At 31.7% G+C, this 57,671-nt stretch carries 58 protein-coding genes and 1 tRNA gene (1 of these 59 running past the window's edge); 23 read left to right on the top strand and 36 right to left on the bottom strand.

What is annotated here, in order from left to right; translation table 11 throughout:
• Both C8N26_RS04135 and C8N26_RS04140 read right to left on the bottom strand, forming a co-directional pair.
• Positions 1–1,321, bottom strand: partial view of a BCCT family transporter gene (locus tag C8N26_RS04135; protein WP_120186191.1) — the 5' portion only. 296 nt of this gene lie to the left of the window's left edge; the window shows 1,321 of its 1,617 coding nt (coding positions 1–1,321); it begins with the start codon at positions 1,319–1,321; the stop codon falls past the left edge of the window.
• 28 nt (positions 1,322–1,349) lie between these two features.
• Positions 1,350–2,507 (bottom strand): hypothetical protein, encoded by a 1,158-nt coding sequence (locus tag C8N26_RS04140; RefSeq protein ID WP_120186192.1) that lies wholly within the window; start codon positions 2,505–2,507, stop codon positions 1,350–1,352.
• A 377-nt stretch (positions 2,508–2,884) separates the two neighbouring features.
• Between C8N26_RS04140 and C8N26_RS04145 the strand changes: the two genes are divergently transcribed.
• Complete coding sequence (locus C8N26_RS04145; protein ID WP_120186193.1) at positions 2,885–4,324, top strand: PAS domain-containing protein; 1,440 nt, start codon at positions 2,885–2,887, stop codon at positions 4,322–4,324.
• A 25-nt stretch (positions 4,325–4,349) separates the two neighbouring features.
• Here C8N26_RS04145 and C8N26_RS04150 read toward each other — a convergent pair whose 3' ends face one another.
• The 3 genes from C8N26_RS04150 to C8N26_RS04160 are packed head-to-tail and all read right to left on the bottom strand — an operon-like array spanning position 4,350 to position 6,870.
• A complete protein-coding gene (locus C8N26_RS04150; protein WP_120186194.1) occupies positions 4,350–5,336 on the bottom strand; it encodes an MlaD family protein in 987 nt (328 codons plus the stop codon).
• Between the two features lie 5 nt (positions 5,337–5,341).
• Complete coding sequence (locus C8N26_RS04155; RefSeq protein ID WP_120186195.1) at positions 5,342–6,091, bottom strand: ABC transporter ATP-binding protein; 750 nt, start codon at positions 6,089–6,091, stop codon at positions 5,342–5,344.
• Positions 6,088–6,870, bottom strand: coding sequence for an MlaE family ABC transporter permease (locus tag C8N26_RS04160; RefSeq protein WP_237270769.1), 783 nt, complete (start codon positions 6,868–6,870; stop codon positions 6,088–6,090). The genes C8N26_RS04155 and C8N26_RS04160 overlap by 4 nt, the downstream gene beginning before the upstream one ends.
• Positions 6,871–7,023: 153 nt before the next feature.
• On the opposite strand from C8N26_RS04160, the gene C8N26_RS04165 reads away from it, so the two are divergent.
• The gene (locus tag C8N26_RS04165; RefSeq protein ID WP_120186196.1) at positions 7,024–7,938 is read left to right on the top strand and encodes a L,D-transpeptidase; all 915 of its coding nucleotides are present in this window, start codon (positions 7,024–7,026) and stop codon (positions 7,936–7,938) included.
• A 9-nt stretch (positions 7,939–7,947) separates the two neighbouring features.
• Here C8N26_RS04165 and C8N26_RS04170 read toward each other — a convergent pair whose 3' ends face one another.
• From C8N26_RS04170 to C8N26_RS04190, 4 genes are all read right to left on the bottom strand, one after another.
• Positions 7,948–8,949, bottom strand: a complete 1,002-nt coding sequence (locus tag C8N26_RS04170; RefSeq protein ID WP_120186197.1) for a 2-hydroxyacid dehydrogenase — start codon at positions 8,947–8,949, stop codon at positions 7,948–7,950.
• A 146-nt stretch (positions 8,950–9,095) separates the two neighbouring features.
• The gene (locus C8N26_RS04175; protein WP_120186198.1) at positions 9,096–9,686 is read right to left on the bottom strand and encodes a hypothetical protein; all 591 of its coding nucleotides are present in this window, start codon (positions 9,684–9,686) and stop codon (positions 9,096–9,098) included.
• Positions 9,687–10,283: 597 nt separating this feature from the next.
• A tRNA-Ile gene (locus C8N26_RS04185) sits at positions 10,284–10,357 on the bottom strand.
• Between the two features lie 53 nt (positions 10,358–10,410).
• Positions 10,411–11,382 (bottom strand): polyprenyl synthetase family protein, encoded by a 972-nt coding sequence (locus C8N26_RS04190; RefSeq protein WP_120186535.1) that lies wholly within the window; start codon positions 11,380–11,382, stop codon positions 10,411–10,413.
• 126 nt (positions 11,383–11,508) lie between these two features.
• On the opposite strand from C8N26_RS04190, the gene C8N26_RS04195 reads away from it, so the two are divergent.
• The 5 genes from C8N26_RS04195 (at position 11,509) to C8N26_RS04215 (ending at position 18,683) form a co-directional block, all read left to right on the top strand.
• Complete coding sequence (locus C8N26_RS04195) at positions 11,509–12,117, top strand: TetR/AcrR family transcriptional regulator (RefSeq protein WP_120186200.1); 609 nt, start codon at positions 11,509–11,511, stop codon at positions 12,115–12,117.
• Between the two features lie 5 nt (positions 12,118–12,122).
• Positions 12,123–13,460 (top strand): TolC family protein, encoded by a 1,338-nt coding sequence (locus C8N26_RS04200; protein ID WP_028892259.1) that lies wholly within the window; start codon positions 12,123–12,125, stop codon positions 13,458–13,460.
• 11 nt (positions 13,461–13,471) lie between these two features.
• Positions 13,472–14,656, top strand: coding sequence for an efflux RND transporter periplasmic adaptor subunit (locus tag C8N26_RS04205; RefSeq protein WP_120186201.1), 1,185 nt, complete (start codon positions 13,472–13,474; stop codon positions 14,654–14,656).
• 21 nt (positions 14,657–14,677) lie between these two features.
• Entirely contained in the window at positions 14,678–18,142 is a 3,465-nt protein-coding gene (locus tag C8N26_RS04210) for an efflux RND transporter permease subunit (RefSeq protein ID WP_120186202.1), read from the top strand.
• Between the two features lie 70 nt (positions 18,143–18,212).
• A complete protein-coding gene (locus C8N26_RS04215) occupies positions 18,213–18,683 on the top strand; it encodes a regulatory protein RecX (protein WP_120186203.1) in 471 nt (156 codons plus the stop codon).
• Here the strand turns inward: C8N26_RS04215 and C8N26_RS04220 are convergent.
• A complete protein-coding gene (locus tag C8N26_RS04220; RefSeq protein ID WP_120186204.1) occupies positions 18,670–19,194 on the bottom strand; it encodes a hypothetical protein in 525 nt (174 codons plus the stop codon). The genes C8N26_RS04215 and C8N26_RS04220 overlap by 14 nt on opposite strands.
• A gap of 184 nt (positions 19,195–19,378) precedes the next feature.
• On the opposite strand from C8N26_RS04220, the gene C8N26_RS04225 reads away from it, so the two are divergent.
• The 3 genes from C8N26_RS04225 (at position 19,379) to C8N26_RS04235 (ending at position 21,616) form a co-directional block, all read left to right on the top strand.
• On the top strand, positions 19,379–20,344 hold the full coding sequence (locus tag C8N26_RS04225) for an NAD-dependent epimerase/dehydratase family protein (RefSeq protein WP_120186205.1): 966 nt from the start codon (positions 19,379–19,381) through the stop codon (positions 20,342–20,344).
• 111 nt (positions 20,345–20,455) lie between these two features.
• Complete coding sequence (locus C8N26_RS04230; protein ID WP_028892264.1) at positions 20,456–21,046, top strand: thioredoxin family protein; 591 nt, start codon at positions 20,456–20,458, stop codon at positions 21,044–21,046.
• 90 nt (positions 21,047–21,136) lie between these two features.
• The gene (locus C8N26_RS04235; RefSeq protein WP_120186206.1) at positions 21,137–21,616 is read left to right on the top strand and encodes an ABC transporter ATPase; all 480 of its coding nucleotides are present in this window, start codon (positions 21,137–21,139) and stop codon (positions 21,614–21,616) included.
• Here C8N26_RS04235 and truB read toward each other — a convergent pair.
• The 5 genes from truB to mce all read right to left on the bottom strand — a co-directional run bounded on the left by truB (position 21,611) and on the right by mce (position 24,725).
• Complete coding sequence (gene truB, locus C8N26_RS04240) at positions 21,611–22,294, bottom strand: tRNA pseudouridine(55) synthase TruB (protein WP_120186207.1); 684 nt, start codon at positions 22,292–22,294, stop codon at positions 21,611–21,613. The genes C8N26_RS04235 and truB overlap by 6 nt on opposite strands.
• Positions 22,295–23,089: an undecaprenyl-diphosphate phosphatase gene (locus tag C8N26_RS04245; protein WP_120186208.1), complete on the bottom strand. Its 795-nt coding sequence runs from the start codon at positions 23,087–23,089 to the stop codon at positions 22,295–22,297. It lies immediately after the preceding gene.
• Between the two features lie 2 nt (positions 23,090–23,091).
• Positions 23,092–23,334: a DUF3098 domain-containing protein gene (locus C8N26_RS04250; protein ID WP_028892269.1), complete on the bottom strand. Its 243-nt coding sequence runs from the start codon at positions 23,332–23,334 to the stop codon at positions 23,092–23,094.
• A gap of 10 nt (positions 23,335–23,344) precedes the next feature.
• Positions 23,345–24,223, bottom strand: coding sequence for a cell division protein FtsX (locus C8N26_RS04255; protein WP_120186209.1), 879 nt, complete (start codon positions 24,221–24,223; stop codon positions 23,345–23,347).
• 91 nt (positions 24,224–24,314) lie between these two features.
• Positions 24,315–24,725, bottom strand: coding sequence for a methylmalonyl-CoA epimerase (mce, locus tag C8N26_RS04260; protein WP_028892271.1), 411 nt, complete (start codon positions 24,723–24,725; stop codon positions 24,315–24,317).
• A gap of 233 nt (positions 24,726–24,958) precedes the next feature.
• On the opposite strand from mce, the gene C8N26_RS04265 reads away from it, so the two are divergent.
• From C8N26_RS04265 to C8N26_RS04290, 5 genes are all read left to right on the top strand, one after another.
• Positions 24,959–25,615 (top strand): hypothetical protein, encoded by a 657-nt coding sequence (locus C8N26_RS04265; protein WP_120186210.1) that lies wholly within the window; start codon positions 24,959–24,961, stop codon positions 25,613–25,615.
• A gap of 624 nt (positions 25,616–26,239) precedes the next feature.
• Positions 26,240–26,995, top strand: coding sequence for a sensor histidine kinase (locus C8N26_RS04275; RefSeq protein WP_120186212.1), 756 nt, complete (start codon positions 26,240–26,242; stop codon positions 26,993–26,995).
• Positions 26,996–27,045: 50 nt separating this feature from the next.
• Positions 27,046–27,693: a response regulator transcription factor gene (locus C8N26_RS04280; RefSeq protein ID WP_120186213.1), complete on the top strand. Its 648-nt coding sequence runs from the start codon at positions 27,046–27,048 to the stop codon at positions 27,691–27,693.
• 21 nt (positions 27,694–27,714) lie between these two features.
• Complete coding sequence (rbfA, locus tag C8N26_RS04285) at positions 27,715–28,110, top strand: 30S ribosome-binding factor RbfA (RefSeq protein ID WP_120186214.1); 396 nt, start codon at positions 27,715–27,717, stop codon at positions 28,108–28,110.
• 39 nt (positions 28,111–28,149) lie between these two features.
• On the top strand, positions 28,150–29,352 hold the full coding sequence (locus C8N26_RS04290; protein WP_120186215.1) for an ABC transporter permease: 1,203 nt from the start codon (positions 28,150–28,152) through the stop codon (positions 29,350–29,352).
• A 57-nt stretch (positions 29,353–29,409) separates the two neighbouring features.
• On the opposite strand, the gene C8N26_RS04295 is transcribed toward C8N26_RS04290, so the two are convergent.
• The 3 genes from C8N26_RS04295 to dusB all read right to left on the bottom strand — a co-directional run bounded on the left by C8N26_RS04295 (position 29,410) and on the right by dusB (position 32,967).
• On the bottom strand, positions 29,410–29,925 hold the full coding sequence (locus tag C8N26_RS04295; RefSeq protein ID WP_120186216.1) for a hypothetical protein: 516 nt from the start codon (positions 29,923–29,925) through the stop codon (positions 29,410–29,412).
• 174 nt (positions 29,926–30,099) lie between these two features.
• Complete coding sequence (locus C8N26_RS04300) at positions 30,100–31,860, bottom strand: transcriptional regulator (RefSeq protein ID WP_120186217.1); 1,761 nt, start codon at positions 31,858–31,860, stop codon at positions 30,100–30,102.
• A gap of 108 nt (positions 31,861–31,968) precedes the next feature.
• Positions 31,969–32,967 carry a tRNA dihydrouridine synthase DusB gene (gene dusB / locus C8N26_RS04305; RefSeq protein WP_120186218.1) on the bottom strand — a complete coding sequence of 333 codons (999 nt, stop codon included), beginning with the start codon at positions 32,965–32,967 and terminating at the stop codon, positions 31,969–31,971.
• Between the two features lie 193 nt (positions 32,968–33,160).
• Between dusB and lepA the strand changes: the two genes are divergently transcribed.
• Positions 33,161–34,957, top strand: a complete 1,797-nt coding sequence (gene lepA, locus C8N26_RS04310; RefSeq protein ID WP_120186219.1) for a translation elongation factor 4 — start codon at positions 33,161–33,163, stop codon at positions 34,955–34,957.
• 80 nt (positions 34,958–35,037) lie between these two features.
• Here the strand turns inward: lepA and C8N26_RS04315 are convergent, their stop codons facing one another.
• Positions 35,038–35,736 (bottom strand): zinc metallopeptidase, encoded by a 699-nt coding sequence (locus C8N26_RS04315; protein WP_028892283.1) that lies wholly within the window; start codon positions 35,734–35,736, stop codon positions 35,038–35,040.
• Between the two features lie 94 nt (positions 35,737–35,830).
• Here C8N26_RS04315 and C8N26_RS04320 point away from each other — a divergent pair, with 94 nt between their 5' ends.
• The 6 genes from C8N26_RS04320 to C8N26_RS04345 all read left to right on the top strand — a co-directional run bounded on the left by C8N26_RS04320 (position 35,831) and on the right by C8N26_RS04345 (position 40,176).
• A complete protein-coding gene (locus tag C8N26_RS04320; RefSeq protein WP_120186220.1) occupies positions 35,831–36,862 on the top strand; it encodes an asparaginase in 1,032 nt (343 codons plus the stop codon).
• 253 nt (positions 36,863–37,115) lie between these two features.
• Positions 37,116–37,844 carry a MotA/TolQ/ExbB proton channel family protein gene (locus C8N26_RS04325; protein ID WP_120186221.1) on the top strand — a complete coding sequence of 243 codons (729 nt, stop codon included), beginning with the start codon at positions 37,116–37,118 and terminating at the stop codon, positions 37,842–37,844.
• Positions 37,845–37,852: 8 nt separating this feature from the next.
• On the top strand, positions 37,853–38,296 hold the full coding sequence (locus C8N26_RS04330; protein WP_120186222.1) for a hypothetical protein: 444 nt from the start codon (positions 37,853–37,855) through the stop codon (positions 38,294–38,296).
• A 6-nt stretch (positions 38,297–38,302) separates the two neighbouring features.
• Positions 38,303–38,929 (top strand): ExbD/TolR family protein, encoded by a 627-nt coding sequence (locus tag C8N26_RS04335; protein ID WP_120186223.1) that lies wholly within the window; start codon positions 38,303–38,305, stop codon positions 38,927–38,929.
• Between the two features lie 18 nt (positions 38,930–38,947).
• Positions 38,948–39,418, top strand: coding sequence for an ExbD/TolR family protein (locus C8N26_RS04340; RefSeq protein WP_120186224.1), 471 nt, complete (start codon positions 38,948–38,950; stop codon positions 39,416–39,418).
• An 89-nt stretch (positions 39,419–39,507) separates the two neighbouring features.
• Positions 39,508–40,176, top strand: coding sequence for a porin family protein (locus C8N26_RS04345; RefSeq protein WP_120186225.1), 669 nt, complete (start codon positions 39,508–39,510; stop codon positions 40,174–40,176).
• Here the strand turns inward: C8N26_RS04345 and C8N26_RS04350 are convergent.
• The 12 genes from C8N26_RS04350 to C8N26_RS04405 all read right to left on the bottom strand — a co-directional run bounded on the left by C8N26_RS04350 (position 40,171) and on the right by C8N26_RS04405 (position 52,331).
• Entirely contained in the window at positions 40,171–40,770 is a 600-nt protein-coding gene (locus tag C8N26_RS04350; RefSeq protein WP_120186226.1) for a hypothetical protein, read from the bottom strand. The two genes, C8N26_RS04345 and C8N26_RS04350, sit on opposite strands and share 6 nt — an antisense overlap.
• Positions 40,770–42,233, bottom strand: a complete 1,464-nt coding sequence (gene rpoN / locus C8N26_RS04355; RefSeq protein WP_120186227.1) for an RNA polymerase factor sigma-54 — start codon at positions 42,231–42,233, stop codon at positions 40,770–40,772. Before rpoN ends, C8N26_RS04350 begins: the two co-directional genes overlap by 1 nt.
• An 83-nt stretch (positions 42,234–42,316) precedes the next feature.
• Positions 42,317–43,750, bottom strand: a complete 1,434-nt coding sequence (gene asnS, locus C8N26_RS04360) for an asparagine--tRNA ligase (protein WP_120186228.1) — start codon at positions 43,748–43,750, stop codon at positions 42,317–42,319.
• A 171-nt stretch (positions 43,751–43,921) separates the two neighbouring features.
• A complete protein-coding gene (locus tag C8N26_RS04365; protein WP_120186229.1) occupies positions 43,922–46,288 on the bottom strand; it encodes an efflux RND transporter permease subunit in 2,367 nt (788 codons plus the stop codon).
• Between the two features lie 96 nt (positions 46,289–46,384).
• Positions 46,385–46,939: a ribosome recycling factor gene (gene frr / locus C8N26_RS04370; protein WP_028892294.1), complete on the bottom strand. Its 555-nt coding sequence runs from the start codon at positions 46,937–46,939 to the stop codon at positions 46,385–46,387.
• 47 nt (positions 46,940–46,986) lie between these two features.
• Positions 46,987–47,697 (bottom strand): UMP kinase, encoded by a 711-nt coding sequence (gene pyrH, locus C8N26_RS04375; RefSeq protein WP_120186230.1) that lies wholly within the window; start codon positions 47,695–47,697, stop codon positions 46,987–46,989.
• Between the two features lie 88 nt (positions 47,698–47,785).
• Positions 47,786–48,385 (bottom strand): RDD family protein, encoded by a 600-nt coding sequence (locus C8N26_RS04380; RefSeq protein WP_120186231.1) that lies wholly within the window; start codon positions 48,383–48,385, stop codon positions 47,786–47,788.
• Positions 48,386–48,506: 121 nt separating this feature from the next.
• Entirely contained in the window at positions 48,507–49,475 is a 969-nt protein-coding gene (gene tsf / locus C8N26_RS04385) for a translation elongation factor Ts (RefSeq protein WP_038005889.1), read from the bottom strand.
• 85 nt (positions 49,476–49,560) lie between these two features.
• Complete coding sequence (gene rpsB, locus C8N26_RS04390) at positions 49,561–50,307, bottom strand: 30S ribosomal protein S2 (protein ID WP_028892297.1); 747 nt, start codon at positions 50,305–50,307, stop codon at positions 49,561–49,563.
• Between the two features lie 142 nt (positions 50,308–50,449).
• A complete protein-coding gene (gene rpsI / locus C8N26_RS04395; RefSeq protein ID WP_028892298.1) occupies positions 50,450–50,836 on the bottom strand; it encodes a 30S ribosomal protein S9 in 387 nt (128 codons plus the stop codon).
• 2 nt (positions 50,837–50,838) lie between these two features.
• Positions 50,839–51,294: a 50S ribosomal protein L13 gene (gene rplM, locus C8N26_RS04400; RefSeq protein ID WP_028892299.1), complete on the bottom strand. Its 456-nt coding sequence runs from the start codon at positions 51,292–51,294 to the stop codon at positions 50,839–50,841.
• A 188-nt stretch (positions 51,295–51,482) separates the two neighbouring features.
• Positions 51,483–52,331, bottom strand: coding sequence for an OmpA/MotB family protein (locus C8N26_RS04405; protein ID WP_028892300.1), 849 nt, complete (start codon positions 52,329–52,331; stop codon positions 51,483–51,485).
• 133 nt (positions 52,332–52,464) lie between these two features.
• On the opposite strand from C8N26_RS04405, the gene C8N26_RS04410 reads away from it, so the two are divergent.
• Complete coding sequence (locus C8N26_RS04410; RefSeq protein ID WP_120186232.1) at positions 52,465–53,436, top strand: FAD:protein FMN transferase; 972 nt, start codon at positions 52,465–52,467, stop codon at positions 53,434–53,436.
• On the opposite strand, the gene C8N26_RS04415 is transcribed toward C8N26_RS04410, so the two are convergent.
• The 5 genes from C8N26_RS04415 to C8N26_RS04435 all read right to left on the bottom strand — a co-directional run bounded on the left by C8N26_RS04415 (position 53,433) and on the right by C8N26_RS04435 (position 57,634).
• The gene (locus C8N26_RS04415) at positions 53,433–54,203 is read right to left on the bottom strand and encodes a class I SAM-dependent methyltransferase (RefSeq protein ID WP_028892302.1); all 771 of its coding nucleotides are present in this window, start codon (positions 54,201–54,203) and stop codon (positions 53,433–53,435) included. The two genes, C8N26_RS04410 and C8N26_RS04415, sit on opposite strands and share 4 nt — an antisense overlap.
• A gap of 205 nt (positions 54,204–54,408) precedes the next feature.
• A complete protein-coding gene (gene map / locus C8N26_RS04420) occupies positions 54,409–55,227 on the bottom strand; it encodes a type I methionyl aminopeptidase (RefSeq protein ID WP_028892303.1) in 819 nt (272 codons plus the stop codon).
• Between the two features lie 29 nt (positions 55,228–55,256).
• Positions 55,257–55,787 (bottom strand): thioredoxin family protein, encoded by a 531-nt coding sequence (locus tag C8N26_RS04425; RefSeq protein ID WP_120186233.1) that lies wholly within the window; start codon positions 55,785–55,787, stop codon positions 55,257–55,259.
• 11 nt (positions 55,788–55,798) lie between these two features.
• A complete protein-coding gene (gpmI, locus tag C8N26_RS04430; protein ID WP_120186234.1) occupies positions 55,799–57,316 on the bottom strand; it encodes a 2,3-bisphosphoglycerate-independent phosphoglycerate mutase in 1,518 nt (505 codons plus the stop codon).
• A 48-nt stretch (positions 57,317–57,364) separates the two neighbouring features.
• The gene (locus C8N26_RS04435) at positions 57,365–57,634 is read right to left on the bottom strand and encodes a hypothetical protein (protein WP_028892306.1); all 270 of its coding nucleotides are present in this window, start codon (positions 57,632–57,634) and stop codon (positions 57,365–57,367) included.
• Between the last annotated feature and the right edge of the window lie 37 nt (positions 57,635–57,671).

Here is a 57,671-nt window from a genome sequence, read left to right on the forward strand (position 1 = left end):
TATCAACCACTAAAGAACCAGAATCTGATGAGGTAACAAAGAAACTAGCAATAAGTATAATAGCAACAATATTTAAAGCCATTGAAAAAGGGAAGTCTTCTAAGAAAACAAAAAGAGCGGTAGCAACATTATCATTTACACCATCGGCAATTGTAGTATCTCCACCTAAAATTTCGTGTAACGAGGTTGCTCCAAAAGCAGTAATCCAAAACAGCGTAATTAATGTAGGAACAATTAATACTCCTAAAATAAATTCTCTAATAGTTCTTCCTTTTGAAACACGTGCGATGAACATACCTACAAAAGGAGACCAAGCAATCCACCATCCCCAATAGAAAATAGTCCATGAGTTTTGCCATTCCGTTCCAGTATAGGCTTCAGCCCAAGTAGAAAGATTAATTAAATCGTTAACATAGCTACCTGTGTTTTGTACAAATGATTTTAAGATAAAAATAGTAGGTCCTAAAATTACTACAGCGAGTAATAAAAGTACAGCAATACGCATGTTCATTTCACTTAAAAATTTTACTCCCTTATCAACTCCTGAAACTACGGAAATAGTGGCAATTAATGTAATTCCGACAATTAGCCATATTTGTAATGAAATACCTGAATCTAAACCAAAAACATGTTCTAAACCAGCAGCAACTTGCTTAACACCAAGCCCAAGAGAGGTTGCTAACCCAAAAACAGTAGCTAAAACAGCAAAAATGTCTATAATATCACCAATTCTACCATGAATTCTATCTCCTAAGAAAGGATAGAATACAGAACGAATTGTTAATGGAAGCCCTCTGGAGTATGTAAAATAAGCTAAAGATAAACCAACCAAAGCATAAATTCCCCAAGCATGCAATCCCCAGTGTAAAAAAGTAACATTCATGGCTTCTTTGGCGGCGGCTGCAGTATTAGGATCGGCTAATGGGGGAGAAGAAAAATGATAAACAGGTTCAGCAATACTCCAAAAAAGTAGTCCAATACCCATACCAGCACTAAAGAGCATTGAAAACCAAGAAGTCGTTGAAAATTCAGGTTTTGCTTTTGCTCCACCTATACGTAAACTTCCGTATTTACTAAAAGCTAAATAAAGCATAAATGTAACAAAAATGTTTACGGATATAATGAATAACCAACCAGTTTTGTTAGCTATAAAATTTTGAGCTGTATCAAAATATGATTGGGCTCTTTCTTTAAAAAGTAAAGTTAAAGCTACACTTAGTATTATTACTATTGAAGATGTGAAGAATACAGGTCCGTTAACTTCAAGTCCAAAGATTGATTTCCGTTCGTCACTTCTAATTATTTTTTTTGCTTTTTTCATGTGTTAATGTTTTGCGCTATTTATTCTATTAAAAATAGTATCCGATATTTATGTTAAATCTCATGTCCCAATCAGCATTAGGTGTTCCGCTAGCTAAAGCATTTGTCCATACTGGGCCTAACCAAGGATGATCTTTTCCTGCTGCAAAATCTACATAAGTATAAACATTGCCGGCAGTTACTAAGAAGCCAAATACATTCATTAAGCTGTCTTCAAAATTTATAGCTGCTTTATCCATATAGCCAAAGTCATTATAAACTTGTATGCTAGAAATAGGTTTCCATTTCACAGGAAAAGTGTAAGCAGCACCTAAGGTATATGTTGTTGCTTCTGAAGCAGTAAGGTAAGGAGCTCCGTAAGCAGTTAAAGCAATAAGATTGCTATAGGTAGTGTTGTTAGTGTTGTATTTATAAGTAGAAACTTGAGCTTTAGCATCAAAGTTTTTAGCATTTAGTTGATAGTGTAAGGCAAAAGCATGATGGCTAGATGTATCTTCAGTATCTAAATTATAAAGGCCTCCATATTGTGCAGAAAACCCTATTTGGTGTTGAATGTTTTTATTACCGAAGTGATAATTTACTTTACCATTTAATTGATTTGTTTCCTTGTATCTTAAATCTAGATTACCATCTCCATCAATGTCTATAGAGGCAACATCGTACGAATATCGGCTATCAGAAACATCGGAGTTGCTTCCAAAAGTAAGTTCTTCAGCATTTTTAAAAAAAGCTAAGGCGTATTCCCATTTTTTTCCTTTATGAGTAAACTTTACCCCCATATCATGATCGTCTTCTAGTCCTAAGTAGTAGTTAATACCAAAAAACCAACTATGAGAATTGTATTGAGTAATACCAAAAGGCACTTGCGTTAGCCCTAATTGGATATTGTCTCTTTCGTTAAAGTCATACCCTAACCAACCTTGTTTAAGCATACCGCCTCCAAAACTTTGTGAGTAAAAGCGGTATTCAGCATTTAGTTTTATTCCTTTATATTTTGCTTTAGCGTTAATTCTGAAGACGTCGAAACCGAAATCGCCTCCGCGCTTTTTTTGACCATCTTTCCATGAAGATAGGTTGTAGTTAAATCGTAATGCTCCGCCAATTTTAACCTCAGGTTTTTCTTGTGAAAACATAACTGTAACAAAAGAAAAAGCAACTAAGACTAGGCTTTTTTTTGAGAAATTCATTGTTGTAATAATAAATGTGAAGAAAGCATACTCTTAAAAGTACATTTTCAGTTTAAGAGCTAAGGAAAACTCTTTTTAGCTTGATAAAAAAAGGAGATTTATTTTGAAGGAGGAATGAATTTATCTGATTGATTTCTGAAAACCAAAAAGTTAAAGTTGAAAATTCTTTTGTTCTTTTTGTCTTTAAGTTTTTTTATCATAAGGCTACAAAGGTACTGATTAAAAAGGGGTTTTCAAAAAGAGGTTTTTTGAGTGATTTGAAAAATCTATAAGTGTTTTTTGATGCTTAAAAATATTGGTAGAGGTGTTTTAAAAGGTGATTATCAATTTTATGTTTTTAAATTTCAGTATATTAGTGTATTAAACATCATGTGTAAATGAGAACTTCAATGGGAAGAAAAAACTTGTATGGCTATATCATAAACAGTATTATGGTTATAGTACTTGGTATTATTTATTGGAAACAAATGGATTATACTACTAATAGATTCTTGAATTGGGTTTCATTGGTGTTAATAGTTCTCATTTTAGGAATGTTAACAATTGTTTTTTTGGTTTTAAAAACACAGATTAAAGCAAAAGAGAAATCGCAAGAAGAGCTTTTAAGGAATCAAAGATTATTACAATCAATAATAAACAACACAACCAATGTCATTTCTGTAAAAAAAATAAATGGTGAGTATATACTAGTAAATGAGAAGTACCAATTAATTTTTGGTAAATCAGAGGAAAGTTTAATAGGAAAAACGAACCATGATATTTTGCCAAAAGAAATTGCAGATAGATATCTTGAAGCCGATTTAGAGGCAATAAAAGCTGGAAAAGAAATTCAAATAGAAGAAGTAGTAGAACAGCCTGATGGACCACATATATATTTGTCTGTAAAATTTCCCTTATTTGATACTTCTAACAGGGTATATGCTATTGGAAGTATATCTACAGATATTACAGAAAGAAAGGCAATTATGGAGTCGCAAAAAGAAGCGGATACCTTTTTTAATATCTCTACAGATAGTCTGGTTATAGCATCTAATGAGAAGTTTTTAAAAGTTAATACTTCGTTAAGTAATCTTCTAGGATATACAAAAGAAGAGCTTTTAAGTGAGTCGTTTGCTACTTATATTTTTCCTGAAGATCTTGAAAAGACAAATGAGGCTATTAAAAAGCTAGAAATGGGGGCGAACTTAGTAAGTTTTAATAATAGATGGATTTGTAAGGATAAAAGTATTAAGTGGTTGTCTTGGAACGCTACTTCAGATAAGAATACAGGAACATTGTATGCTGTGGCTAGAGATATTACTAAAGACTTGTTGCTTCAAGAGGAGAATGAAAAAAGAATGAATGAGTTGTATGAGAATCAGCAAAAATTGAATATGATTATAGAAAATATTAGTGATGGTGTGTTAGTTGCCAATACTGATAAGCAGGTTATATTGGCTAACGAGGTTGCTAATGAGCTTTTTGGTATAGAAGATGATTCAAAAATATCTGTTGACTTTTCTGATCATTTTAAAGTGATAAACTCATATGATGGGAAAATTTTTCCTATTCAAAACCTACCAGCTGAACTAGCTTTAGAAGGTAAAATTACCAACGATATTGATGTGTTGCTGATGAATAAAGAGACGAATGAAATAAGGAGAGTATTGTTGAGTGGAAGACCTATAATTGATAATGAAAATTATATCGCTGCTGTAGTTGTAACTATTAAAGATATAAGTAGGTATAAGAGGTTAGAAGCAGAATTAAAAAGAAAAGACCAAGAATCAAGAAGAAGAATTGGTTTCAAAAAAGATGATTCAAAAAAGAAAGAATAAAATTGTTAGAAGAGTTAAGAGAAAGTTATTTATTCTTTTCAGCTTTTTTCTTTTCTTTTTCTAATTTTCTAAAATACCCTCGAGTTAAAAAATTGTGTTTAAAAGCTTCCATGTTTTCATTAAACTTTTCTGTTCCTTCGTTTATATTTTTAAGTGTAGATTTTAGACTATTAACCAAAGAGGTATCTTTTGTAATATAGTTAAGAGCTCCTTCACTAGAGTTAAAATCATCAACTAGAACATTAATATTTCCTATAAGGCTATCAATTTTCACACTTGAAGCATCGATGTTATGTACAATAGATTTTAATTTTTTACCTGAAATAGAATCATTAATTAACATGCCTAAAACAGTGTTGTTATCTGTTTTTAATGAAGTTATTATATGGTTTAATTCGTTAATAGTGTTTGATGCTTGGTAACTTATTCTTTTTAGGTTTTTAACAGACTGTTTCATGTCTTTTGCCATAATTGTGTCGTTTAGTAAAACACCTAAAGTTCCTTTACCCTCTAATAGTTTGTCGGTTATTTTTAAAAGATCAGCTGTAAGTATTGCTGCATTTTCATTAGTAACACTTAATGTGTTTAAAATATCATCTGTTCCAATTTTACTATAAGAGCTAATAACATCTCCATTTTTAATTAATGCTTCTGTTTTTTTTCCTGGAACTATATTTACAATCATATTTCCTACTAACCCGTCAGAACCTATAGTAGCAACAGCATTCTTCTTTATATGAATGGCTATTTTTTTGTCAATAACCATGTTTACTTTTATAGTGGAATCATTAATCATAGTTATATTTTTTACAGTTCCTATGTTTATTCCTGAATAACGAACATTATTTCCGTTTTGCAATCCGTTAACATTTTGAAAATAAGCGCTGATGGTAAAGTTTTCTTGAAACATGCTTTGGCGTTGCCCGATGAGGTAAATAGCAAAAACAAAAATAATTGTACCTATAGATACAAATAGTCCCAATCTAAATTTTTGTGAGTTTGTTGTTTTCATAATACCTATTTAAAAAAAGCTTTAATCTTTGGGTCTTCAGAGTTAGATAATTCTTTAAATGTTCCTGTAGCATAGTCGATGCCATCAATAAGTAATATCATTCTATCTGAAATAACTCGAGCACAATCAACATCGTGAGTAATAATAAGTGACGAGGTATTGTATTTTTTTTGAATATTTTGCATTAAGATAATAATTTCTTTCGCAGTAATAGGATCCAGTCCACTTGTAGGTTCGTCATATAAAATAATTTTTGGCTGTAAAATAAGGGTTCGTGCTAAAGCAATTCGTCGTTTCATACCTCCAGACAATTCAGAAGGCATCATGCCTATTGTGTGTGTCAATCCAACATTGTCTAAAGCTTCAATAACCAGTTTTTCAGTATCAATTAATTTTTTATTTTTTCTTGTACGGCCTCGCAATGGAAATTCTAAATTTTCACGGACAGTCATAGAGTCATATAGCGCACTACCTTGAAATAGAAAACCTATGTCGGTGCGTAAAATATCTAATGCCTCTTGGTCTAGTTTAGTTATATCATGATGCATCACTGAAATAATACCTTTATCAGCTTCCATTAATCCTACTAAACATTTAATCATAACCGATTTTCCAGACCCTGATTTTCCCATGACTACTAAATTTTCGCCTTCATAAAGCTGCATATTAAACCCATTAAGCACATGGTTATCTCCAAAGGCTTTGTATAAGTCTTTAATTTCTAGAACTACTTTTTTGTTAAGGGTATTTGTCATAATTCAAAAAAGATATCAGTTACAAAAACAGCTATAAAATCAATAATAAAAAGTAATAAAGAAGCAGTTACTACAGCTGTGTTTGTCGCTTTACCAACACCAGCGGTTCCTTTTTTACAGTTATACCCCTTAAAACAACCAATAATTCCTATTGCAGCTCCAAAGAAAAACGACTTTATTGTAGCTGGAACTACGTCTCCAAACTTTATAGCGTCAAATACTTGATTAAAATACAAAATAAAAGAGACATCTCCTTTTGTGCTTTCAACTAAAAAAGACCCAAACAAAGCAACAGTGTCAGCTATAATTACTAGTAAAGGGAGCATGAGAGTAACGGCTAAAACTCGAGTAACTACTAAGTATTTAAAAGGATTTATGCCAGAAACTTCCATAGCATCTATTTGTTCGGTAACACGCATAGAACCTAATTCGGCGCTAATACCAGAACCTATTTTTCCTGCACATACTAAAGCAGTGATGATAGGGCCTATTTCTCTTATAATTGAAATACCAACCATAGAAGGCATCCAAGATACAGCACCAAATTCCATTAAAGTTGGGCGAGTTTGCAAAGTAAGAACCAAACCTATTATAAAACCAGTAATACTAACTAATAGTAACGAACGATAACCTATTTGATAGCATTGCAACATTAACTCCTTAAACTCAAAAGGTCGTTTAAAAGCCTCTCTAAAGAAACGAGCGGTAAAAAAAGCTAACTCACCAGTTTCTATAAAAAAAGATTTCAACTGCTTAACCATTAAATTAAAACGTAGCATAAATTGAGTTTAATGTTGTAATTAAATGTATATCAATTAATTATTATTAAAAATAATGAAAATTATACTATAAAAATGATAATTATCATCTAAAATCTCTAACTATAAACATATCTTTATTACAAAATACGTAAACACAAACAAAACTCGAAAATGCTTAAGATTATTAAATTGGCTTTAGTTCTTATCTTTTTGATTGTTTTAAAAGAATACTACCCCGAAAAAAAAAGAGAGGAAGAAAGGATGAGTACTAAAGTTTTGGTTCAATCTATTTTACCTATTAAGGTAAAAATTGATCGTAATATTATTGTAGAAAACTACTTTGAGTACTTAGACTCCATTGTTGAAAGGTATGATTCTTTAGTATCATATAAATTGACTGAACATCTTTTAGTTCGAACTAATTCTTGGATAATAGATACACTTCAAAATACCGATTATTATCGAAAGAAAGCTTTAGACTCTTTTGTTTTTAGTCAAAAAAAAATGATTGTATTGCCAAAAGGAGCATCGATAATTATTCCTGATTCTATAACCGCAAAAGAGATGCTTGATTCTTTTCAGAAAACTAGAATAGATATTAATATTCCTGAATTTAAACTTAGAATATATGAAGATTCTTTAAAATTGTATGATTTTCCTGTAAGAGTAGGGAGAAATGAAAAAAAGTACTTAAAAATGTCTGATAGGGTTGAGGATTTAAAAACCAAAATTGGGAAAGGTTTTATCATAAATTATGAACGTAAGCCGCGATATGTAAATCCAGTAAATAATCTTGAATATTTAACAACTAGAAGAGATGATAATAAAATAACTAAGTTACCTCAAATTCCTTTTATTGAAACCGAGATAAATGGTTTGCGTAATGGTCAAATGATACATCCAACAACTAATCCCATAACTTTAGGAAAGGCATATTCTAATGGTTGTATAGGAACAAAAGAGGCTGATGCTTGGGTTATTTATTACCATGCGCCAATTGGCACCAAAATAAAGATAAGATACGATTTAGAAATTTTAGATAAAAAAGGAGGTAAAAAGTATTTAAAGAACATTTATAAGAAATAAGCCTTTTATTTAAAAAGTATTATAACTGAGTTCATTTTCTGTTGTTCTTCCGTTGTTCCAACAGCTTAGATTATAAATGGTGGTATTAGCAATGTTGGTTATAGCTTCATAGGTTAAAAAGGCATGATGACCTGTAATAAGTACGTTTGGAATTGCTATTAATTTTACTAAAAGATTATCCTTTTGTGCTTTTTTAGAGTTATTATTAAAAAAAATACCTTTTTCTTTTTCGTATACATCAATACCTAAAGCACCAATCTTTCCGTTTTCTAATCCTGCTATTATGTGCTCTGTATTTATAATGGCACCTCTAGCTGTATTGATAATTATGACGCCTTCTTTCATTTTAGAGATTAAATCATTGTTAATTAAGTGATAAGTTTCGGTGGTTAAAGGAGTGTGCAAAGAAATAATATCTGCTTTTTTACATAAAGTATTTAAAGTTACATATTGTAGCTGATAAGAATCCGCTAACTCTTTATTTTCTTTAATATCATATCCCAATAATTTGCATCCAAACCCATGCATAATTTTACACATAACAGAGCCTATTTTTCCTGTTCCAATAATGCCTATTGTTTTATTGTTTAAGTCAAAGCCAATAAGGTTTTCTTGAGCAAAATTAAAATTACTAATACGTTTGTTAGATTCAATCAACTTTCTATCTAAAGCTAACAAAAGCGCGGTAGCATGTTCAGCGATAGCATAAGGAGAATAAGCAGGTACATTAGCTACCTTAATATTGAGGTTGGAGGCAGTTTTTAGATCTACATTGTCGTATCCTGCCGATCTTAAAGTTATATACTTAATTCCTAAACTGTCCAATTTTTTTATGATAAAGGAATCAGCTTCATCTGCTGCAAATATAGATATGGCATCATACCCTTTAGCCAATGTTACTGTTTTTAATGATAAAGCTTCTTTTATGAATGTTAGCTGAAGCTTCTCTTTATTAGCTTCTTTTAAGTAAAGTATTTCAAAACTTTTGGAACTATATACAAGTACTTTCATGATAAAAACAATTAATTAAGTTGAAGCTAAAATATTGATTTATAGGTTTGTTTTCAATGATATTTGTCATTTTAAAAGAGTGAGTTTAACATAAAACGTTTAGTTTTTTTAGTGAAAACGAAAGAATATAAGCTTTTATTAAAAACTTAAATATTAGCAAAAAAGAGTACTATAATTAAAATAAGAAGTCCTATTAAAAAACTACTATAGGCCAGTTCTAAATAAAAATAGCCACGCTTCATTTCTTTTTCTAAAAGAAACATAACTCGAACTTGATTGCCTATTTGTAACTCTTGACTCTTTAGAACTTTACTATAGGCTTTTTCATATTGTTCTAAAGTTTTGTTGCTAGACATACCTACCATAAAAAGATTTTCTTCCTCTTTTTTGTATTTGGAAACAATATTCCTTTTAAAACGCCTGTAAAAAGAAATACTGTTTGGTTTAGAGGCAAGTATAGAGAAAATTAAGGATACAAAGGAGGTTGTAATCAATATAGCTGCAATTCTAATTCCGAAATTAATTTCAGTAATATAGTTGAAGAAAATAACAGAAGCAGAAAGGATAGTTGCATTTACCTTTAACATAATTGAAGCCTTTCTGTCAATTAAATTTAAGGTGCTGAGGTAGAATTTATTTTGATTTCTTTGATAGGTAGCAAAAGATTTTCTAGGCTCTTTTTGGGTGTCAAACATGCCTAGTTCCTCTTTTATTTTGTGTTGTTTAGTAGTAATCATCTTTATAAGAATTACAAGATGAAACGTTACTGAAATCGCTTTAGTTGATAAAGAGGAGTTGTAGATTAGTTTTGTTTCATCTTTAGTTGGTTAAATGTGAAGAGAGGTAATTGTTATGTGAGGAGATATAAATTTACGAAAAATAAATTTTTTAGAGAAGTAAAGTTGATTTTAAGGGGTGAAAATGTAGTGGCTTTATTGAATAAAAAAATTGAGATTAGTATTATTTTTTATCATTTAAACGTTTTATTCCAGTGATTTGGTAGTTGTAGCCATTAAAACTTTTAGTAATTTCTACTCTTTCTAGCCAATAGAAGCTGTTCTTATGTATTAAGGGAAGTAATAGGAAGTTAGTTTTTTTAAATTTTACCTTCTTATTTTTCTGTTTGTTAAAATTTATAAACATATTAAAAATAATTTCATCTATATGGCTTTTGTAAAAGGGTGTTTTTATGAGTCAAACTTAAATGAAGTAGGAGATAAAACTTTACGGATTATCGTAATTGTAGCCATATACTAGTTGGTGAAAGAGAGGTTTGTATAAGGTTTAAAATAAAAAAAGCATTTACAAAAAATGTAAATGCTTTAAAACAAATGTGGTCCCACATGGGCTCGAACCATGGACCCCCTGATTATGAGTCAGGTGCTCTAACCAGCTGAGCTATAGGACCTGTTTTATTTGGACTGCAAAAATAAAAACTTTTTTAAATAAATAACTATTTTTTTAAACTTTTCTACTCATTAAATTTTCACCGAAAACACGTAAACCCTGTTTTTGTTGCTCACTTATGTTCAGGTGATCAAGGCTTTCAAAAGCCTTATTTGTGTAGTACTCAATAAGTTTAAAAGTTTCTTCAGGAATATTATTGTTTCTAAAAATGGTTGAAACAGTATCTATTTTTTCTGAATTGTTTTTTTCTTTTCCGTTGTAAAGGTTCAATAAGTTTTCTTTATCGTTAGAGTTGGAAACTTCTAAAGCTTTTAAGTATAAGTAGGTTTTTTTATTTTCTATAATGTCGCCACCTACTTGTTTCCCAAAAGATTCTGGGTCACCGAAAGTATCTAAATAGTCATCTTGTAATTGAAAAGCGATACCTAAATTTAAACCGTAGTCATATAAATGTTGAGCCTGATCTTCGTCCGCTTTTGCTACAATAGCACCCATTTTTAGAGCGGCAGCAACTAAAACTGATGTTTTCAACGTAATCATTTTGATATATTCATCGATGGTTACATCATTTCTTGTTTCAAAATCAACATCCAGTTGTTGCCCATCACAAACTTCTAAAGCAGTTTTACTGAACAGTTGCGCTAATTTTTGAAAAACAACTGGCTCATAGTTTTCAAAATATTGATATGCTAAAATTAGCATAGCATCTCCAGAAAGAATAGCGGTATTAATATTCCATTTTTCATGAACAGTTTCGTTTCCTCTACGTAAAGGCGCATCATCCATAATATCATCATGCACTAAAGTAAAGTTGTGAAAAACTTCAACAGCTAATGCGGCTGGTAATGCTTGTTTGTAATCACCAGAAAAAATATCTGAAGCAATAAGAGTAAGCATAGGACGAATTCTTTTTCCTCCTAATTGAAGTATGTAATCAATTGGTTCATAAAGGTTTTTAGGTTCTCTAGAAAATTTCTGAGATTCTAAATAAGCTATAAAGTCTGATTGATATGATAGTATGTCCAAATCTGAAAATTTTTGTAAAAATACGGTAAACAAAAATTCTAAATGTATGTCTGTGTTAAAAAAAGATTAAAACTTAGGAAACTTTTTTTGTTTCTAAAGTTTCCTGTTGTATTTTTGCCATCGATTATGAGGAAAAAAATTATAAATAAAGCAGGAGAAATGTTTTTAACCTTAGGGTTTAAAAGCACAACGATGGATGATATAGCGAAAGAACTTGGTATGTCAAAAAAGACACTATATAAGTACTTTCCTAATAAAACAACTTTGGTAGATGCTAGTACCGAAGCGGTTCATAACACAATAGGAGAAACTATTTGTGCAATAAAAAGTAAAAATTACAACGCAGTAGAAGAAGAGTTTGCTGTAAAAGCAATTTTTAAAGAGATGCTTAAAAATTCAAAAGCATCTCCTATGTATCAACTTAAAAAGTACTACCCAGAAACCTATGCTAAATTAATGGAACGCGAGGTATGCATGTTTAGAGATTGTATTGTAAGTAATTTAACAAAAGGAATAGAACAAGGATTGTATAGAGCAAATATTGACAAAGAGCTAATGGTGAATTTTTATTTCACCTTGGTTTTTGGTGTTTTTGAAAGCGAATTATATGGAGACGAAGTTCAAGAAATAATGAAAATTGAATATGAAATTTTAGAATATCATATCAGGGCAATTGCCACTGATAAAGGAGTGAAAGAATTAGAAAAACAACTAAAAATTACGAATCAAAACTAAAAACAATGAAAAAATACATAAGTAGTGTATTTATATTCTTTTTTATAGGGGGTATTATCGCCCAAGAACAAGAAAAAGAAATGAGCTTATCAATGCAAGAAGCAATTGATTATGCTATAAAGAACAGTTACGAGAATAAAGTTTCTTTAAATAATATTGAGGCAGCAAAAAAGAAAAAATGGGAAACTACAACTATTGGGTTGCCGCAAGTAAATGGTGTAGTCGATTATCAAAATTGGTTAAAACAACAAGTTCAGTTAGTAGATTTTAACAACGATGGAGTAGATGAAGAATTGATTTTTACCAAAAAGCAAACTACAAAAGCTTCGGTAACATTAAGTCAGTTAATTTTTGATGGGTCTTATTTAGTAGGATTACAATCTGCTAAAACCTATTTAAAAATTTCAGAACAAGCTAAAGAGAAAACAGAATTATCAACTCGTGAAGCTGTAGTAAATGCTTATGGGAATGTGTTGGTTACCGAAAAATCGATAGAGATTTTAGAAAGAAATAAAGCTGTACTTGAAAAGAACTTAGATGAAACTCAAAAAACCTATGACAATGGATTAACTGAGTTAGAAAATGTAGAGCAACTTCAAATAACACTTGGAAACGTTGAAAGTAACTTAAGAAATGCAGAAAGATTAAGAGAAATAGCATATCAAATGTTAAACGTTTCGTTAGGAAATTCTATTGATACTAAACTGACATTGACATCTACTTTAGATAATTTAGTTGTGGATAACACCGATTTGAGTTTGTTAGCTACTCAGTTTGACATTGATAATCATATCGATTTCAGAATTGCCCAAAACGATAGAGAAAGTAAACGTTTATTAATGAAGCTAGAGCAAAGTAAGTACTTACCAACTCTATCAGCATTTGTAAATTATGGGGTAACAGCTTTTTCTGATTCATTTACCTTTTTAGATAGTAATCAACGTTGGTTAGGTTCATCTTTGTTAGGAGTTAGTTTAAACGTTCCAATTTTCAGCTCTTTTGGAAGAAATGCTAAAGTAAAACAAGCGAAAATAGAGTTAGAGAATGCTGATATCCGACTAGAAGAAGCAAAGCAAAAATTAAATCTGCAAGTTGAAACAGCTAAGAGCGAATATCAATTAGGAATAGAAAACTATGAAACAGCTAAGAAAAATTTAGCCTTAGCAGAGCGAATAGAAAAAAAGCAGCAAGTAAAGTTTTTTGAAGGAATTTCTTCAAGTTTCGATTTATTACAAGCACAAAATCAGCTATATACACAACAAAACAATTACGTGCAGTCAATGTTGAACGTAATAGCTAAAAAAGCACAATTAGAAAACGCATTAAATATACCACTAAAATAAAATCTACTATAATGAGAAAAATATATTCACTATTCGCAATTACATTGCTTTTAGCTTCTTGTGGAGGTAAAAAAGAGCAATCAGTACAAGATGTAGTTGCATCTAACGACTTGGCTAAAATTAGAGAGAAAAAAGCATCAGTCGAAGATAAAATACAAACATTAACAGAGGATATTAAACTTTTAAATAGCAAAATATCTGAGTTAGACACAAATAAAAAAGTTCCTTTAATTACTGTACTTTCTGCTAAAGAAGAAGTTTTTAATCACTATTTAGAGTTACAAGGAAACGTACAAACAAAACAAAATGTACTAATCTACCCAGAAATGCCAGGTCAGTTAGTAAGAATTTATGTTAAAGAAGGTCAGCAAGTAAGAAAAGGGCAAGCTTTAGCGAAAATTGATGATGGAGGATTATCGAATCAATTAGCACAAGTTGAAACTCAAGCAGCTTTGGCAGAAACCACATACAAACGTCAAAAACGTTTATGGGAACAAAAAATAGGTTCAGAAATTCAGTATTTACAAGCGAAAACAAATTACGAAGCTCAAACCAATGCTGTAAATCAGTTAAGAAGACAGTTAGCAAAATCGGTGATTACAGCACCTTTTTCTGGAGTTATAGATGATGTAATTAAAGAACAAGGAACTGTTGTAGCTCCAGGTATGGGATCTGAAGTGTTTAGAATAGTAAACCTTAAAGACATGTATATAGAAACAGATGTTCCAGAAAGCTATATCACATCAATTAAAAAAGGAAAAGCAGTAGAGGTTGAGTTTCCTGTTTTAGGAGAAAAAATAACTTCTAAAATTCGTCAAGCAGGTAATTTTATCAATCCAGCAAACAGAACTTTTAAGGTTGAAGTTGGAGTTCCAAATACAGATGGTAAGATCAAGCCAAACTTAACTGCAAAATTAAAAATCAACGATTATTCTAACGAAAACGCAATTTTAATTCCTCAAAGTATTATTTCTGAAAATGCCAATGGTGAGCAATACATTTATGTTGTAGAAAACATAAAAGATGAGGTAGGGACAGCTAAACAAGCCATTATTAGTACAGGAAAAACACAAGGAGATATTATAGAGGTGTTGAGTGGAGTTGAGAGCGGAGTAAAAATTATTGACGAAGGGGCGCGTAGCGTTAAAAACGGACAGGAAGTGAAGATTTTAACAGTTTCACAAGACGCGAAATAACCCATAAAAGTTGTACAACTCATGACTGAAAAACAAAAAAAACAAGTAGATAAAGAATTCGGTTTATCTTCTTGGGCAATAAATAACAAAACAACCATCTACGTGATGATGGTAATCATACTTATATCAGGGATATCTGCCTTTTTAAGTATGCCAAGAGAGAATTTTCCTGAAATTAAAGAAACAAAAATATATATCAGTTCTTTATATCCAGGAAACACTGCCGAAGATATAGAAAAGCTAATCACTGATCCTATTGAAGATAGGCTTAAAACAGTGAGTAATGTTGTTGAAATAACTTCAACATCACAAGAAGACTATTCGATGGTAGTGGTAGAGTTTGATGAAAAAATTACAGTAGATCAAGCTAAACAAAAAGTAAAAGATGAAATTGATCAAGAAACATCTGGAGAAGATTGGCCCACGTTTAATGGAGCTAAAGTAGAGCCTAATGTTTTTGAATTGAGTCTTTCTGAAGAAATGCCAATTTTAAATATCAACATTTCAGGAGATTATCCAGTTGATAAGTTAAAAGAATTTGGTGAGTACTTAGAAGATGAAATAGAAGATTTACAAGAAATTAAAAAAGTAGATATCCGTGGAGCAGAAGAGAAAGAGGTTGAGGTAGCGGTAGATATTTACAAAATGATGGCTGCGCAAGTAAGTTTTCAAGATGTAATCAATTCAATTAACGGAGGTAACTTAACCATGTCGGCAGGAAATTTAATTGCCAGTGGTCAACGACGTACGGTTCGTATTTTAGGTGAAATTGAAAACCCACAAGAATTACAAGATTTTGTAGTAAAATCTGAAAAAGGGAATTCTATTTACTTAAAAGATATAGCTGAGGTTTCTTTTAAAGATAAAGATAAAACTACCTATGCACGTGAGTTTGGTGAAGCAGTGGTGATGTTAGATGTGAAAAAGCGTTCAGGAAAAAACATGGTAGAGGCTGCTGAAAAAATCCAGAAAATAGTAGAAGATACCAAAGCCAATATATTTCCAAGTAATTTAAAAGTAACCATCGCTAACGATCAATCTTCAAAAACTATTGGTCAAGTAGATGATTTGGTAAATAACATCATTTTTGGGGTAATCCTAGTAGTACTGGTTTTAATGTTCTTCTTAGGGTTTAAAAATGCTTTATTCGTAGGGTTTGCAATCCCAATGTCTATGTTTATGTCATTAATGATATTAAGTTGGGCGGGTTACACGATGAATACCATGATTCTTTTTGGGTTAATTATGGGACTTGGAATGTTAGTAGATAATGGTATTGTAGTTGTTGAAAACGTATATCGTTTAATGGATGAAGGAATGCCTAGAATTGAGGCAGCTAAGAAAGGTATCGGTGAAATCGCATTTCCAATTATTATATCAACTTTAACAACAGTAGCAGCTTTTGTTCCTTTAGGGTTATGGCCAGGAACTATGGGGCAGTTTATGAAGTATTTCCCAATAACATTGTCGGCTGTTTTAGGATCATCTTTATTGGTTGCTATTTTCTTTAATTCGGTTTTGGTGTCTCAGTTTATGAGTGTTGAAGATAAAAATATGCCGTTAAGACGTATTATTATTTTATCGGTTACCATGGCTGTTATAGGACTGTTAATTGCTTTAATGGGTGGAGTATATAGAGCTCTTGGTACAGTAATGATATTTACCTCAATTATGTTGTGGATGTACCGATTGTTTCTTAGGCCATGGGCAAATGCTTTCCAGAATAGAGTACTGCCGCGTTGGGAACGTTTTTATGAAAAAACACTTCGAGTTGCATTAAAAGGTTGGAGGCCTTATATTATTTCGATAAGTACTTTTATACTGTTGATAATTGCTTTTGTAGGTTTTGGAGCTTCAATAGGAAGTCAACGTACTAAGGTAGAGTTCTTCCCAGATAATACACCTAATCAGATTATAGTATATATCGAATATCCACAAGGGACCGATATTGAAAAAACGAATCTGATTATGAAAGATTTGGAAGAACGAGTTTATAAAGTGTTAAATGCTCCTGAGTATGTAGACAACGGGTATAACTTTATGGTTGAAAGTGCGGTGTCTCAAGTGGGTGCAGGTTCTGGAAATCCACAAACAGATGGAGGTTCTACTGCAGAAATGCCTCATAAAGGAAAGATTACAGCATCTATGCGTGAGTATAAATACCGTAGAGGAGCAGATAGTAAAGAATTGCAAAAGAAAGTAACAGAAGCTTTACGTGGTATTTATCCTGGATTAGAAATTTCTGTTGAAAAAGAAGCGGTAGGACCACCTGCGGGATATCCAATTAATATTGAGCTAGAAGGAAAAGATTACGGTGAATTAATTAATACTGCTGAAAAAATGCGTGATTTTATCAATGCTAAAAGTATTGCAGGTATTGATGAATTAAAGATTGATGTAAATAAGTCAAAACCATCAATGTTAGTAAATGTAGATCGTAAAAAAGCAGGAGAGTTAGGGGTGAGTTCATCTCAAGTAGGAAGCCAATTGCGTAATGCTATTTTTGGATCAAAAGCAGGGATTTACAAAGAAGATGGAGACGATTACGATATTTATGTACGCTTTAATGAACAAAATAGGTATAATAAAAGTGCGATCTTCAATCAAAAGATTACTTTTAGAGACATGGCTACAGGAACCATTAAAGAAATTCCTATATCAGCGGTAGCAGAACAAACAAATACTTCAGGTTTTAGTGCAATTAAGCATAAAGATGTAAGAAGGGTTGTAACAGTGTATTCAGCCTTAGCCCCTGGGTATACAGATGCTGCAGCAATTGTGTCTAAAATTCAGCATGAAATGAAGTCGTTTACTGAAAAACCAGCGACAGTAAAAGTTGATTATACAGGTCAAATAGAGGAACAAAACAAACAAATGGCATTCTTGATGAAAGCATTTTTTGGAGGATTAGGATTGATCTTTTTAATATTAATCTTCCAGTTTAATTCTGTTTCCAAACCTGCAATTATCATGTTAGCAATCTTTTTAAGTTTGATTGGAGTTTTTGGCGGATTGATTATTACAGCAAAACCATTTGTAATTATGATGACCATGATGGGAATCATTTCACTTGCGGGTATTGTAGTAAATAACGGGGTAGTACTCTTGGATTATACACAATTATTAATAGACCGAAAAAAGGTAGAGAAAGGATTAAAGGAGGAGGATTATGTTGATGTAAACACTCTGGGTGAAGCAATTATTAGAGGAGGTAAGGCACGTTTACGTCCAGTATTATTAACGGCTATTACCACAATTTTAGGATTAATTCCTTTAGCTACAGGATTAAATATCAACTTTTTTACATTGGCAAGTGAGTTAAATCCACATATATATGTAGGAGGAGATAATGTAGTGTTCTGGGGACCTTTAGCATGGACAGTTATTTACGGACTATTCATAGCTACTTTCTTAACACTAATAGTAGTACCGATATTATTCTACTTAATCACTAAATTTAAAATGTGGTTACGTAGCGTTCTATAATTGATTTTTTGTTAACTGTAAAAAGGGTTAAAAGCAATATGTTTTTAACCCTTTTTTATATTTTCGTACTATGAATAAACAGGTTTTTACAGTTGAGCAGATTAAGCGAAAAATGGAGTATTATTGTGTATACCAAGACAGATGTCATAAAGAGATAGAAGCTAAACTAAAACAATACCGTTTAATTCCAGAAGCTAGAGAGCATATTTTATTACATTTATTAGAGAATAACTTTTTAAATGAAGAGCGTTTTGCTAAAAGTTTTGCTAGAGGGAAATTCAGAATTAAAAAATGGGGAAAAGAGCGAATTGTTAGAGAACTAAAGTTTCGTGATATCTCTACTTATAATATAAAATCAGCATTGAAAGAAATTGATGAAGAAGAATACATCAAAACCTTATATGAATTAGTAGAAAAGAAGAATGCATCTGTTACGGAAACCAATCACTTCAAACGAAAAAAGAAAATAGCCGATTACTTGTTGTATCGTGGTTTTGAAAGTAATTTAATATACGAAGCGTTAAAAACTATTGATTCTTAAATAAACTATCAAGATTAATTTCTTTATCAAATTTTTTCTTAGTGTATACAGTGTTTATTTTATCATTAACACTACCAAAAATCACCATAATTTTTTCTACTTGGCTGTTTACTTCACTGGCAGAAATAGAAGGGATTAAAGTCATATCAGCCAAACGTAAAGTTTCGTTTTCAAAAACATTAATACGAGCTTTAAAAGCAGGAGTTTTAAGGGCTTCTATGTTTAAGCTATCTTTTAGTTGCTTAGATATTTTTTTTAGCTCAACAGCGTTGTTTAAAGCCTCGGTAGGTGTCGTGTTTTTTAACTCATGTAAAAAACCTTCAACAGTAAAATACTCTTTCCAAGGTTTAATTTCTTTCAAGTAATCATCGTTTATTTTTGAGTAATCTGAATGCTTAACCGAAACATGCATTTCAGTTTTTGTAGGTAATTCCGTTTTTTGTTCTTTCTTTTTTTGACAAGAAGAAAGGAAAAGAATTAACATAGCAGTAACATATAAAAAACGACTCATTTTATTTGAAAAATTAAAACGATAAAAATACATATTTTACTTGGTATTACCTGTAGAATTAAATTAGAAGTTTGAAATCAGTAGGTTAGCATTCTGTATTGTAGATAGTTAAAAAAGAACAAATACTTTTTGCGAAATCTTAAATTTAATAACTTTGCGAGCATATATTTTTGAACAATTAAAAATGAGTGATACTATATTAATTTTAGGAGCTTGCGGGCAAATAGGGACAGAATTAACCCAAAAATTACGTTCTATTTATGGAAAAGATAATGTAATAGCTTCAGATATTAGAGAAGGAAATGCAGAAATGATGAGTTCTGGTCCTTTTGAAATCATCGACGCTACCAACCAAGAGCAAATTTTAGGTGTCATTCAAAAATATAAAGTAAACCAAGTGTATTTAATGGCTGCTATGTTATCTGCAACAGCAGAAAAGTACCCGTTAAAAGGTTGGGATTTAAATATGACTTCTTTGTTAGCCGTATTAGAGTTAGCAAAAGAGAAACATATAGAAAAAGTATATTGGCCTAGTTCTATGGCTGCGTTTGGACCTACTTCGCCAAAAATGAATACACCACAACAAACTATTATGGAGCCTTCTACAGTGTACGGAATTAGTAAGGTAGCAGGTGAACATTGGTGTAATTATTACCACGATAAATATGGGGTAGATGTACGAAGCATTCGTTATCCAGGAATTATAAGTTGGAAAACTTTACCAGGTGGAGGAACGACTGATTATGCTGTTGATATTTACTTTGATGCATTGAAAAAAGGAACTTTTGAGTGCTTTTTATCAGAAAATACACGCTTACCAATGATGTATATGGACGATGCTATCAATGCGACTATCCAGTTAATGCAGGCTGATGAAGAGAATATTAAAACAAGAACTTCATACAATTTAGCAGCAATTAGTTTTACACCAGCTGAAATAGCTGCAGAAATTAAAAAATACATTCCAGAATTTACCATTACATATAATCCAGATTTTAGACAAGCGATTGCTGATAGTTGGCCTCAAGTAATTGACGATTCGGCTGCAAGAAAAGATTGGGGATGGAGACATCAGTTCGATTTAGCTTCTATGACTAAAGACATCATTACAAATTTACAAGCAAAAGCTGAAGAGTCAGCAGAGGTGTAAGGTTACATTCTTTCTTTCGTCTATGGTATTCAAGTTTTATAGTTAAGTGTAACTTAGGTTACGAATTTTATAGTATAGAAGGAATATTTTTGCAATAGCAACATGTTAATGATGAAAAAAATTATAGAAGAAAGCTTAGAAAGAGCATTGTCATATACTGAGTATAGAAATTTAGTAAGCGATTTGTTAACGCAAGGCAAATCTACAGGGCCGAATCAGTCTGATGATTTGTTAAATTATAGTAAGTTAAATGACAAGCGTATGAAGCGTTTGGATAAAACAATTCAACTTACCAAGGAAACAATTGCTAAAATTAAAGACGTAAAAGAACCACAAACTTGGTTAGTATTAACTGAAGGGTGGTGTGGTGATGCAGCACAAAACATCCCTGTGATTCATAAAATAGCGGCTGAAAATCCAAACATCAATTTTAAATTAGTTTTACGTGATGAAAACTTGGAATTAATGGATGAGTTTTTAACGAATGGAGGAAGGTCAATTCCTAAATTAATAGCTTTAAATAAGGAAAACGAAGTAATTAACACTTGGGGACCAAGACCTACGATGGCTACGCAAATGGTTGCTGATTACAAAGCAAGAAAAGGGAGCTTAGATGCCGAGTTTAAAGAAGATTTACAAGTTTGGTACAATAAAAATAAAGGAGAAAATACTCAAGAAGATATTGTCTCAATGTTGAAATAATTGAGCTTAAAAATAATAACAATTCCCCTTTTTGATTTTATTCAAGAAGGGGAATTGTTTTTTCTATCTTTGCGCCCATAATGAATTAATATGTTTGTAGAATTCAATTCTTTATCAGAAGAAGCCAAAGTATGGGTATATCCATCAAGTCGAAAATTTTATCCTCAAGAAATTGACGAATTAAAAGAAAAATTAAACAGTTTTGTTGAGGCTTGGAAACAAGATGATGCTGGTTTTAAAGCTTCTTTTGAGTTGAAATACAATCGTTTTATTATTTTTTCTGCGGAAGAAGATGCTCAATTGACCAACGCAGATATTGATCAGCAAGTAGCTTTTATTTTACAATTACAGCAAGAATATGAAGTTGAATTGTTAGACAAAATGAACGTGTGTTTTAAGCAAGGAGAATTCATCCAGTATAAAGACGTCAAAGAGTTTAAAACGTTGCTTAAAAAGAAGTCTGTGTCAGCTAAAACAATCGTTTTTGATAATCTGGTGCAAACAAAAGGTGAGTTGGAAAATTATTGGGAAGTACCAATTACTGAAAGTTGGTACAATCGATTTTTATAAGTTTTCTACAAACCCATCAACACTCTGAGCATTTTCAACAGAAAAATCACCGATTTTAGTTCTTCGTAATACGGATAAATGGGCTCCAGACTTTAACGCTTCTCCGTAATCATTAGCAATTGAGCGGATATAAGTTCCTTTGCTACACACAATTCTAAATTCAACATTTGGTAAATCAATCTTTGTGATTTTAAACTCGTTAATTTCTACTTCACGAGCTTTAATTTCAGTGGTTTCACCTTTGCGAGCTAATTCGTATAAGCGTTTTCCATCTTTTTTAATAGCAGAAAAAATAGGTGGTTTTTGCTGAATTTTTCCTGTGAATTGCTCCGTAGTTTTGTGTAGCAATTCTTCTGTTATATGTTCCGTAGGAAATGTTTCGTTGATTTCTGTTTCTAAATCATAACTTGGTGTGGTAGCACCAATAACAAACGTTCCTGTATATTCTTTTATTTGACCTTGATATTCATTAATGTTTTTGGTTTGTTTACCAGTACAAATAATTAACAAACCAGTAGCTAAAGGGTCTAAAGTTCCAGCATGTCCTACTTTAATTTTTTTAATATTAAAGTGTTTACGAATATGCCAACGAAGCTTATTTACCACCTGAAAAGAAGTCCATTCTAGTGGTTTATCAATCAATAAAATTTGTCCGTTTTTGTAATCTTCCGCAGTCATTTAGAAAAATAAAGAATAGCCAATGGCAATTAAACCTACAATAGCACAGTATAAAGAAAAATACGATAATTTACTTCTCTTAACTAAAGCTATCATCCAAGTGCACGCTAGTAAGCCAGATATAAAAGCAGCTATAAAACCAGCCGAAAGTGGAATAATCTCTGAACTTTGAAAATTAATATCTCCGCTTAAAATATCTTTAGCTACTTTCCCTAAAATCAAAGGAACTACCATTAAAAAAGAAAAGCGAGCGGCTCTGGTACGATCTACTCCTAACAATACTGAAGTTGAAATAGTAGCACCTGAACGAGAAATACCAGGTAACATGGCAATAGCTTGGGAGATTCCTATGATTACAGCGTTTTTAAAAGAAACACTTTTATTGGTGTTTTTAGCTTTGTCAGCTAATAAAAGCAATACAGCAGTTATTAAAAGCATGAATCCTACTAATAAAATTTTTCCGCCAAAAAAGCTTTCTAATTCTTTTTCAAAGGCTAACCCAATTACTACAGCGGGAATCATAGATAAGATGATTTTTACCGAAAATTGCATTTCCTCATTCCATTTAAACTGGAAAAGGCCTCTAAAAATTTCAGCAATTTCTTTTCTAAATACTACAATAGTACTTAGCGCTGTTGCAGCGTGTAAAACTACTGTAAAAGTTAAACTTTCTTGAGGTACAGAAGTGTCTCCAAAAATGGCTTTGGCTAACTCTAAATGTCCACTAGATGATACGGGTAAAAATTCAGTAAGTCCTTGAATAATTCCAAGGATAATCGCTTCTAATAAATCCATGTTTATTTTTTAGGATTGGCAAAAATAGCATAAATTTCTATACCCAATCCGATAATTACCAAGGTAGGAGCTAAGCGAATTCTTTGCCAGTTATAAATATCAGGATTAAAAACGTTAGGATCGTCACTACCGCCACCTGCCATTAAAATAAATCCTAAGGCAATTACGGCAATACCGATTAACATAATCATGTAATTTCTCTTGCCGAATAAAAATTCTTGTTTTGGTGAATTATCTTTTTTCATAAATATTTTACTAATAGTATAAGTCGTTTGTTTGTAGGTTTAAAAAGCGCTGTGTAGCAAAGAAAGTGCTAATCCATGTAATGAAAAAGGCAATTAATATAATTCCTCCTGCTACATAGCCCAATGCTACGTAATCTGTAAACAATTCTAAAGTTGGAATGTATTTGTCTACATAATAAATTAAAACAGTCAATCCACTAATAGCTATAAAAGCACCTAGTAATCCTAATCTAATACTCTGCCAAATAAAAGGTTTACGAATAAAGCTTTTTGTAGCACCTACCATTTGCATGGTTTTAATATTGAATCGTTTTGAGTAAATAGATAATCGAATAGAACTGTTGATTAGAATGATGGCTACTAACCCAAAAAAACCACTTAATACCAATAACCAAAAACTAATACGTTGAATATTTTTAGTTAATAATTGCACTAATGGTTTATCGTAGTTTACTTCAGCAATGAACTTATTTTTCTCAAAAGCTTCTTCAAGTTCTGTCATTTTTTCTGGAGTTACATAATCTGCCTTTAGATAAATATCAATTCCATTTTTTAAGGGATTGTCTCCTAAAAACTGCAAGAAATCTTCTCCTAAATCTTTTTTGTATTCTTTAGCTGCTTCTTCTTTAGGAATGTAAATTACCTTATTAACAAAAGTTTCCTTCTGAATAGACTCTTTCAGTTTTTTTACACTTTCATTAGTTACTTCGTCTTTCAAAAAAAGTGTCATCACCACTTTTTCTTTAAAGTGATTAGCTACTTTGGTAGACTTTAATAAAACCAATCCTAAAACACCTATCATAAAAAGTACCAGAGCAATACTAACTACTACTGATATATATGAAGATTGTAAACGGCGTTTTTGAAAAGAATCAAAAGAGGTTGTCATTGTTACATGTTGATTTTAAGACGTTGCAAGATAGTGAATCAAATTTCAAATATCAATCTTCAATTATCACTGCTTGTTGAAATTGTTTATTCTAGTCGTTTCCTGAAATCTCTTGGCACAATTCAATTAATACCCCGTTAGTAGATTTAGGATGTAAGAAAGCTACTAGTTTGTTATCAGCTCCTTTTTTAGGAGTTTCGTTTAAAATTGTAAAACCTTCACTCTTTAAACGTTTAATTTCTTCTTTTATGTTATCTACAGCAAAAGCAATATGATGAATTCCTTCACCTTTTTTTTCTATAAATTTTGAAATTGGACTGTCTGGGTTGGTAGCTTCTAATAATTCAATTTTATTAGGTCCAGATTTAAAAAATGAGGTTTTTACTCCTTCGCTAGCTACTTCTTCAATTTTATAGTGTGATTCTCCAAAAAGAGCGGCAAATAAAGCATTCGATTTTTCTAAGTCCTTAACGGCAATACCAATATGTTCAATTTTATTCATAGGGTAAAAGTATAAAAAACTCTTCTTAAAAGCTTCATAAAAAACAAGAGTATATGGCATGAAAAATAAACAGTTTAAATATTGGTGCTTTTAGGGTGTTTTTCCCTTTTGTAAATACTATATGAGTTGTTAAATGGTTGAAAACATAGTTTTTAATAAGGTTTTTTTAAAAGGCTATTTTTTTTATTAAAAATTAACCTCCTATATTTAAGAAATCAAAAAATCAATTAATCATGAAAAAAACTAACCTACTACAACTAATGTTTGTAGCTCTATTAATGAGTTTTATTGCTTCGTGCGACAATGCCAATCAAAAGTGTGATTGTGATGATTGGCAATCTCAAGTGCCAGAAGGAACATTTTGTTATGTAGATAAAGGAAGACCTTCAAACATGTTAAAGTATAATGAAATTGTAAACATGTTAGAGTCGTATGATAAAACAAGGAAAGAAGTGTTAGAGAAATCGTTAGGTTTTGAAGATACAAGGGTAAACAGTTATCCGATTCAACAATTAAAAGATTATTTAGGTTATATTGAGAATTTATGTGCTCAAAAAGAAATTCCATTAACGGGAATTAATATCATTTCAACTGCTTATCCTGAAAATTATTCTGGATCTAAAACGGCAGGTTATCAAACATTAATTTTCATGCCAACAACAACTATAGATGGTGAAGAGTTTGTGACATTTGACCCGTTAAAGTCTAAAAAAGGAGTGCCTGTAACTTTTAAATCTATTTTAGCAAAAAGAGGATATAATTGGTCTTATGATAATAGTAGAATTTCTAAAGAAGAACAAAAAGCAGGGGTGCTAAATTTCAACCCAATACAAGAAGATTCTGAAGATAGTTCTGGAGCAAACAGGTTAAAGCCTACACCACCATATTAAAAGGCTGAATAATATGTATTATCTGTGTTTTTTGTTTATTAGTTTATCTTCAATTTTGTATTTATACAGATACATTAAAGATTCTACATTTAAAAAAATAAGATTTTTCATCTTATATCTAATATTTACAGTTTTGGTAGAACTTGTTGTAAGTTTTGCTTTAAATAAAGGTGTTGATAATACAAATTATATATATAACATATATAGTCTAATTGAGTTTAATTTGCTTTTCATGTTTTATTATGAAGTGTCTAATGATAAAATCACAAAAAGGACTATAATAGGTTCAATTACATTGTTTAATGTAACGTGTTTTACTTGGTATTTGTTTCATAATTTTAGTTTTTCTCATTTTAATTCATTTGTTATTGTACTGGGTGCTTTTTTAATGGCTATAATATTGTTTTTATCATTAAGAGAGATCTTGTTGTCAGATAAAATAGTAAACTATAAAACAGATATAATATTTTGGATTACAACGGGTTTACTACTATATTATTTAGGTTCAATACCTCTTATGGGAATATATAGTTTCATGGAAAAAGGAGTAGCTTTTTTTCAAATACACAATATACAATTTGTAGTAACTATTCTTTTGCATAGTTGTGTTATAATAGGTTTGTTATGGAGTTGGAAGAAAGTCGAATAATAATTGTAGTAATAACTACAATTTTAACAATTTTAGGAGTTGTTTTTTTAGTGGTATTGTTTACTGTTTTTCAAAATCGTAAGAATAAATTGTTGTTAGAACGTGCTGAAAACAAAAAACGGTATGAACGAGAAATAGCTGAAACCCAAATAGAAATTCGAGAAGAAACATTGAGAAATATTAGTTGGGAGTTGCATGATAATATTGGGCAACTCCTAACTTTAGCTAGAATACAATTACAGCATGCTTCACCTGAAAGTATGGGAGAAATCTCTGAAATTATTGCGAAGAGTTTAACAGAAGTTAGAGCTCTGTCAAAAATAATTAACCCTGATTTTATTAATAATGTAAAGTTAAAGAAAGCCTTAGAGTTAGAAATAGCCCGTTTTAATAGATTAAATTATATTGAAGCAAGTTTAGAGGTAATAGGTAGAGAACTGGAAATTAATCAAAAACATGGAATTATTATTTTCAGGATACTCCAAGAGTTTTTTTCTAATACTATTAAACATTCAAAAGCCACAAAGTTAGAAGTGTTTTTAAATTACAAAGATGATTCTGTTGAAATTAAAGCACAAGATAACGGTGTGGGTTTTGATGTGGTGAGAATAGGTTTAAAAGGTATAGGTTTACAGAATATAAAAGCAAGAGCAAAATTGATAAATGCTGAAGCAAAATTCAAATCAGAACCTCAAAAAGGAACAAGTTTAATAATAAATTACTATATTTAAAGAGCCTTAGTGTATATTCCCCAACAACTAATACTAATCTAACTTATGAAATTATGAAATACTCAGTTGTTGTTGTAGATGATCATACGTTATTGTCACAGGCTATTGAAGGTATGGTAAACACCTTTGATAAATTCAAAGTGCTTTACACTTGTAAAAATGGAAAAGAGGTTGAAGAAAAATTTTCTGCCTCACCTAAAAATATACCAGATTTAGTCTTAGTAGATGTAAATATGCCTGTGATGAATGGTATTGAAACTACCGAATGGATTGTGGAAAATTATCCACAGGTACATGTCATGGCCTTATCTGTAGAAGATGCTGACGGAACTATTTTGAAAATGTTAAAAGCTGGGGCTGTTGGTTACCTGTTAAAAGATACCAAAAAAGAGATACTAGAAAAGGCTCTTTTAGAAATGATGGATAATGGTTTTTATCACACCAAAAATGTTACAACTTTATTGCTAGATTCAGTCTCTGGAAAGAAGGAGAGAAATAATCTCGCGTTTAAAGAAAATGAAATTACTTTCATGAAGTTGGCTTGTTCTGAGTTAACGTATAAAGAGATTGCCGATAAAATGTTTCTAAGCCCTAAAACTATAGATGGATATAGAGATAGTTTATTTACAAAACTAAATGTTAGAAATAGAGTAGGATTAGTTATGTATGCTATTAAAAATAAAATTTATACTCCGTAATTTTATGCTTAAATTTGCAGCATGGAAGAAACAAATAGACAACGAAAAATTGCAGGAGTATTGCAACAAGATTTGGTAGACGTTTTACAACGCGCTGCTCAAGATGGAATGAAGGGAGTGATTATATCGGTTTCTAAAGTTTCGGTTACTGCCGATTTAGGAGTAGCTAAAGTGTACTTAAGTGTATTTCCTTCAGAAAAAAGAGATGAGATTATAGAAGGGGTGAAGTCTAATACTCCTTTAATCCGTCACGAATTAGCACAGCGAACAAAACATCAACTTAGAAGAATGCCAGAATTACTATTCTTTGGTGATGATAGTTTAGATTACATTGAAGATATTGACAAATCTTTAAAAGGAGAGGACATTGATCCAATAAAAAATCCAGATATCTTACCTCGTCGCCAAAAACGTTAATAAATTTTCTTTACTTTGGCTAGCTAAATTTATTAATGGTTGAATTTTTCACTATACATAGCTAAACGATACTTGTTCTCAAAAACAAGTACTAACGCAATTAATATTATTACGGCAATTGCTGTTTTTGGTGTTGTAGTAGGTGCTTTGGCGTTATTTGTGGTTTTATCAGGTTTTTCAGGGTTAAAAACTTTTAGTGACTCTTTACTAAATGCGTCAGATCCTGATATAAAAATAACTGCAACTCAAGGAAAATCTTTCGAATATTCAACAAAACTTCATGAAATTCTACAACAAGAAGAAGATGTGAAAGCGTATTCAAAAGTTGTAGAAGAAAGAGTTTTTTTAAAATATAAAGACAGAGATCATATTGCTCAAATAAAAGGAGTAGATGCTAATTATTCATCTATAATTCCTGCAGATTCTATATTAACGGTTGGAACTTGGATAGATGAACAGTATGAAAACACAGCTGTTGTTGGTTATGGAATTTCGTATAAATTGTCGTTAGGGATTTTTAATTTCGGAGAGCCTTTGCAGATTTTAGTTCCAAAACCGGGAAAAGGATTTATCAATGCTAACAATGCTTTTCGATCGGTATCTACACAGGTAGTTGGTGTGTATACAGGCTCAGAAGAGTTTCAAAATAAATATGTGTTTACCGAACTCTCGTTGGCACAAGAATTGTTAGGATATAAAGAAAATCAAATAACGGGAGTTGAATTAGCTTTAAAAAAAGGAGTTGATTTAGATTCATTTCAAGAAAAACTACAAGCTGCTTTAGGGGAAGATTTGAAAGTACAAACTCGTGCACAGTTAAATACGTTGTATTATAAAGTAATTAATACTGAAAACTTCATCTCGTATCTAATTTTTACACTGATTGTAGCTATTGCTTTATTCAATGTAATAGGTTCAATAATAATGATGATTATTGATAAACGTAAAAACCTGAAAACATTATTTAATTTAGGAAGTAGCGTAGAGGAAATAAAAAAGATTTTCATTTATCAAGGTTTTTTATTGACCCTAGTTGGAATGGCAATAGGATTGATTTTAGGAGTTCTTTTAGTGTTGGTTCAGCAACGTTTCGAATTATTGATGATTACAGAAAGCTTGGCTTATCCAGTTGAATTTAGGTTGGTGAACCTACTAGTAGTCATTGTTACAATTTCGGCTTTAGGTTATTTGTCAGCTAAAATTGCAAGTTCAAGAATTTCAATAGCCTTTATAGAAAAATAAAAGGCCAAAATTTATACAATCTTAGCCTTTTGTAAATACGTAGTAGTTATAATAGTCTTATTCTTTTATGACTATTGTTTTTGTTTTCTCATCTTTTTTCAATAGTATTTTGTATTTAGTTTTTGCTTTTTTATTTTTCTCATAAGCCATATGATATTTAGTTGAAGCAAAACTCCATCCAGGATATTTTTTTACAATTTCTTTTTGTAAAGATAGTGGGAGCCTTACGTCATAAAAATATTCATTACAGTTTAAAATATCACCTTGTTGATTATAGGTGACAGCAATCTTGTTTTTACCTTCTTTAAGTACTACATCGTAATTAGAAGGGTCGTTTTTGGAATAAACATTTAAATCTTCAATGTTGAATTCTAGCATTTTTTTGCGAAGCATTTTTATCTGCAATGATTGATCTGAGTTTTCAACAGCATTTACAAAAGAACTATTGCTTTCAACTGTTGCTTTTTTTTTGTTTAGGTTAGAAGATACATCGTTTACAGCAAAAAAATTTTGTTGAGCAAACATTAGGTTGGTTAGACCGAGCATAATTAAACCAATTACTTGAGTTTTCATAAGTTAAAAATTATTATGATTAGACTTAGTTATTGGGGTTATTATGGGGTAAGTGAAACAAATAAGGAGTTTATAAAGTTAAAATAAAAGACAGTTTTTTAATTAAGATTACCATAGACAGATAATAATCTGCTAATAGACAAATGATAGACAAAATAGTATTAAAGAGAGTTTTTATAAAGATTGAATAAAAGTATCTAAGTTTATGTCTTCTGTAAGGTGTAATTTTTTTCTAAGTCTATAACGGCTAGTGTTAAGAGAAGCTAGAGTTATATTTTGTAAAGTAGCAATACTACGACTGTTAATTTTTAATCGAATAAGTGAACACAAACGTATTTCATTTTTGCTTAAATCTGGGAATTTTGTTGTTAAATTTCGGTAAAAAGAATCACTTAATTTATCGAGCTTTTCATAAAATATTTGAGTATCAGAATCGAAAGTAACTTTGTTTTTTATTTCTTGTTCTAGTTCATTTAAAAGAGCATCTCTGTGTGAGTTGTGTGTTTGTTTTAAAGCGTGTACTTTGTTTGATATGTATTTAATCCATTCTTGTTGTTGTGATAAATTAATGGCAAAATCGGATAAATCACGTTTTTTAGATTGAATTTCGGAATTGAGCTTTTCAACTTTTAAGCTTTCAACTTCTAGTGTACGTTCTGCAAGTTTTTGTTTGTTTTTTGCATTAATAATATGTTGTCTTCTTCTTAAAAATAATGATGCTAGTAGTAGAATTATAAACGAAAATGAGAGAGTAACAATCCAAAATTTAGATTGTTGGCTTTTTAGTTGGTTTTCTTTAACCATTCGTTCTAGCTCAAAGTTAAGAGCAACCCTGTCTAATGTTGCATTATTGAGTTCTTTTCTCCAAGTGGCATCGGTAATATCTTCAAGGTTTTGTATACTGTCAGAAAATTGTTTTATCACTTTTAAAGTAGCATAAGCTTGGGGTGTTAGTCCTAAGGCATTTTGTAAGGTTTCTTTGGTTTGTAAAAATTCTAATTCAGAATCAGGAGTTAACCTTCCTGAAATTTTTTCTTCTGTAATTATTTTCTCTAACCTATTAAAGTTGGTATTCGCTTCTGTAAACTTCCCCAATTTTATATTAGTGTTCACTAATTGTGCCCCGGCGCTAATTAAGCGAGGTGTGTCACGATTTTGTGATTTTTCATTTATAGTATTTTTGAAAAACTTGAAATTTTCAGCATATAAAGGTGCTGCTAAATTATACTCTCCTTTTTCATAGTAGATGTCGGCAATATTATCTCGGACACTTCCTAGAAGTGTATGATTAGGGAAGTTGGTTAAGGTAATTTCGTAGGCTTTTTTAAAATAAGGAAGTGCTTTGTCGGGGTTACTTTTATTCCAGTAAAAAAATAACCCATAATTATTAATGGCAGAAGGGTAGTAAATTTTATTAAAAGTTTTAGAGTAGTTTATGTTGGCTTTATGAGCATACTCTGCGCTATCAAGAATTGAAAGTTTGGCATAATCAGCAGCTAAAACACTGTAAGCGTGATTATGCATTTCTATTAATGAGTTTTTTTCTTCAGAAGAAAGCTTACCCTCGTTTTCAACATAGAAATTTAAAAATTGATTATACCATTTAATTGATTCCTTCGGAAATCCAACCTTGTAAAACCAATTCCCAGCATCAAGAAAACTTTGAATTTTTAAATAGTAATGGTCTTCAATTTGTGGAAGTAAGTCTAGTTTTCGATACAGAAGAGATAAGTATTTTTTTAATTGAGTTTCAGAATACGAATCTCTAGTATAAGTTTTAATATCATCAACAGGAAATTCTTCATTCATTTCGTTATTAATTTGATGATATAGTTTTAAAGCATCTGTATTGTTTAATGGAAGCTCTTGTGAGAAACCAAAAAATGGTTGTAGGAGTATAGTAACCAGTAGTATATATACAAGTTGATACTTCAAAATAAGGTGTAAATGGTTAGTTAAACCAAATATACAGCTTCTTTTGCTGGTTTAAAAGTAAAAAGTAATTCATTGAAAATGAATAAGCTAAAAAGGGGATTTACACTATTATCCTAAGGTGACAGTAGCATCTCCAAACTTAGTTTGTACTTCGTCAAAAGCAGCAAAAACATCTTTAGGATCATCTGAAGTTACCATTTTCATGCGGTGTTCTTTAAAATGCGGAATTCCTTTAAAATAGTTGGTATAATGTCTTCTGGTTTCTACAACTCCTAAATGTTCGCCTTTCCAGTCTATAGCCATTTCTAAATGACGACGTGCCATATCAACACGTTGAGAAATTGTTGGTCTTGGTAAATGCTCTCCTGTTTTAAAATAGTGTTTCACTTCGTTAAAAAACCAAGGATATCCAATAGAAGCACGACCAATCATACAGCCATCTAATCCATAAACGTCACGCATTTCCATCGCTTTTTCAGGAGAGGTAACATCTCCATTACCAAATACAGGTATATGCATTCTTGGGTTGTTTTTTACTTCAGCAATAGGAGCCCAATCGGCTTCACCTTTATACATTTGTGCACGTGTACGACCGTGAATAGAAATAGCTTTACAACCTACATCTTGCAAACGTTCGGCAACTTCAAGAATTCTGATCGAATCATGATCCCAGCCTAAACGAGTTTTCACAGTAACAGGTAATTTAGTGTGTTTTACCATTGCTTCGGTAAGAGAAACCATTAAATCAATATCTTTTAAGATTCCTGCACCAGCTCCTTTAGATACTACTTTTTTTACAGGGCACCCAAAATTGATGTCGATAATATCAGGATTTGATTTTTCAACAATTTCCACTGTTTTTAGCATAGATTCTAAATTAGCGCCAAAAATTTGAATCCCCACAGGGCGTTCTTTTTCGTAAATATCTAACTTCATTACGCTTTTTGCTGCATCGCGAATCAATCCTTCCGAAGAAATAAATTCAGTATACACTACATCAGCACCATTTTCTTTACATAAAGCTCTGAATGGTGGATCACTTACATCTTCCATCGGCGCTAATAATAGCGGAAAATCAGGAAGTTCTATGTTACCTATTTTTACCATGCTGCAAAGTTACTTTTTATTTTTTTATTGTGTAAATTTTTAATTGTACATCGTTTTTCAAAGAAGTATCTTTGCAAGTCACAAGTAGTTAGATTACGACGAATGAACCCATAATGGGTATTTAGTAAATAATGCGGTTTTGTTAAAACGGATTTCCTAAGTGTCTAAAATGGTTTGAGAAATTTTTATATTGATGAAGAACATTAGAAATTTTTGCATTATTGCACATATTGATCATGGTAAGAGTACTCTTGCCGATAGATTATTAGATTATACAGGCACAGTTACTGAGCGTGAAAAGCAAAACCAGTTACTAGATAACATGGATTTAGAGCGCGAACGTGGAATTACAATTAAATCGCATGCGATTCAAATGGATTATGTTTACGAAGGAGAAAATTATATTCTAAACTTAATCGATACTCCTGGTCACGTAGATTTTTCTTATGAAGTTTCTCGTTCTATAGCAGCTTGTGAAGGTGCTTTGTTAATTGTTGATGCAGCGCAGAGTATTCAAGCACAAACTATTTCTAACTTATACTTAGCGTTAGAGAATGATTTAGAAATTATTCCTGTACTAAATAAAGTAGATTTACCTTCAGCAAATCCTGAAGAGGTAACTGATGATATAGTTGATTTATTAGGATGTAATCCTGAAGATGTAATTCATGCAAGTGGAAAAACAGGTTTTGGGGTTGACAGTATTTTAAAAGCAATTATTGAAAAAATTCCTGCACCTACTGGGAACCCTGACGCGCCATTAAAGGCATTGATTTTCGACTCGGTGTATAACTCATATCGTGGAATTGAAACCTACTTTAGAGTGATTGATGGTTCTATTAAAAAGAATCAACAAATAAAATTCATGGCAACAGGAAAACAATATGGTGCTGATGAAGTAGGAACTTTAAAGTTAAATCAAGTTGTAAAAAACGAGATTAAAACAGGTGATGTAGGGTATTTAATTACAGGAATCAAAGCAGCAAAAGAAGTAAAAGTAGGGGATACAATTACTGATTTTGCAAATCCAACAACTGATAGAATTGAAGGTTTTGAAGATGTGAAGCCAATGGTATTCGCAGGAATATATCCTGTAGATACAGAAGATTATGAAGAATTGCGTGCTTCGATGGAGAAATTGCAGTTAAATGATGCTTCATTAGTATTTCAACCAGAAAGTTCTGCAGCATTAGGGTTTGGTTTCCGATGTGGTTTCTTAGGAATGTTACACATGGAAATTATTCAAGAGCGTTTAGAACGTGAGTTTGATATGACCGTAATTACTACGGTTCCTAACGTAAGTTACCACGCATTTACTAAGAAAGACCCTGATGAGGTGATTATTGTAAATAACCCATCAGATTTACCAGATCCGTCAAGATTAGATAGAGTTGAAGAGCCTTTTATTAAAGCTTCAATTATCACCAAAGCAGATTTTGTTGGGCAAGTAATGTCGCTTTGTATAGAAAAGCGTGGGCAAATTGTAAATCAAACATACTTAACTCCAGAAAGAGTTGAATTAATTTTTGATATGCCGTTAGCAGAAATTGTATTCGATTTTTATGATCGCTTAAAAACAGTTTCTAAAGGATATGCATCGTTTGATTATCATCCAATTGGAATGAAACAATCGAAGTTAGTGCGTGTAGATATGTTATTAAACGGACAAATAGTAGATGCACTTTCAGCTTTATTACATGATAGTAATGCGTATTCAATTGGAAAACGTATTTGTGAGAAGTTAAAAGAATTGATTCCTCGTCAGCAGTTTGATATTCCAATACAGGCTGCTATTGGAGCAAAAATTATTGCTCGTGAAACGGTAAAAGCTTTACGTAAGGATGTTACGGCTAAATGTTACGGAGGAGATATTTCTCGTAAACGTAAGTTATTAGAAAAACAAAAGAAAGGTAAAAAACGTATGCGTCAAGTAGGAAACGTAGAAATTCCACAGCAAGCATTTATGGCTGTGTTGAAGTTGAATGATTAGCTTTTATAGATAAAATATAAAATTTAAAAGCCGTTTTGATTTAATCAAAACGGCTTTTAAATTTTTATACTTAGGAGTAACTAATCTCTATTTCCTAAAACCTGTAAAGCCCAATATAATAACATAGCTAACGACCCTAATGCAGCGACTAAGTATGTTCTTGCAGCCCATTTTAAAGCATCTTTAGATCCAGCTAATTCTTCACGACTTACCATGTTCTTGTTTTCTAGCCAAGCCAAAGCTCTATTACTAGCATCATATTCAACAGGTAAAGTAACAAAACTAAAAATTGTACCTAAAGCCATAAAAGCTAAACCAGCCAAAGCAATATAAAAACCTATACCTGTACTTCCAGAGGCAGCACCAAAAGCAATACCACCAATAACCATCCATTGAGAGAAACGAGAAGTAATACTAACCATTGGTACTAGTTTAGAACGCATTTGTAAGTATTGGTAAGCTGTAGCATGTTGTACAGCATGTCCTACTTCGTGAGCGGCAACTGCTGCAGCTGCAGCATTACGTTGGTTGTATACAGCTTCACTAAGGTTTACTGTTTTATTTTGAGGGTTATAATGGTCAGTTAATCTACCAGGAGTAGAAATTACTTGTACATCATAAATACCATGGTCTGCTAACATTTTTTGAGCAATTTCTGCTCCGCTCATACCATTACGTAAGTGAACTTGCGAATATTTTTTAAATTTACGCTGTAAAGTGTTACTTACTAACCAACTGAATAAAGATATTATACCTATCAGTACATAAAATCCTATCATAATTTATATAGTTTTAAAATTTTGTATCATTTTTGCTGGATAAATTTACAACATAAATTATTCCAAATTAGTTAAGGAAATTAAAAATGTCAAAATGACAACACAACCTAAAATTTTAATAGTTTATACAGGAGGAACCATTGGTATGGTTAAAGACTATAATACAGGAGCTTTAAAGGCTTTTGATTTTAGTCAAATTTCAAGTAAAATACCAGAATTACAGCAGTTGAATTGTGAAATCTCTACTATTTCTTTTGATGAACCGATAGATTCATCAAATATGAATGTGAGTTATTATATTCAGATAGCTGAAATAATTTCTGATAATTATGACAAATTTGACGGATTTGTAGTGTTAACAGGATCAGACACTATGTCTTATACGTCTTCGGCGATAAGTTTCATGTTTGAAAATTTACAAAAACCAGTGATATTTACTGGGTCGCAATTGCCTATAGGAGATTTACGTACCGACGCAAAAGAAAATTTAATAACTTCTATTCAAGTAGCTTCTACTTATGAAAATGGTAAACCTATAATTCAAGAAGTAGGATTGTATTTTGAGTACAAATTATATAGAGCTAACAGAACTACAAAAATAAATGCAGAACAGTTTGAAGCATTTGCATCAATGAATTATCCGCCTTTGGCAGAAAGTGGAGTGCATTTAAACTTCAATCATCACTTATTGTTAAAACCAAATAAAGAAGAAAAAAAGCTGGTTTTTAGAAAAAAATTAGATAATCATGTAGCTATTTTAAAACTCTTCCCAGGTATAACAGAGTCAGTAGTAAGAAGTTTTATAAATATTCCAGAGTTAAAAGGAATTATTTTAGAAACCTATGGCTCAGGTAATGCACCTACCGAAAAATGGTTTGTTGATTTATTGGAGGATGCTGTAAAAAGAGGAATATACATTGTTAATGTAACTCAATGTACAGGAGGAAGTGTAATTTTAGGACATTACGAAACAAGTTCTGAATTAAAACGTATTGGAATTGTTGATGGTAAGGATATTACTACTGAAACAGCTGTGGCAAAAATGATGTATTTATTAGGAGAAAAGCTATCAAAAGAAGAATTTAAGCGTTATTTTGAAAAATCCCTCAGAGGAGAAATGGCTTAAATTGTAAATAAATCGTTAAATTTACATTCGTAACTGCTTGAACTACTAAGGGAAAGCGTTAAAAAACAGGTTAGTAGTAGAAATACTAGAGATTTTTTTTAATCTCCCAACATTTTTTTGTTACTTGCCACTCTGAAAAATTTAAAAACGTAATAAGTACAATAAAAGCATTACTTATTTGTAAAAAAATAAGTTTTTAGCAGTAAAATTTGTATTTTTAACCCGTTAACTATTTAAAATTAATTATAACAAAATGAAAAAAGTAGTAAATATCCTAACTATTGCAGGATTTATGTTTTTAGGAGCTATTCAATCAACTTATGCTCAAGACGCAGCAGCGGCAGAAGGATCAGAAACTTTCCACCAAATTTTAAAAAGATATTTTATCGAAGGTGGTCCAGGTTTTATGGGAATTGTATTAGTAGCTTTAATCTTAGGTTTAGCTATCGCAATTGAAAGAATTATTTATTTAAATATGGCTACAACCAATACCAAAAAATTAGTAGCTAGTGTTGATGAAGCTTTAAGTTCAGGTGGAGTAGAGGCTGCTAAAGAAGTTTGTAGAAACACAAAAGGTCCTGTTGCTTCTATCTTTTATCAAGGTTTAGAAAGAGCTGATGAAGGTTTAGATGCTGCTGAAAAAGCTGTAGTAGGATACGGAGGAGTGCAAATGGGATTATTAGAGAAGAACATTTCTTGGATTTCATTATTTATCGCTTTAGCACCGATGTTAGGGTTCATGGGAACTGTAATTGGTATGATTTCAGCATTCGATGCGATTGCAGTAGCAAATGATATCTCTCCAGCGGTAGTAGCAGGTGGTATTAAAGTAGCACTTTTAACAACAGTATTTGGTTTAGTAGTGGCTATTATTTTACAAATTTTCTATAACTATATTATCTCTAAAGTAGATAGTATCGTAAACAACATGGAAGATGCTTCTATCTCTCTAATTGACTTATTAGCTAAGTATAAAAAATAATAAGAGGTATGAAGAACAATAAATTAATAACAATTTTTGTAGCATTACTCTCTTTAGTTGGTATAATACTATTTATAGTGGCTATGGGAGCAGATGTAGATGATCCTGTTGCAATATCAGATGCAGTTTCTCCATTAGTAACATACTCTTTAGTGTTATTAGGGTTAACGGCAGGGGTAACAGTACTAGCTTCTATTTTGAGTTTGTTTAAAAATCCAGCAGCTTTGAAAAAAGCTTTATTAGGATTGTTAGGTGTAGGAGTTTTATTAGTAATCTCTTATATCCTATCAGCAGACGGGCAAGTTATTGATGCAAACGAAAAAGTAATTGCGACAGCAGGTAGTAGTGTTTCTAAGAATACAAGTACAGGTATTTGGTTAAGTATTATATTAATAGTAATCGCAGGAGGTTTCTTCGTGTGGGATTTATTAAAAGGATTAGTTAAATCGTAGATTATTATGGCAAGAAGAGAAAACCCAGAAATTAATGCAGGTTCGATGGCAGATATTGCCTTCTTGCTACTTATCTTTTTCCTTGTAACAACAACGATGGATGTAGATTCAGGTATCCCTAAAAAGTTAGCTGAAAAAACTGAAGTTGAACCACCAATCGTTAAAGAAAAAAACATCTTTCAAGTAAGTATTAACCGTAACAATCAACTTTTAGTTGAGAATGAAGTTATGGAGTTAAAAGACTTAAAAGATGCAGCTATAAAATTTATAGATAATGGTGGAGGTATTGGTAACCCAATGCCAGGAAAAGAAGCAGGAGCTGCTTGTGATTATTGTAAAGGAGCAAAGGATCCAGAATCTTCAGATCATCCAAATAAGGCAATTATTTCTGTAGAAAGTGATAGAGGTACAGAATACGGTACCTATGTATCTGTTCAGAATGAACTGTTAAGAGCGTATACTGAGTTACGTAATAGATTATGCCAAGAGAAATATGGTATGAGTTTTGACGAACTTGAAAAGGCTTTTATTGATGGTGCAAGAAAAGATGAGTCATTAAGAAAAAAAGTAGAAGATATTAAGACGAGTTATCCTCAAATTATTTCAGATACTGATCCAACCAATGTTAAATAATAAAACAATATAAAGAGTATGTCTAAGTTTAGAAAGAAGAAAAAAGATACGCCTGCTTTATCTACGGCGTCTTTACCAGATATTGTTTTTATGTTATTATTTTTCTTTATGGTAACAACTACTATGAGAGAAACAGATTTATTAATTGATTCACCTCGTTTACCTAGTGCAAGTGAAGTAAAAAAACTTGAGCGTAAAAGTTTAGTGAGTACAATTTATGTTGGTAAAGCAAAAGACGCTAAATATGGTACAGGATATAATAGAATTCAGTTAAACGATAAGATTGCTACACCAGATGATGTGCCTTCTTTTATTTATCTTGAAAGAGATAATGTTTCTGAAGCAGAAGTACCATTTATGACAACTTCTATTAAGGCAGATAAAGAATCGAGTGTTGGTACATTAGCCGATATTCGTGAAAAATTAAGAGATGTTAATGCTCTTAAATTAAGTTTATCTACACACAAAGGAAGTGTAATTAATAAGTAATAATTACTTTTAAATAAACATAAAAAGAGCAATCGATAGATTGCTCTTTTTTTATACAAAAAAGTTATCTTTATCGTTACATAATTATTATGAAGTACACAGCATTTATATTTTTAGTAACATTCTTTTCTTTTAATGTTTTTTCCCAAAGAGATTCTCTTAATGTAGGGGATAAATATTTAGAAGACCAGTTGTATATTGATATAACCTATAACTTGCTTCAAAATCAACCGAAAGAGCTAGGAAAGACAGGTTTTTCATATGGTTTAGCTCTAGGTTATATGAGAGATATACCAATTAGTAAAAATGGAAGGACTGCTTGTGCAATTGGCTTAGGATATAGTTATGATTCCTTTGATCATGACCTTAAGGTTATAGATGATAATGGTGATTATGAAATAGACCCTAATCTAAGTTCAAATAAAATAAAACTTCATAATATAGAAATGCCCATTCAATTTCGATGGCGTTCTTCAGATGTTAATACTTATTCTTTTTGGAGATTATATGCAGGAGTTAAAGTTACGTATAACATAAGTAATGAATTTCGATACAAAATAATAGATCAAAGTTTTAGCTTTTCAGATGTTGAAAACTATAATAAATGGCAAACAGGATTAGCTTTATCAGCCGGTTATGGTACTTTTAATTTTCACGTGTATTACAGTTTGTCACCCATGTTTAAAAACGCAACACTAAATGGTGAGTCTATTAATAGTAGAATAGTTAAAGTAGGGTTAAGTTTTTATCTTCTATAAAATAAAATAAGCTAAAAAGGGGCTAAATAAGCCAATAAAAAAACCAATATATACTTCTTTAACTGTGTGAGCTCTTAATTGTAATCTAGAGCTTGCTAATAGTCCTGAAAGTAATATTAATGAAATTATTACGGGAAGTATATAAATACCCTGCAATTGTTGAAATAATAAAAAGTATCCAATGGCAATTCCCATAGATAACAAATGTAGGCTACCTTTTATTTTAAATGGAAAAAGCATATAAATTAAACCTAGTCCAAAAACAGTTCCGTAGAATAAATAACTTAGGTCTTTAACGATACTCATATTTGCGAATAATTTCCCTAAGAACATAAACAAGGTCATCATTAAAAACACAGGAAGCTTTCGTTCATTTATAGTATGTACTCTGAATGACTTTATGTATCCTATTGACCTAAGAAATACAAGTAAAAGTAATGGAATTAGATAAGTAGCAATAAATACGACAGATAAAACTGTTAACTGTTGCTGTTTATTTAGTGTTATTGGTGAAAATATAAAATACAAAAGAATGCCTATAGTAGGCATTACAATTGGATGCAAAATAGTTGATATGAATTTATACCAACGCATTAAATTTCTTTACGTAAACGAGCAACAGGAATGTCTAATTGCTCTCGATATTTAGCTACAGTTCTTCTTGCAATAGGATATCCTTTCTCTTTTAAAATTTTAGAAAGCTTTTCGTCTGTTAAAGGTATGCGTTTATCTTCTTCACTTATAACAGTTTCTAATATCTTTTTAATTTCTTTGGTAGAAACATCTTCTCCTTGATCATTTTTCATAGATTCAGAGAAGAAATCTTTAATCAGTTTTGTTCCATACGGAGTAGACACATACTTGCTACTAGCAACACGAGAAACCGTAGATACGTCCATGTTAATTTCATCAGCAATATCTTTCAAAATCATAGGTTTTAACTTACGCTCATCTCCTGTTAAAAAATATTCTTCTTGACGGTGCATAATCGCATTCATAGTTACTAAAAGCGTTTGTTGACGCTGCTTAATAGCATCAATAAACCACTTTGCAGCATCTAATTTTTGTTTGATAAAAAGCACAGCATCTTTTTGCGATTTAGTTTTCTCCTTAGAGTCTTGATAGCCCTTTAGCATGTTGTTATACTCTCTAGAAACATGTAATTCAGGAGCATTTCGCGAGTTCAAAGTTAAATCTAAATTCCCGTCAATAATTCTGATTGAAAAATCAGGAACTATTTGCTCAGCAATTTTGTTATTACCGGCATAAGAACTTCCAGGTTTAGGGTTCAATCTGCTTATTTCATGAATAACATCTTTAAGTTGCTCTTCAGAAATGTTATACTTCTCTAGTAATTTTTGATAGTGCTTTTTAACGAAATGATCGAAAGATTCTTCTAAAATCCGAATTGCCAAAGCTCTGCTTTCTGTTTCAGTTTTCGACTTTAACTGAATAATCAAACATTCTTTTAAGTCTAAAGCACCAACACCCGTGGGGTCAAGTTTTTGAACAACATTCACTAAAACGTCTTTTACTTTTTCTTCCGTAGTAAAAATGTTTTGAGTAAAAGCTAAATCATCAACTAAATCGATAATGTCTCTACGAATGTAACCACTATCGTCTATACTTCCTACTAAAAACTCAGCAATAGCACGTTCATCGTCATCAATTCTAAAAGTATTTAATTGGTTGTTTAACGATTGATGAAAACTGGTTCCTGCCGCATAAGGCACTTGTTTTTCTTCATCATCGGAAGAATAGTTGTTCGTTTGCGTTTTATAACTAGGGTATTCGTCGTCGCTTAAATATTCATCAATATTAATATCATCGGTATCAATCTTTTCATTGCCCGAATCATCATAATCAATATCGTTGGCTAAAGTATCTTCAAAATTCTCTGGCTCATCTTTACCTGTATCTAAAGCAGGGTTTTCTTCAATTTCTTGTTTCAAACGCTCTTCAAAAGCCTGTGTAGGCAATTGAATTAACTTCATCAACTGAATTTGTTGTGGAGATAATTTTTGAAGTAATTTTTGATGTAAACTTTGTTTTAGCATATATACAAAGATATGAAATAGGACAAAAAAAATCGCCATCTGCTGAGGAATGACGATTGATATTTATAAGTTTTATGATTTTTTTAAAATTCAGCGTTTTGTGGTGTTCTTGGGAAAGGTATAACGTCACGAATATTACCCATACCAGTAGTAAATAATACCAAACGCTCAAAACCTAAACCAAAACCAGAGTGAACTGCAGTTCCGAATTTACGAGTATCTAAATACCACCATAATTCTTCTTCAGGAATGTTTAATGCAGCCATTTTTTCTTGTAAAACTTCTAAACGCTCTTCTCTTTGAGATCCTCCTACCATTTCACCAATTCCAGGGAATAATACATCCATTGCACGAACAGTTTTTCCATCTTCATTCAAACGCATGTAGAAGGCTTTAATGTTTGCAGGATAATCAAATAAAATTACTGGACATTTAAAGTGTTTTTCTACTAAGTAACGCTCGTGTTCTGATTGTAAATCAACACCCCATTCGTTCACAGGGAATTGGAATTTCTTCTTTTTATTTGGTTTAGAATTACGTAAAATTTCAATAGCCTCAGTATAGCTTACACGTTTAAAGTTGTTGTCAACTACAAATCGTAATTTTTCGATTAAGCCCATATCACTACGTTCTGCTTGAGGTTTCTTTTTTTCCTCTTGCGCTAAACGATTATCTAAAAAGGCTAAGTCGTCTTGACAGTTATCTAAAACGTATTGTAATACATACTTGATAAAGTCTTCAGACAAATCCATATTTGCATCTAAATCGTTAAATGCAACCTCTGGTTCAATCATCCAAAATTCTGCTAAGTGGCGTGTAGTATTTGAGTTTTCAGCTCTAAAAGTTGGTCCAAAAGTATATACCTTACCTAATGCCATAGCATAGGTTTCAGCTTCTAATTGTCCAGAAACCGTTAAGTTAGTTTCTTTTCCGAAGAAATCTTTGGTATAATCAATTTTCCCTTCTTCGTTTAAAGGAGCTTTATTTGCTTCAAAATTGGTAACCTTAAACATTTCACCAGCACCTTCGGCATCAGAACCTGTAATAATTGGTGTGTTTACGTAATAAAAACCTTCTTTTTGAAAGTATTGATGTACTGCAAACGATAATGCAGAGCGTAAACGCATTACAGCACTAAATGTATTCGTTCTTACACGTAAATGCGCATTTTCACGTAAGAACTCAAAACTATGTTGCTTTGGTTGAATAGGGTATTCATCAGGATTAGAATCTCCTAAAATTTCTAAATCAGTTACTTGAATTTCTACTGTTTGCCCTTTACCTTGACTTTCAGTTAAAGTACCATGAATACTCACAGCAGCTCCTGTATTTATTCTTTTTAATAAAGTTTCGTCAGCATTTTCAAAATCTACAACACACTGAATATTATTAATAGTAGAACCATCATTTAGCGCAATAAAACGATTGCTTCTAAAAGTTCTTACCCATCCTTTTACGTGTACTTCTTGTAAAATCTTGTCAGATTGTAATAATTCTTTAATGCTACTTCTTTTCATCTGTTTTAAATATGATAATTTGTTGATGTATCAACAATGAAATTTAACTATTTCACTGTGTTTTTTATAAAAACCTACGTCATCGACGTTTAAGTCTTCAATAAAATCAAGCAAAGATACTTTTTTGCTATTAATTGAGCAATGAAGACAAGGTAAGAATATGTTGGATGTTTATTTATCTTCGTCTTTTGGAGGCAGAATTTTAAACTTAGTTTCTTTTAAAACTTTCTTGTTTGCTATCTTCTTTTCAAAAGAAAGAAGAAGAGAAGGTAACAATAATAAGTTAGAAACCATTGCTAATAATAATGTTACCGATACTAATCCGCCCAATGCTATTGTTCCTCCAAAACTAGAAACGGTAAACACCAAGAATCCGAAGAAAAGTACAATAGAAGTATAAAACATACTTACTCCTGTTTCACGTAAGGCAGAATATACTGCGGGTTTAATTTTCCAATTATTACTTAATAGTTCTTGTCGGTATTTTGCTAAGAAGTGAATTGTATCATCTACTGAAATACCAAAAGCAATACTAAATACTAAAATGGTCGATGGTTTTATAGGAATATCTAAAAAGCCCATCAACCCACCAGTTATTAATAAAGGAAGCATGTTAGGTATTAATGAAATTAATATCATTTGTGGCGAACGGAACATCCACGCCATAAAAATAGAGATTAATACAATAGCTAATGATAAAGAAATAACTAAGTTTTTAATTAAATAGTTCGTTCCTTTTAAGAAAACTAAGGCCTTACCTGTTAGTGAAACGTTGAAGTTTTCACTAGGAAATTGTTTGTTTATTACTGCTTGTAAACGTTCTTGAATAACATCCATTTTATCTGTACCGATGTCTTTCATAAAAGTAGTGATACGAGCATAGCGACCAGTACTATCTACGAAATTCTTTAACATTCCAGAGTTGCTGTCAGAGTTTTTGGTGTAAGCAAAAATGTAACTCTTTTCTTGACTTGTAGGTAATTGATAGTACTTTGGATTACCGTTATAGTAAGCCTGCTTAGAATATTTTACTAAGTTGGTTACAGAAATTGGTTTTGAAAGTTCTGGGAAAGTTTCAATGGTTTCATTAAGCTTTTCCATCTTTTTTAAGGTAGAAAGTTTCATAACACCCTTTTCCTTTTTGGTGTCAATCAAAATTTCTAACGGCATGATTCCTCCAAACTCTGATTCGAAAAACTTAATGTCTTTATAGAATTGTTTTCCTTTGGGCATATCTTCAATTAAACTACCAGATACACGTATCATGTATAGCCCAATCATGCTTAATATAATAATAGAAACCGTAGTAATGTAAATAGCAATTCGTTGCTTTCTTACCATGTTTTCCATCCAGTTTACCACATTTTCCATCCATTTTTTTTCTAAATGGTTTAAATGTTTCTGTTCTGGAAGCGGCATGAAGCTGTAAATAATCGGAATGATTAATAAAGCTAAAATGAAAATACTGATGATATTTATTGAAGCTAAAATTCCAAATTCTCGCATCAATTGACTCTTTACAAAAATAAACGTAGCAAAACCAGATGCAGTGGTAATGTTAGTCATTAAAGTTGCATTTCCAACTTTAGAAATAACTCGTTGCAATGACTTTGCTTGATTACCGTGTTTTTTTACTTCTTGCTGATATTTATTAATAAGGAATACCGCATTAGGTACACCAATAACTATAATTAACGGTGGAATTAAAGCTGACAATACTGTAATTTCATATCCTAAAAGACCAATAAAGCCAAAAGCCCAAATAACACCAATACCAACAACTAATAATGTGATAAATGTTGCTCTAAATGAACGGAAAAAAAAGAAGAAAATAATAGCAGTAATAAGTAAAGCACCTATTACAAAAATTCCCATTTCATCTGTAATGTTCTGAGAGTTTAAGGTTCTTATATATGGCATTCCTGAAATGCGAACATCTACACTATGTTTCTTTTCGAAAGATTCAACAGTTGGAATTAAAACATCCATCACAAAATCTTTACGAACAGGGGTGTTAACAATATCTTTATTTAGGTATATAGCGGTTTGTAAAACACCTTTGTCGTTGTAAAGTAAATTGTTATAGAATGGAAGCTTCTCAAAAAGCTGTTTTTTTATTTCAGTAACTTCTTCGTTGGTTTTTGGTGCTTTATCAAATAAAGGTTCAATAACAAATTTACGCTGTTTTCTGTCTGCCTTTAATTGTTGAACATCTGCTACAGATACTGTAAAATCTACTTGAGGTAAACTGTCTAAATCTTTTACAAGTTTATTCCAACTGTTGAATTTTTCAGGAGTGAAAATTGTAGAATCTTTTACCCCAAGAATTACTAGGTTACCTTCTTCGCCAAAAATCTCTAAGAATTTATTATACTCGATGTTAGCTTCGTGATCAGTAGGAAGTAAATTAGCTTCTGTATAAGAGAAGCGCATGTATTTTGTTTGGGTGACTAAGAACCCTGTGATAATTGCAATAGTAAGTAAAACTAAGTAACGATTTCGCAATATGAATCCTGCGATTTTAGTCCAAAAAGTCATCCAAAAAAAATTTTAGCAAATTTATGCTAAATGAACTAATTAAACGAAAAAAGGGCGTTTTAAAACGCCCTTTTTTCTATTATTTTCAAAAAGAAATTAAACGGTCATAATTTCTTTTTCTTTAACTACAAATTTCTCGTCAATTTCTTTTATAAAATTGTCAGTTAAATTTTGGATATCAGCTTCAGCATTTTTTTTCATGTCGTCAGAAACGTCTAATTTTTTGATGTCGTTATTCGCATCTTTACGTGCATTACGAACTCCAACTTTGGCATGTTCAGCTTCAGCTTTAGCTTGTTTAGCTAAATCTTTACGGCGTTCTTCAGTTAATGGTGGAACGTTAATGATGATATTCTCTCCATTGTTCATTGGGTTAAAACCAAGATTAGCAAGCATAATAGCTTTTTCTATTTCTTGTAACATATTTTTTTCCCAAGGTTGAATCGAAATTGTTCTAGCGTCAGGAGTATTTACGTTTGCAACTTGTCCTAATGGGGTTGCAGAACCATAATAATCTACCTGTACATTTGCTAACATGGCTGGAGATGCTTTACCAGCTCTAATACTGCGTAATTCTTTTACTAAATGTTCAATAGCACCATTCATTGCCTCTTTGGCCGAATCTAAAATAAAATCAATTTCTTCAGTCATTTTGTTCGTATTTAAAACCTCAAATAGGTTGAGGGTAATTTTTCAGTTTATTCGTTATCAACTATTGTTCCAATATTTTCACCAGAAATTAACTTTAATAAGTTTCCTTTGGTGTTCATATCGAAAACAATAATAGGTAATTTGTTTTCTTCACTTAATGTAAAGGCTGTCATATCCATTACTTTTAAGCCTTTGTCAATAACGTCTTTAAAAGTAATGTTTTCATACTTAACTGCATCTTTATTTTTTTCAGGATCTGCAGTATAAATACCATCTACTCTAGTTCCTTTTAAAATAGCATCAGCATTAATTTCAATAGCTCTTAAAACTGCAGCGGTATCTGTAGTAAAGTACGGATTTCCTGTTCCTCCACCAAAAATTACAACACGTCCTTTTTCTAAATGTCTGTTTGCACGACGTTTAATGTAAGGCTCTGCAATTTCTTTTATTTCGATAGCGGTTTGTAAACGGGTGTGAATACCTTCATCTTCTAAAGCACTTTGTAAGGCTAAACCATTAATACAAGTTGCTAACATACCCATGTGATCGCCTTGTACACGATCCATACCTTGGCTAGCACCAGCAACCCCTCTAAATATATTTCCACCACCAATTACTATGGCCACTTCTACACCTTTATCTACAACTTGTTTAATTTCTTGAGCGTATTCTTTAAGTCTGTTTGGGTCGATACCGTATTGGCGCTCTCCCATAAGTGCTTCACCACTTAATTTTAAAAGGATTCTTTTGTATTGCATTTGTTTTGTTGAAAGTTGTGCAAAGCTACATATTTTTTTTGAGAGTTTTATGCTGAAAGTGTAAGGAGGGTAACTATAGTATTACTCTTTATTGCTTAATTTTAATGACACGTGTTTTGGAAAAAGAATCATGCCAACCAACAGCATCAGATCCTAAAAAAGAAAAAGCATTAAAAGGAATGTATCGGCATAATGATCTTAATAGTATTGCGTCAAATGTAGGTTTGTTACCGTTTTCATCAACAACTTTTGTTCCTGTTATAAACTTAGCAATAGATCTACCAGTTAAAGCTTCAAAAAATGAGTAGTAGAACATTCCTATGATAAATCCCCATACAAACTCTTCTAGTTTTCCCATTTGCTCAAAATATCCTGCAGAGTTAGGAGAAATAATAGTAAGGAGAAGTGTAAATATAAAGCCTAAGAAAAAGCTGATTATTAATATAAATATTCTGTCAAGAAGATAATTAGCAAAGCGTGTACCTTGACTAGCAATTTGATTGCTTAATTCGTTTTCACTGTTTTTTGCTAAAAGTTTTTCTTTTAGCTGTGTGTTTTCGTCGAATGATTCACAAGTATCTTCAAAATCTGCAATAGAGTTTCTTAGTCCACAAATAATTCCTTTTTGACTATCAAATTTTTGATTATTACAAATTTTACAAAATTTTAAATGCTCTTCTCTTGTCATAGCTGTTTTTTTAGATGAAGTGCTAATGTATTTAAAATTGAGTTGAAAATGAATCTAAATTAGTTGTATAAAAAAACCATCCAAAAAATGGATGGTTTTCATATAAAATTATTGTTGAGAATTATCCTAAAGTAACTCTTACGAAATTTTTAACTTCAACGTCACCGTAAGAAGAAACATATTCTGCAACAGTTTTCTTTTCGTCTTTGATGAACTTTTGATCTAATAAACATTGTTCTTGATCTAAAGTTGTGTTATCAGAGATAAATCTTTCCATTTTACCAGGTAAGATTTTGTCCCAGATTTGCTCTGGTTTACCTTCAGCTTTTAATTGCTCCTTAGCTTCTTTTTCAGCTTCGGCCATAGCTTCATCAGTTAACTGTAATCTAGATACGAATTGAGGTACGTTCTTTAAAGTTTTACCTAAACGAGCTAACTCTTCGTTATCTTTAATAATTGCAGCAATTCTAGCTTCAGTTTCAGAAGCTACATAAGCAGGATCAAAATCTTTGTAAGATAAAGAAACAGCTCCCATTGAAGCAGCTTGCATAGCTAAGTCTTTAGTTAACTCAGCAGCGTTATCTACAGCAGCAGTTAAACCTACCATTGCAGCAATTTTACCAACGTGAGTATAAGCTCCTACGTATGGTGCTTCGATTTTTTCGAAAGAAGTGATATCGATTTTTTCACCGATAACTCCTGTTTGCTCGATTAATTTCTCAGCAACAGTTACTCCTCCAAAATCAGCAGCTAAGAACTCCTCTTTTGTATTGTAGTTAAAAGCGATGTCTACAAATTCTTTAGCTAACTCTTTGAAAGAATCGTTTTTAGCTACGAAATCTGTTTCACATGCTAATACGATAGCAACTCCATAAGTATTGTCATCGCTAATTTTTGTAATAGCTACACCTTCAGTAGACTCACGATCTGCTCTTTTAGCAGCGATCTTTTGTCCTTTTTTACGTAAAATTTCAATAGCTTTATCAAAGTCACCTTCTGCTTCTACTAATGCTTTTTTACAATCCATCATACCAGCTCCGGTAGTTTCTCTTAATTTTTTTACGTCTGCAGCGCTAATTTTTACTGACATTTCTATCGTTATTTTTTAATTGTAATTATTGTTGTAAGGTATAAAAATTTAAAGGCCTCAATGTAATGAAACCTTTAAATTAAAATTATTTTGCTTCTTCAGATGCAGGTGCTTCAGCTGTTTTTTCAGTTTTAGCTTTTTCTTTATCTGCTTTTCTTTCAGTTAAGCCTTCAGCAATCGCATCAGTTACATATGATAATACTTTATCAATAGATTTTGAAGCGTCATCGTTTGCAGGAATTACAAAATCAATCGGTCTTGGATCAGAGTTTGTATCAACCATTGCAAAGATTGGAATGTTTAATTTTTGTGCTTCAGCAACAGCAATGTGCTCTTTCTTCACGTCAATTACAAATAAAGCTCCTGGTAAACGAGTCATATCAGAAATTGAACCTAAGTTCTTTTCTAATTTTTCACGTTGACGGTTGATTTGTAATTTTTCTCTTTTTGATAAAGCGTCGAAAGAACCATCAGTCTTCATTCTATCAATAGAAGCCATTTTCTTTACAGCTTTACGAATAGTAACGAAGTTTGTTAACATACCACCTGGCCATCTTTCAGTAATGTAAGGCATGTTTACAGCTTTAGCTTTTTCAGCAACGATATCTTTAGCTTGCTTCTTAGTAGCAACGAATAAGATTTTACGTCCTGAGTTAGCTATTTTTTGTAACGCAGCAGAAGCCTCGTCAATTTTAGCTGAAGTTTTATACAAATCGATGATGTGAACACCATTACGCTCTGTATAGATGTATGGAGCCATGTTTGGGTTCCATTTTCTAGTTAAGTGTCCAAAGTGAACACCACTTTCTAATAATTCTTGAATGTTTGCCATTTTAATAAATGTGTTTACGTTCTGTTTTCGCAATATTTCAGTAGTTATTAAGTCTGAAATATTTAGATACTAAACTGTTAAAAATTGATTTATAAATAACAGTCTCAAAACATTTAAATACTGAAACAAGTTCAGTAAAATATTAACGTTTAGAGAACTGGAATTTCTTACGAGCTTTCTTCTGACCGAATTTCTTACGTTCAACCATTCTTGGATCACGAGTTAATAATCCTTCTGGTTTTAATACAGCTTTGTTTTCTTCGTTAATTGATACTAATGCTCTAGTAATTGCTAAACGAATAGCTTCAGCTTGACCAGTAACACCACCACCGTATACGTTTACTTTAATGTCGTAAGCCTCTAAGTTCTCAGTTAACATTAAAGGTTGTTGAACTTTGTATTGTAAAGTTGGTGTAGTGAAATAGTTTTTAAACTCTCTTTTGTTGATAGTGATGTTTCCACTTCCTTGAGAAACATAAACACGAGCAACAGCTGTTTTTCTTCTACCTATTTTGTGTACAGTTTCCATAATTATTTAAGATCGTTAAGGTTAATAGCTTTAGGTTTTTGAGCTTCTTGACCGTGCTCTGTACCTGCGTAAACATATAAATTTTTGAATAACGCGCTACCTAAACGGTTTTTAGGTAACATACCTTTTACTGCTTTTTCGATTAATCTTGTAGGATCTTTTTCGAACATTTCTGTAGCAGTTAATGATCTTTGCCCTCCTGGATAACCTGTGTGACGGATGTAAGACTTGTCAGCCCACTTGTTACCAGTTAAATTGATTTTTTCAGCGTTGATAATTACAACGTTGTCTCCACAATCTACGTGAGGAGTATAATTTGGCTTGTACTTACCTCTAATAAGTTTTGCAACTTTAGAAGCTAGACGACCCAATGTTTGCCCGTCCGCATCAACTAAAACCCACTCTTTGTTTACAGTGTTCTTGTTAGCTGATACTGTTTTGTAACTTAATGTGTTCATAATTACACGATTAGTTTTTGTTTATAATTAATAATTTTTTGTCCTTTAAAAAGGTCTGCAAATGTACAATTAATTATTTGATTGACAAATAGCGTGTTAGTTTAATTTTTTTCTTTTTTAATTTGCCAGAGTTTAACGCATAAAAAAACGTGCTTTAAGCACGTTTTTTTATAATTATGTTTTAAAAACTATTCTACTTTTTGATCTAATAAATCAAAGAATTGATTTAATCTAGGTAATATGATAATTTTTGTACGTCTGTTTTTAGCTTTATTTTCAGGAGTGTTGTTTTCTACTAAAGGAACATAGCTACTTCTACCTGCAGCAATTAATCTTTCAGGAGCTACATTGTACTTTCCTTGTAATTCACGAACAATGGCAGTAGAACGTAAAACACTTAATCCCCAGTTGTCTTTTAAAGCAGAACCAGCAGCAACAGGAGTGTTATCTGTGTGTCCTTCTACCATTACATCCATTTGTGGTTGTCCGTTAACAACTGTAGCAACTTTTTCTAATACTTTAGATGCTTTGTCGTTAATAGTGTAGCTTCCGCTTTTAAATAATAACTTGTCAGAAATTGAAATAAATACTACAGTTTTTTCAACGTTTACTTCAATGTCTTCATCATCAATACCGTCTTGTAATTCTTTTTTTAAGTGGAAAGCAACTACTAAATTAAGAGAATCTTTTTTAGAAGCTGCTTCTCTAATTTTGTTGATGTATTTATCTTTTTTGCTTAACTGAGATAATGTTTCTTTAATGTTGTCATTAGCTCCTTGAGTTAATACAGTTAGATTTTCTACTTGTTGTAGTGTGTTTTCTTTGTCTTTCTTTAACTCTGTTACTCTAGATTCTAAAGAGAAAGCCTTTTCTTGACAAGTTTCTTTTTCAACCAAGCATTTAGTTAAGTTAGCTTTTACCGCTAATAATTCTTCTTTTGTTTGTTCATGTTTAGCCTTAACAGCCTCTAGTTCTTTTGTAGAAGCACACGATGCTAGTAAAAGAGCGGCACTAAGGAATAAGAATACTTTTTTCATTTTGATTCTATGTTTTAGATGTATTATTAATAATTAATAGTTGAGCAAATTTATAAAAATGAAGACACAAAAAAGAGAATTAACAATCTTTTATGAAGATTGAAAGTGCTAATTTTGTGATAAAATTTTTATCATGATTAAAAGAGTAACGCTTGTAGTAGTTTCATTATTGTTGTTTATATCTTGCAAAGAAGAAAAAAAAATAAACGAGACTAAATTACAAGGAGGTGTTTTTGGAACTACTTATCATATAACTTACATGAGCAATGAAAATTATCAAAAATCTATTGATAGTTTGTTTCATTTAGTGAATAAATCACTGTCAACGTATATGCCTACTTCTGATATTTCAAAAATAAATCAAGGAGATACTACGGTAGTGGTTGACGATATGTTTGTTGAAGTGTTTGATAAAGCAAAAAGAATTTATAAAGAAACTGATGGGTATTTTGATCCGACAATTGGAAGGTTGATTGATGCTTATGGATTTGGGTCAGGTAAGGAAAAAAAGAATCTAACTACCGAGGAAATTTCAGTCTTAATGGAACATGTGGGGTTTGATAAAGTTTCTTTAAAGGATAGAAAAGTTTATAGAGAAAGCTCAGATATAGAGTTTAATGTAAATGCATTTGCTAAAGGATATGGTGTAGATGTGGTAGGAAGATTTTTAGAATCAAAAAATATTCATGATTATTTAGTAGAAATAGGGGGTGAGATTAGAGCAAGAGGTACAAAAGATGGGAAATTATGGAAAGTGGCTATTGAAAAACCAAATGTTGACGGAACACGCTCTATTCAAAAAGTAATTGAATTGGATAATGAGTCAATGGCAACTTCTGGAAATTATAGAAAGTACAAGGTAAATGCTGAAGGGAAAAAGATAGTGCATACGGTAAATGCAAAGACAGGATTGGCAGAGGAAAGTAACTTGCTAAGTGTGTCGGTTAGATTAAAAGGAGATTGTGCTGATGTAGATGCTTATGCTACTGCTTTTTTAGCAATGGGCTTAGAGAAAACAAAAGTATTTTTAGAAGAGCATCCAGAGTTAAAGGTGGTGTTATTATATCACAATGAAGCAAATGAGTTAGCAGAGTATGCTAATTAATTTTTATAACATACAGGCAAAATTTCGCCTTTCATTAAAGCAAATCGTTCTAGTTTTTCTGGAGCGATTTTTTTTGTGTAGTCTATTTCATCAACTTTAAAACCTATAGAACGTAGTTTGTTAAAATAATCACGACCGTATACGCGAACATGGTCATACTGGCCGAATATTTTTGCACGCTCTTTTGGATCAGTAATCGAATCGTCTTCAAAAGTAATTTCTCTAGATAAATCTTGAGGAATTTGAAAAATACCAAACCCGCCAACTTTCATTACACGATACAATTCTTGCATTGCTTTCGTATCGTCAGAAATGTGTTCTAATACATGATTACAAAATACTACATCAAAAGAGTTGTCTTCAAAAGGAAGGTCGCAAATATCTGCTTTTACATCTGCTATAGGCGATTCTAAATCAGAAGTAGTATACTCTAAGTTTGTTTGTTTTCTAAAAATATCTAAAAAGCATTGCTCAGGAGCAATATGTAATACTTTTAACTTTTTATCTGAGGAGAAAAAGTTACTCTCTTGTTGTAAGAAAAGCCACATTAAACGATGCCTTTCTAGAGATAGGGTAGAGGGAGATAGTGCGTTTTCACGTTGTTTTCCATACCCGTAAGGTAAAAATTTCTTAAATGATTTTCCATCAATAGGATCTGTGAAATTATCACCTTTTAGCCACCAAGCAATAACTGGGCGAGCCCAATAACTAGCTTTAATTAATATTGGTCTAGGTATGGTATTTAATATTGTTTTGAAAATGCTCACTTAATTATTACCAGTTAAGTATTTCTTTAATTTTTTTTGAGGTTATTAGTTTCCAAAGAAGCATTATACCAAAAATTAATTTTAAAAGGAATCCTATTAAAAACATTTCTGAGGCATATGGCCAAATGCATTATTTGAAACAAAGAGATGAAAATAGAATGGATGAATAGGATTACTAAAACAATTAGTATGTGTCTTACCTTCATTATATAACTAATGGTTGCTGTCTGAATTCGTCTTCCTCATTACTTTCAATACCTAATGCATCGTATATATACTTAAAGGTAGATAATAACTCAGGTTTACCATCAATAATAGCTACATCATGCTCAAAGTGGGCAGAAGGTTTATTGTCTAAAGTAGTGATGGTCCATCCGTCACTGTGCTGGCGAATTTTTTGTGTTCCTAAGTTTGTCATAGGCTCAATGGCAACTACCATACCTTCTACAAACTTTTTACCACGACCTCTTTTTCCGTAGTTAGGCATTTCAGGATCTTCGTGCATTTTACGTCCTAATCCGTGACCTACTAATTCACGAACAACACCATAGCCGTGCTTTTCTGTAAAGTTTTGAATAGCAAATCCTACATCTCCAACACGATTTCCTACTTTAAATTCACGAATACCTACATATAAACTCTCTTTAGTAACGTCAAGTAGTTTTTGAGTTTCAGGAGCAATTTCACCTACAGCAAACGTATAGGCATGATCTCCATAAAAATCATTTTTTATAGCACCACAATCAATAGAAATGATATCACCTTCTTGTAAAGGTGTGTTATTTGGAATTCCGTGAACTACTTGTGAGTTTGGACTCATGCAAAGAGTGTTTGGGAAATCATATAAGCCTAAAAAACCAGGGATGGCACCTTGCTCACGAATAAAGTCTTCGGCAAGTTTATCAAGATACAATGTAGTAACTCCAGGTTTTACTTCTTTGGCAAGCATACCTAAAGTTTTTGATACTACTAAAGCACTTTCGCGCATTAATTCAATTTCTTCTCTAGTTTTTGGTTTAATCATGGTAAAAATATTGAGGCGCAAATTTACAGTTATTTTTGATATGGATGTTTGTATTCTTGACCAGATAGTATTTTTAAGAAATCTTCTTCAACAGAGCTATCTTCAATAGCGTGTTCTACAAAACGACCAATTTCTTTTCCGTCTTTATAAAAGATAAAGGTTGGAACTCTAATTACATTGAAGCCTTCTTCTAGTCCGTTAGCTTTTTTCTGACGGTTTACAGTAACCAATTCAAGGTTCTTATAGTCGAATTCTGCTTCGTCTAAAATTTTATAAAAATTAGGGATTTCTCTTTTACTGTCTCCACACCAAGTTCCCATAAACCCTTTTATTTTTATGTCTTTTAAGTATGGTTTTAGTTTTTCTATGGTACCCTTGTCTGTTTCGTAATAAGAATAAAAATCGTTGAACCAGTCACTTCCATAAGGTTCTTGTTGGAAGTCTTTTTTAGTAGCGATACCAACTAAATTTCCGTTTTCGTTTTTTGTTGCTAGGTTTTTAGGAGTAGATGCACAAGAAACAATTAGTAAGGCTACAAAAAGGTATACGATTTTTTTCATAAGATTTATTTTTAAATAAGCGAATGTTGTGTCATTTCTTCAGGTTGCTCAACACCCATTAGTTTTAAAATAGTTGGAGCAACATCGCCTAAAATACCACTTTTTATTGATTTTAATTCTTTATCGACTAAAATCATAGGAACAGGGTTGGTAGTATGAGCTGTATGTGGTGTTCCGTCTGGGTTAATCATTGTTTCACAGTTTCCGTGATCTGCAATTAAAATAGTAGTGTAGTCGTTATCTAGTGCTGTGGTAATTACATCTTTTACACAATCATCAACCGCTTCACAGGCTTTAACAGCAGCTTCAAAAACTCCTGTATGTCCTACCATATCACCATTTGCAAAGTTTAAACACACAAAATCAACATCACCGCTTTGTAGTTCGGGAACAATAGCATCTCGAATCTCATAAGCACTCATCTCAGGTTTTAAATCATAAGTAGCTACTTTTGGTGACGGACATAATAAACGTTTTTCACCTTTAAACTCTTCTTCTCTTCCGCCTGAGAAAAAGAAAGTTACATGTGGATATTTTTCTGTTTCAGCAATTCTAATTTGATTTTTTCCTGCCGATTCTAATACTTCACCCAAGGTGTTTTCAATGTTTTTTCCATCGTAAATAACATGAATATTGTTAAACGTATCATCATAATTTGTCATAGTAACAAAATACAATGGTAACTTCTTCATGTTGAACTCAGGAAAATCTTTTTGACTTAAAGCTTCTGTTAACTGACGCCCTCTATCGGTTCTAAAATTGAAGAAAATAACAACGTTGTCTTCTTTAATTGTGGTTTTTGGTTGGTTATTTTCATCAACCATAATTATAGGCTTGATGAATTCGTCAGTAACATCAGAATCATAACTTTGTTGAATACTAGTTGAAGCATCCGAAGAAAAAGAGCCTTCTCCATTCACTAAAGCATCGTAAGCAAGCTGTACACGTTCCCAACGATTATCACGATCCATAGCATAGTAACGACCGGTAATTGTTGCCAATTCGCCTGTGGTTTCTTGCATATATTCCTGAATGTCGTTGATAAAGTATTTCCCTGATTTTGGATCGCAATCACGTCCGTCAGTAAAAGCATGTAGGTATACGTTATCTAAACCAAAATTGTTAGCTGCAGATAGTAATCCTTTTAGGTGGTCAATATGAGAGTGAATTCCTCCATTAGAAACCAATCCTAAAAAATGGACATTTTTATTGTTTGCCTTTGCATATTCAAAAGCATTTAGAAGTTCCTTTTCTTGTGCTAAAGTCCCCTCTTTTACAGCCTTGTTGATTTTAGCTAAGTTTTGATATACAATTCTACCAGCACCTAAGTTCATATGACCAACTTCAGAATTTCCCATTTGTCCTACAGGTAAACCAACATGTTCGCCATCAGTTCTTAACTGTGCATGTGGGAATTTATCGTATAACGAATTTATAAACGGGGTTTTAGCGTTGTATATGGCCGATACTTTTGGATTTTGGGTAATTCCCCATCCATCCAAAATCATTAAAATTACTTTCTTGTTCATTTGTTGTGTGTTACACTACAAAAGTAAGAAAGATTTTTGTTGATTATTTTAAGAATTCATAAAAACAAACACACTATAAACTAAGATTACGAAGATTAAAAAGAATAGAATACTGTTCTTGATAAGTTGATTTTTATTTTCTTTGAGTACTTGTTTTTTTAATTGAACTAGCTCTTTTTTACTAGCAGATTTTTTAAAGTATAGTTTATCGTCATTCTCTTTTTGAAACCGTTCTAGTTTTTCAAAAGCGCTCACTCTTTTTCTTTTATTGTTTTTTAAACTGGTTATCATTGCAGATACCGATCCTCCAAAGCCCATAGCAAATTGTTTAAGTTATTAAAGATAGTAGGTTCTA

The organism is Tenacibaculum lutimaris (assembly GCF_003610735.1).
In the GTDB taxonomy this organism is placed as follows: domain Bacteria; phylum Bacteroidota; class Bacteroidia; order Flavobacteriales; family Flavobacteriaceae; genus Polaribacter; species Polaribacter lutimaris.

Coding starts and splice junctions, on each gene's coding strand:
- C8N26_RS04225 (WP_120186205.1), top strand. CDS start 19,379: ATGAGTGATACTATATTAATTTTAGGAGCTTGCGGGCAAATAGGGACA.
- rpsB (WP_028892297.1), bottom strand. CDS start 50,307: ATGGCAAACATTCAAGAATTATTAGAAAGTGGTGTTCACTTTGGACAC.
- C8N26_RS04250 (WP_028892269.1), bottom strand. CDS start 23,334: ATGAAAAAAGATAATTCACCAAAACAAGAATTTTTATTCGGCAAGAGA.
- C8N26_RS04330 (WP_120186222.1), top strand. CDS start 37,853: ATGAAGAACAATAAATTAATAACAATTTTTGTAGCATTACTCTCTTTA.
- C8N26_RS04265 (WP_120186210.1), top strand. CDS start 24,959: ATGAAAAAAACTAACCTACTACAACTAATGTTTGTAGCTCTATTAATG.
- C8N26_RS04195 (WP_120186200.1), top strand. CDS start 11,509: ATGAGGAAAAAAATTATAAATAAAGCAGGAGAAATGTTTTTAACCTTA.
- C8N26_RS04220 (WP_120186204.1), bottom strand. CDS start 19,194: ATGAGTCGTTTTTTATATGTTACTGCTATGTTAATTCTTTTCCTTTCT.
- C8N26_RS04425 (WP_120186233.1), bottom strand. CDS start 55,787: ATGAAAAAAATCGTATACCTTTTTGTAGCCTTACTAATTGTTTCTTGT.
- C8N26_RS04410 (WP_120186232.1), top strand. CDS start 52,465: ATGATTAAAAGAGTAACGCTTGTAGTAGTTTCATTATTGTTGTTTATA.
- C8N26_RS04275 (WP_120186212.1), top strand. CDS start 26,240: ATGGAGTTGGAAGAAAGTCGAATAATAATTGTAGTAATAACTACAATT.
- C8N26_RS04350 (WP_120186226.1), bottom strand. CDS start 40,770: ATGCGTTGGTATAAATTCATATCAACTATTTTGCATCCAATTGTAATG.
- truB (WP_120186207.1), bottom strand. CDS start 22,294: ATGACTGCGGAAGATTACAAAAACGGACAAATTTTATTGATTGATAAA.
- rplM (WP_028892299.1), bottom strand. CDS start 51,294: ATGAACACATTAAGTTACAAAACAGTATCAGCTAACAAGAACACTGTA.
- C8N26_RS04255 (WP_120186209.1), bottom strand. CDS start 24,223: ATGACAACCTCTTTTGATTCTTTTCAAAAACGCCGTTTACAATCTTCA.
- C8N26_RS04335 (WP_120186223.1), top strand. CDS start 38,303: ATGGCAAGAAGAGAAAACCCAGAAATTAATGCAGGTTCGATGGCAGAT.
- gpmI (WP_120186234.1), bottom strand. CDS start 57,316: ATGAACAAGAAAGTAATTTTAATGATTTTGGATGGATGGGGAATTACC.
- frr (WP_028892294.1), bottom strand. CDS start 46,939: ATGACTGAAGAAATTGATTTTATTTTAGATTCGGCCAAAGAGGCAATG.
- C8N26_RS04380 (WP_120186231.1), bottom strand. CDS start 48,385: ATGACAAGAGAAGAGCATTTAAAATTTTGTAAAATTTGTAATAATCAA.
- asnS (WP_120186228.1), bottom strand. CDS start 43,750: ATGAAAAGAAGTAGCATTAAAGAATTATTACAATCTGACAAGATTTTA.
- C8N26_RS04340 (WP_120186224.1), top strand. CDS start 38,948: ATGTCTAAGTTTAGAAAGAAGAAAAAAGATACGCCTGCTTTATCTACG.
- lepA (WP_120186219.1), top strand. CDS start 33,161: ATGAAGAACATTAGAAATTTTTGCATTATTGCACATATTGATCATGGT.
- tsf (WP_038005889.1), bottom strand. CDS start 49,475: ATGTCAGTAAAAATTAGCGCTGCAGACGTAAAAAAATTAAGAGAAACT.
- C8N26_RS04215 (WP_120186203.1), top strand. CDS start 18,213: ATGAATAAACAGGTTTTTACAGTTGAGCAGATTAAGCGAAAAATGGAG.
- dusB (WP_120186218.1), bottom strand. CDS start 32,967: ATGGTAAAAATAGGTAACATAGAACTTCCTGATTTTCCGCTATTATTA.
- rbfA (WP_120186214.1), top strand. CDS start 27,715: ATGGAAGAAACAAATAGACAACGAAAAATTGCAGGAGTATTGCAACAA.
- C8N26_RS04145 (WP_120186193.1), top strand. CDS start 2,885: ATGAGAACTTCAATGGGAAGAAAAAACTTGTATGGCTATATCATAAAC.
- C8N26_RS04170 (WP_120186197.1), bottom strand. CDS start 8,949: ATGAAAGTACTTGTATATAGTTCCAAAAGTTTTGAAATACTTTACTTA.
- C8N26_RS04295 (WP_120186216.1), bottom strand. CDS start 29,925: ATGAAAACTCAAGTAATTGGTTTAATTATGCTCGGTCTAACCAACCTA.
- C8N26_RS04205 (WP_120186201.1), top strand. CDS start 13,472: ATGAGAAAAATATATTCACTATTCGCAATTACATTGCTTTTAGCTTCT.
- C8N26_RS04235 (WP_120186206.1), top strand. CDS start 21,137: ATGTTTGTAGAATTCAATTCTTTATCAGAAGAAGCCAAAGTATGGGTA.
- C8N26_RS04320 (WP_120186220.1), top strand. CDS start 35,831: ATGACAACACAACCTAAAATTTTAATAGTTTATACAGGAGGAACCATT.
- C8N26_RS04245 (WP_120186208.1), bottom strand. CDS start 23,089: ATGGATTTATTAGAAGCGATTATCCTTGGAATTATTCAAGGACTTACT.
- C8N26_RS04230 (WP_028892264.1), top strand. CDS start 20,456: ATGAAAAAAATTATAGAAGAAAGCTTAGAAAGAGCATTGTCATATACT.
- C8N26_RS04345 (WP_120186225.1), top strand. CDS start 39,508: ATGAAGTACACAGCATTTATATTTTTAGTAACATTCTTTTCTTTTAAT.
- C8N26_RS04155 (WP_120186195.1), bottom strand. CDS start 6,091: ATGACAAATACCCTTAACAAAAAAGTAGTTCTAGAAATTAAAGACTTA.
- C8N26_RS04160 (WP_237270769.1), bottom strand. CDS start 6,870: ATGCTACGTTTTAATTTAATGGTTAAGCAGTTGAAATCTTTTTTTATA.
- map (WP_028892303.1), bottom strand. CDS start 55,227: ATGATTAAACCAAAAACTAGAGAAGAAATTGAATTAATGCGCGAAAGT.
- C8N26_RS04325 (WP_120186221.1), top strand. CDS start 37,116: ATGAAAAAAGTAGTAAATATCCTAACTATTGCAGGATTTATGTTTTTA.
- mce (WP_028892271.1), bottom strand. CDS start 24,725: ATGAATAAAATTGAACATATTGGTATTGCCGTTAAGGACTTAGAAAAA.
- C8N26_RS04435 (WP_028892306.1), bottom strand. CDS start 57,634: ATGGGCTTTGGAGGATCGGTATCTGCAATGATAACCAGTTTAAAAAAC.
- C8N26_RS04150 (WP_120186194.1), bottom strand. CDS start 5,336: ATGAAAACAACAAACTCACAAAAATTTAGATTGGGACTATTTGTATCT.
- C8N26_RS04140 (WP_120186192.1), bottom strand. CDS start 2,507: ATGAATTTCTCAAAAAAAAGCCTAGTCTTAGTTGCTTTTTCTTTTGTT.
- C8N26_RS04210 (WP_120186202.1), top strand. CDS start 14,678: ATGACTGAAAAACAAAAAAAACAAGTAGATAAAGAATTCGGTTTATCT.
- C8N26_RS04175 (WP_120186198.1), bottom strand. CDS start 9,686: ATGATTACTACTAAACAACACAAAATAAAAGAGGAACTAGGCATGTTT.
- C8N26_RS04315 (WP_028892283.1), bottom strand. CDS start 35,736: ATGATAGGATTTTATGTACTGATAGGTATAATATCTTTATTCAGTTGG.
- C8N26_RS04200 (WP_028892259.1), top strand. CDS start 12,123: ATGAAAAAATACATAAGTAGTGTATTTATATTCTTTTTTATAGGGGGT.
- C8N26_RS04365 (WP_120186229.1), bottom strand. CDS start 46,288: ATGACTTTTTGGACTAAAATCGCAGGATTCATATTGCGAAATCGTTAC.
- rpoN (WP_120186227.1), bottom strand. CDS start 42,233: ATGCTAAAACAAAGTTTACATCAAAAATTACTTCAAAAATTATCTCCA.
- pyrH (WP_120186230.1), bottom strand. CDS start 47,697: ATGCAATACAAAAGAATCCTTTTAAAATTAAGTGGTGAAGCACTTATG.
- rpsI (WP_028892298.1), bottom strand. CDS start 50,836: ATGGAAACTGTACACAAAATAGGTAGAAGAAAAACAGCTGTTGCTCGT.
- C8N26_RS04405 (WP_028892300.1), bottom strand. CDS start 52,331: ATGAAAAAAGTATTCTTATTCCTTAGTGCCGCTCTTTTACTAGCATCG.
- C8N26_RS04165 (WP_120186196.1), top strand. CDS start 7,024: ATGCTTAAGATTATTAAATTGGCTTTAGTTCTTATCTTTTTGATTGTT.